Origin of the sequence: Nonomuraea spiralis (assembly GCF_014648435.1) — a bacterium.
In the GTDB taxonomy this organism is placed as follows: Bacteria; Actinomycetota; Actinomycetes; order Streptosporangiales; family Streptosporangiaceae; genus Nonomuraea; species Nonomuraea spiralis.
The window spans coordinates 1-56,452 of the sequence record NZ_BMRC01000031.1; the positions used below are offsets into that span (position 1 = coordinate 1).

A 56,452-nucleotide genomic window follows, 5' to 3' on the forward strand; every position below is an offset into this window, starting at 1 on the left:
CGCCGCCGCCACTCCGCGAACGGCCAGCTCAGCCCCGCCGAATATGAACGTCGACACGTAATCAAGAGCATTCAGGAAGACGGCTATGCTGCCGCGTAGCCGAACGCCTTGACGTGTCTACCGAGCCGGGGCAACTCCAGTTGGCCCGTCTTACGCCGCCAGTGGACGGTGTGATCTCTGATCACATCCCACCGAGTGTTCAGCGGGCGCTCAAGCGGCTTGGGGATGTCGCAGTTGCCGTGTTCGCCGCGGACTGGCAGTTGATTTGGTGGAATCTCAGTTGGGCCGCATTGCTGGGCGATCCTTCTTCGTCGCCGTTGCAGCTGCGCAACTTCGCCCGTGATCGGTTTCCGGTGGATACGGGTCCGGCCCGTCTCGCGTTGTGGCCTGTGGCTGAAACGGACCGGGATTCGACCGATGTCGCCGTTGTGTCCGATCTGCGACGCGCCACCGGTCGCTTTCCTCATGATGCACTACTTGCGCGGCTGGTTGATGAACTGCGCGCCGGGAATGAGCGGTTCGCCGAGCTTTGGGCGATCGGTACGGTGGCCGCTCATCGTGAGGATCACAAGACGATCGAGCATCCTGCGGTGGGGGCGATCAGGGTGGATTGTGATGTTCTGATCGACGGTGACTCGGAGTGCAAGATTGTGATCATGAGCACGGTGCCTGGCAGCGCGGACGAGACCAAGCTCCGGCGCGCTGCGATCGCCGGTCCTCCGGTCGTCACGAACAGCTTGGTTGCACGCGGATGGGCGACCTTTCGGGGCGTTCCGTAGAGTCTGCGCCTCTGGATTCCGGAGAGCGCTGTTGCATTGAGGCGATCATTGCTGCGTTGTGCAGGCCTTTGACCGAGCGGATGTGCCTAGGCGGGGTGTTCTTCCTCTTACCTGGGTCAGGTTATTTCCTCCGACAAGCGGGGCGGACGCGGACGTCACGGGAAAAGCGCCAATCGATGGGTGAAGAAAAGCACTCCTGGGATGGTCATCGGCGATCGCCGAAGGCATTGGCTCCTTGCGAATATGTGCTGGCGGCAGGTGGGACCTGGCCGATGGAGAGGCCGGGCTCCCTTTCGACTAGCGGTAAGGGGTAGAGGTACGTGAACATTGAGGTGGAGATCCTTGATCTGCAGCTCCGGATCCAGGCGCTCGAGGCCCGGTCGTGCTCGGAGAGCAGCAACGCGTTGTTGGCTGGGATCGCTACTGTCAGGGCTGACGTCGCCGATGTTCACTCGGAGGTCGGTCAGGACCTCGAGATCCTCAACTTCGAGATCGCACGCCTTCGGTGGACCCTTGACGAGAACTGCAGGTCCAGCCTGGCGGAGGTGCTGAGGAGGCTCGATGAGCTTCAGTTCCAGCTGGTTGATCTGGGGCTCAGACTTGATCGCCTATTGGCGAAGGACGACTTGTAGGACGGGGCTGAGCCTTCGGTGTTTGCCGGGGGCTCTTGTTCGTACGGGTGGAGGTCACCGAACGGCGGAGGGTGGGCTTCAGACGTGCGGTAGGTGAGATGTGTTCGGGTCACTGGTGTTGGTTGTTCGTTGGCATGGGCATGCGATTCTGGAAATGGTGACGGCCATCCCGTATTCCTTCTAGGGCCTTGTCCGAGAACGAAGGAGGCTACGTGATGGCCGCGATGAACAGTGTTCCGTCTGCGGGATGGCATGCAAAGCCATTTTGGAACTGTGGCTCCTACTTGTCTCAGCCCAGGAGCGGGTCCTGCCGACTTTCGCGTTTTAGGCCATTCATTGCACCTTGCGAGGGCATGTTGGCGCATTGGTTAGAGACAGCCGGTTTGAGTGAAGCTTGAAGGCGGGCGGCAGGATGGTCCATAAGTCCCTACAGCGACCAGGCGATGTGGTCTGCGGAACGGGCTCTGGTCAGCGCTGTTGAGCCGCATCCGGTGGGGTCGGACTGGTCGGACTTCGGTGCGCTCTGGATGTGCGAGGAGGCTGACTGGGTGGATTGCGAGGTGCGGCACGGCAGTTTCTGCGGATATGTGGGAGTCGGCGGGACAGATGGCAAGGCGTGACTGCCGTGGCGCAGGCCCTGGGTTTCGCGGGCCTCGTTGAGACGCGTGAGGGTCGGCGTTGCGGCAGAGTTCTCTGCCGTAGGAGCGGCTTCATGACATGGCAAGGCTGGGGTGCAGGAGCGATTGTGATCGCGATCTGAGGTGCGAGTCGTGCGGTGGCTGCGCTGGTGGCTGTGGAGCGGGGGCAGCACGCTGCCGGTCGCGTGTAAGAGCCGTTCGAGCCGCGCTGGAATGGGTGGCGGCTGCCCTGGGGAGCAGGGTCAGTACCTGTGGATCGGTTGGGTGTGCTGAGTCAGTGAAGCTGTCCGGTTTCGTGTAGGTGATCGAAGATGATCTGGTCGACTGGGGACACGCGGTCGCGGTCGGCGTAGCTCAGCCAGGCGATCTCCTCGATCTCGTTACTGGGCGTCGGTACTCCGTGATGGTCGGCGGTGTAGCAGGTCATCTGTACGGTGATGCCCTCGGCGTGGCCGTGTGCTTGGGCCTGGTAGGTGCCGACGTGGGTGGCGGTTGTGGGGACGATGGTGATGGAGAGTTCCTCGTCGATCTCGCGGATGAGGGTGTCTAGGTCGGTTTCGCCGGATTCGCGTTTGCCGCCGGGGATGTAGTAGGCGTTCTTGCCTCGTGATCGGGTGCTGAGAATCTTGCCGTTGTCCAGGTGGATCCAGGCGATCTTGTCGATGGTGCTGTTCATCGTGTGCTCCTGTTATCGGGGTGGAGGGATGAGGTACGCGGCCAGGTCGTGGGGATGTTGGAGGGGTTCGTCGTTGGTGAAGGCCGTGCCGGCGCGGACGAGGGCGATCGGTGGGGTCCGTTGACCGCGCGCGAGCGGGCTTGGGTGGATGCAATCAGCGGCAGGTCATGGCCAGTCTGGCAGCGTGGGCTCCTCTTTGCGGCCATCGGTGCGCATGCCGGTCAGCACCGGTCGGCAGAGCCTGTGCCTCTGCAAGCGGAAGTTGACGTGGATGCCGTGCGAAGGATGCCGTCGCACGCAGGTAGACGGCGTCGACGCCGGGCAGATCGCGTCCGGTCAAGGATTGTTGCTCGGCTTTCGCTGCTCGGTGGGCTTGGTGAGGGCCGGTGCCGACAGTCCGGTGTTGGAGCCGAGGAACTGGTCGCGTGCCGGCAAGCACGAAGGTCGCCGGCAGATGGCTCCTGCAGATGACAGCCGAGGCTGCATGTCGCTGATCGGTGCAGTGCGGCGGGCGCGGGCGGCCAGGATCGTCGGGGAGAGGCACTGGCGTTCGCTGGTGGGCTCGTCGATGCGTTTGTCGTTGGCAGGCAGGGCCATCGCCTCGATCGCGCTGGTGGGAGGATCTTGCGCGGCTGGTGGCGCAGTTGCGCAAGACCAGGCCGTTCTCGCGCGCTCATTGGCGGAGAAGGCGATGTAGGCGTCGACCTTGACCCGCTCCTGCGGATGCCCTCACCGATGGTTCGGTCGATCAAGGCCGGTGAGGTGGAGCCGTTGTGGTTGTCAGCGTCGACTTGGGCACCGGTACGCGGCACGGGTGTGCCCAACGTCGGCCTCATCGGATGATCTGGTGAGGTTCACGCTTCCCGGCAGATCCACGGGTTTCGATCGCCGCTTGCTCTGGCAGCGGTTCGGTCGAGCCCTGCTCTTCGCCTACATGGCTGGCCGGGGGTTTCCGTGCGCAGGGTCGACGTCTTTCGTTCGCTCCGAGGATGTGGGAGGCGGCGCGGTTGGATGGGCCCGGTCGCCGAGTCTCTTCGCGGCGAACGCGTGCGGCAATGATGTCGTCTTGGCTGGCTGGGTCTCTGTCAGTTGGGCGTCGTAGTTGGCGGACCTCGCGGCCTGGGGTGCGGTGGGTGTTGTGCTGGTTGATCCGTTTCGTGGTGGCGGTCTTTGACGTCGCCCTGTTGTTGGTCGGCCGAGGCAAGCACGGAGCGTGGGCCTGGGCAGCTGTTCGGCGCAGCGAATGAAGAGGTGGTTGGCGCGAGGTGCCGGGTCGTCCAGAATTCGGGTCGGGCGCGGCGCCAGGTGGCCGGGTTGTGGGCGTCCAGTGGCTGGTTGTTGGTCGCCGGTTGGCGGGCGCGCGAGAGTGGACGTTGGTGAGCAAGGCTGCTCAGACGGGATCGGACCAGGTGTGGGACGTCGGTCTGGTCGGACGCCTGTAGGCGGTTCGAGGTGGCGAGGTTGTGCTACACCTCGGGGGTGTGGTGTCGCGGTCGCTGGGCCTGGCGGTGCGGCAGGTGGATTGTCGGGGGGCGTCGCTAGGTTGGGTTCAGGCGGGGCGAGGTGGGGTTCGGGCTGTCGGGTTGCTGGTGCTGTTGGGAGAGGTGTTCGTGTGCGGGCTCGCCGGGGGCGGTTACAGGACGTCGCCGGTTAGCAGGGCGGTCCACATCAGCAGTGCCCTGGGCTGGGGCATTCGTAGGCTTTCGTCCATGTACGGGGTTCTGTGGGTTCGGCGGGTTCTACGGAGGAAGCCTTGGCCGCCGGCATGGCAGAGCTCGTAGAACGTGTGCAGGCATTCGCAGGTGTAGGCCTGGACTCGGATGCGTTCCCGTGCTGAGCGCATGGGATACCAGAGGATCGGGGTGCAGGTAGGGCGGGGCTCTGGGAGGTGGATGCCGGGGCAGCGGTCGCACTCTTGGAGGGATTTGGCCATGGTCTGAATATACGTCTGGTTGTATCCGCTCGTCTATGCGGTAAGAGCGCTCTGCCTGAGCAGGCAGGAGGATATGGGAGGGCTCGTACCCGTTCGTCTATCTTGCCGGTGTGCTGGACTACGACGGGGACACCCACATCTACGTGCAGATCGCGGAGATCCTTCGGCGGCGGGTCGCTGGGCTCGCCTCGGGGCATCCTGTGCCGAGCGAAGCCGAGATTCAGAACGAGTTCGGGGTCGCGCGGACGACAGCCCGTCGGGCCATTCACGTGTTGCGCGAGGAAGGGCTCATCTACACGGTTCAGGGCGAGGGGACGTTCGTCGGCGTTCCTGATGAAGCGCCGCGTACGCAGCGGAAAGTGCCGCTCTATCGGCAGATCGCGTCGGATGTTGCGGAGCAGATCAAGGCGGGGCAGTTCCCGCCCAAGCGGCCGATTCCGGGTGAGACGGCGTTGGTGCAGCGGTACGACGTGGCGCGGGAGACGGTGCGGCGGGCGATGGCGTTGTTGCGGGATCAGGGGTGGATCTACACCGTGCCGCAGCGTGGGAGTTACGTGTCGCCGGAAGAGTCGTGGCCCCAGGATTGAGGTTCGCTGAACTGCTTGTATCTAGACGTCTAAGGTATGAGCATGCTCGAGCGAGACGGGCCTGTGCCGATCTATGTGCAGATTGCCGAGATGATTCAGGGTCAGATTCTGCGAGGTGAGCTGCGGGCTGGGGAGGCGGTGCTGAGTGAGCTGGCCATGGAGGCCGAGTTCGGCGTGGCGCGGTCGACCGTCAGGAATGTGATGCGTGAGCTGCGCAGGAGGCAGCTTGTGCACACGGTCGGGGGTAAGGGGACGTTCGTGGGGGGTGTGGCGAGCGCGGCGGGCACGGTGGTCGCGGCGGCCGCGGGGAGTTCGGGGTCCGAGCACTTGCCCGGGTCCGGCGGCGGAGACGGCAACGGGGACGGTGACAGGGCCAGCGACACGGCCGGGGCTGGGTGACTGCGGCGTGGGTTGCTGGTCATAGGTCGCGTTGACGCCTGGGGTGAGAGCGGCCCGTGCGGGGTGGGTTCGGTCGGGTCGCCTCGGGTGAGATGGCGGCGAGGAGTGGGACCGTGGGGTCCCCTTGGTACGGGTGCCGCGACGGACGAGGCGCACGCGAACGGTACGCGGATCGTGGAAGGGCGCTGGACGGGGTGCTCACGAGTACGCGGATCGCGGAAAGGCATCAGGCGGGGAGCTCGCAGGTTCACGAATCGCGGAAAGGCGCCAGGTGGGGGGCTCACAGGTACGCGGATCGCGGAAAGGCGCCCAGTAGGGGGCTCGCAAGTGCGCGGATCAAGGAAAGGCGCCGGGTGCGGGCTCACGGGAGCGCAGGTGTTGTGGGTGTTCTGCGGGGCCTGAGGGTGCGTGGGCGTTGGCGGGGCAGGTGGCGGTCGTGAGCGTGGGCTGGAGGGGTCACGGAGGTAGGAGGCGGTAGTGGAGGCAGACGATTGGGGAGGCGTCGGTCACCTCGTAACCCTGGGTGGACCAGTAGCGGCGGTGGGTTTCTCGCCAGTCTTCGATCGAGGTGTACCCTTCGCCCTCCGCTTCGGCGAACTCCCACGTGACCTCGGCGAACGGCACCAGTTCCACTGAGGTGATCTCGATGGTGGCGGCCTTCTCGCCGGCGTCGTTCACGAGGATCAGGTGCTCGCCGACGTGTTCGACCTCCTCGCCTTCGGTCTCGTAGTCGAGGGGCAGGAGGCCGGCGGTGGCGGTCTTCGCGCCGGAGAGGGTCAGGTCGGTGAGCCAGGTGCGTATCTTGCCGGGTGTGCCGAGGGCGAGGACTCTGCGTCCGTCGATGCGGGGCCACATGGTCACATCCTAGAAGACGGGGATGATCTCCTCGGGGTCGATGACGTTCACCTCGACGCCTTCCAGGTCCAGTTCGGGAATGGCGGGGAAGGCGATGCCCCAGCGCTCGACTATCGCGCGTACCTTGGCCATGGCCACGCGCCAGTTCTCCTTCTGCTCCTCGTACGAGAGCACGCCGAGGCCGGCGTCCCTGGCGTGGTCCATGAGGACGCGGTGATTGTCGAGGAAGTACGGCGGGAGTTCCCAGAAGCCTTCGGGCGGCTCCCAGAGAATCATGCTGAGGAAGACGAAACCGGCCCGGAGCTGGCGGGTGATGAGGCTGCGGGTGTCGTCGGTCAGGCCGGGCCATTCGTTCTCGAGAATGGTCATGCAGATTTGCAGGTGGCGGGACTCGTCGAGGCCGATGCGCTGGAACATCTCGCCGAAGACCGGATGCCGGGTGCCCGTGGCCATGCCCCTGAACAGCGTGGACGCCGCCATCTCGCCCATCATGAAACTGGTGAACAGGACCGGGAGCGAGTATCTCCCGACGGCGCTGGTGTAGCCGGTCCAGTAGCGGCCGCCGTTGTGGTAGAGCCAGCCGATGTTGTTGTGGGCGGCCCTTTCCAGATCGTCTTCGGGGGTCCAGTCGAGGGGGCCGCCGGGCCACAGCCGGGCGATGGTGCGCTGGCAGCACTCCTCGTGGTTCATCTCGTCGCGGGTGATGGAGAAGAAACACTTCCGGACCGGGTCTTCTTCGTGTTTCTCGAAGGCCTGGATGGTGGCGCGGGCGAAGACCGCCGGGCCCGAGGCGTCGAAGTTGGCGAGGACGGCGAACCAGTACATGATGCCCAGGCGCTGTTCGCGGGTGAAGTCCTCCGGGTTCAGGCCGTCCCAGGGGAGGTCGGCCGGGTTCCAGAGTTTGCGCTTGGACTTCTCGTAGATGGCCGCGAGTTTCTCGGTCTCCACGTGCCATTCCATCGGATAGATGTTGGGCTGCGGGATCTCCGGCGCGGGCCAGAAGCCGCCTTCCGGGATCGTGAGGTCCGCCATGGTTGTGACACCTCCTCTCCCATCCTGCGTGGCGGCGTAACGCCATGCAAGCATCGCCGCGGTCCGGTGCGCCGGGGCCGTCCCCTACGTACGGGTGCGCTGGGTGACGGCGACGCAGGCCAGGACGACGAGCGCGGCGGCGACGGTGGCCGGGCCGAAGCGTTCGCCCATCAGGAACCAGGCCCAGACGAGGGTCAGCAGCGGCTGGGCCAGCTGAGTCTGGCCGGCTCTGGCGATGCCGCCCCTGGCCAGGCCCACGTACCAGGGGATGAAGCCGAGGAACATCGAGATCAGCGCCACGTACGCGAAGCCGCCGAGTGAGGGGGCGGTGGGCGTGATGGGGGTGGTCAGCGCCAGGACCGCGGTGATCACGGCGGTCAGGGGGAGGGAGAGGACGAGGGTACGGCTGATCACCTGCCAGCCGGGGGTCGTCCTGGTCAGGCGGCCGCCTTCGGTGTAGCCGAGGGCGGCTGACAGGAGGGCGCCGACAAGGAGGATGTCCGGCCAGGCCGCGCCGGCCTGGCCTCGGGTGAGGGTGAAGGCGGTGATGGCGGCGGCGCCGGCGGCGCAGGCGGCCCAGAACAGCGGGCGTGGGCGTTCGCCTGCTCGTACGACGGCGCAGGCGGCGGTGGCGGCGGGGAGCAGGGCGATGACGACGGCGGCGTGGGAGGTGCTGGCGCCCAGGTTCAGGGCCAGGCCGCTGAAGACGGGGAAGCCGAAGACGACGCCGAGTGAGATGACGGCGTAGGAGGGCCATTGGTGGCGTGGTGGGAGGAGGGGGAGGCGGGCGGCTTTGAGGCAGATCAGGGCGATGATGCCGGCCAGGGCGGCGCGGCCGATGGCGACCAGCCAGGGGTCGAAGCCCTGCATCGCGTAGACGGTGCCGGGGAAGCTGCCGGAGAAGGCCAGGACGCCCAGGAAGGCGAGCATCGTCCCTTGGCGGGCGCGAGCGGCTGCGCCGCCGTCGGCTCCTTGCGCGGGGGCGGTGGCTGACGAAGCGCCGCGCGGGGTGCCGGTCCTGCTCGGCGTCCGGGCCGCCTCGGGGCTGCGCCGTGAGGTGTCGGAAGTGAGGCTGGGGCCCTCAGGGGTGCGGTGCGAGGAGGCCGGAGTAACGCTGGGGCCCTCAGCGGTGCGGTGCGAGGAGGCCGCAGTAACGGTGGGGTCCTCGGGAGTGCGACGCGAAGAGGCCGGAGTAACGCTGGGGCCCTCAGGAGTGCGGCGCGAAGAGGCCGGAGTAACGCTGGGGTCCTCAGGGGTGCGGTGCGAGGAGGTGGGAGCAACCCCGAGGCCCTCGGGGGTGTGGCGCAAGGGGGCGGTGGCGGGGTCGTTGGGGGCCTGGTGAGGGGTGGTGGGGGGATTGGATGCGGCGTGGGAAGAGGTGGGGTGGTGCGGAGGGGTGGGTGGGGGCGCTACTTGGGGGTGATGGGTAGCGCTATTGTGGTCTTTCATGGTCAACGATAGCAGTATCGCCCAGATTGCTGCGATGTTGCGGGAAGCGGCCGATCGTCTCGGTCCCGGTGCGCGGCTGCCGTCCAGTCGGGAGATCATGCGGCGGCACAACGTCAGCCCCGTGACGGTCTCGCGGGCCATCGGTCAGCTCGCCGCAGAGGGTCGGGTGGTGTCGCGTCCGGGCAGCGGCGCGTTCGTGGCGGCGCGGCAGCCGGTACGCGGTCAGGACCCGGTGGACCTGTCCTGGCAGACGGTCGCGCTCGGCGACCGGGTGGTGGACGACGGCCCGGTGGCGGCGCTGCTGGCCCGTCCGCCCGAGGAGGCGGTGCCGCTGACCGGCGGCTACCTACATCCGGGGCTGCGGCCGGACCGGCAGCTCGCGGCGGCCGCCGCGCGGGCCGTACGAAGGCCGGACGCCTGGGCGGTGCCGCCGCTCACCGGGCTGCGGGAGCTGCGGAGCTGGTTCGCCCGGCAGGCCGGCGGGGACGTGACGGCGGCGGACGCGCTGATCGTCAGCGGCGGCCAGGCGGCGCTCACGCACGCGTTCAGGGCGCTGGCGGCCCCCGGTACGCCGGTGCTGGTCGAGACGCCCACCTACCCGGGGGCGCTGGCGGCGGCCAAGGCGGCGGGGTTGCGGGCGACGGCCGTGCCGATGGACCGGGACGGCGTACGGCCCGAGCTGCTGGCCGAGGCGTTCGCCGTCACCGGCGCGCGGGTGTTCTTCTGCCAGCCCACCCTGCACAACCCGACGGGCGCGACGTTGTCCCCGGACCGGCGCGCGCAGGTTCTGGAGGTGGCGAGGGCGGCGGGGGCGTTCGTGATCGAGGACGACTACGCCCGCTACCTGGCCCCCGGCGCGCCCCCGTCGCTGGCCTCCATGGACGCTCACGGCACGGTCGTCAACGTGGGCTCGCTGACCAAGATCCTCTCCCCCAGCCTGCGGGTGGCGGCCGTCGTCGCCCGCGGGCCCGCCGCGCACCGGCTGCGGGCCAGCCAGCTCGTCGAGTCGTTCTTCGTGGCCAGGCCGCTGCAGGAGACGGCGCTGGAGTTCGTGGGCTCGGCGGCCTGGAGCAGGCATCTGAACGCCGTCCACGCCGAGATCCTCACCAGGCGGGACGCGCTCGCGGCGGCACTGGCGGCCCGCATGCCCGCGGCCGAGGTGCACCTGCTGCCGATCGGCGGCCTGCACCTGTGGCTCCGGCTGCCCGCCGAGGTGGACGAGAACACGCTGGTCGAGACGGCCAGGCGGCTCGGGACGCTGGTGAGCCCCGGGCGGATGTACTACCCGTCTGAGCCGCCGGGCCCGCGGATCAGGGTGACCCACATGGCCGCCGCCGACCTGCCGGAGCTGGCCGAGGGGGTGCGCAGGCTCGCCGAGGCGCTGGAGCGCTGCCTGCTCTCACAGGTCCCGTGATCGGACTGGCATCACAGGTCCCGTGATCAGACTGGCATCACAGGTCCCATGATCGGATGCCCGATAGAGTGTCGGGCATGCCGTTCTCCGCGGAGCTCGTACGCGACTTCGTGAACACCTACGACGTCGAGGCCGATGCGGACGAGCTGTCCTCCCCCACCGAGCTGGCGTTGTGGCTGCGTGACCGGGGTCTGAGCGGTCCGGGCGACCGGGCGGGCGACGACGACCTGCTCACCGCCCTGGCCCTGCGCGAGGGCCTGCGGGCCGCGCTCAGGCGCGAACGGGCCGACCTGCCCGCCCTCCCGCTCACGGTGGGCGTGGGCGGCGACGGCCTGCCGGAGCTCGTCCCGGCGGGCGAGGGTGTGCGGGCCGGGTTGTCCGCGATCGCCGCCGCGTCGGTCGGCGCGTCCTGGGATCGGCTCAAGGTGTGCGCGGAGGGAACGTGTCAGCGGGCGTTCATCGACTCGTCCAGGAATCGTTCGCGCTCGTGGTGTTCGATGCGGGTATGCGGTAACCGCACCAAGACACGCGCATACCGGGCGCGGAAGCGGGGTTCGCGTCGTCTCCAAGGGTCAAACACCGATACGGTGTAACTCGTGCCTTGTGGCACGAACGGCAGGCGAAGGAGCGGGCCGAGATGGCAGACGTAGGCGTCCGGGCGGCCCGGCGCGAGGATGTTCTCCAGGTTGCGAATACTCAGATCCGCGCCTGGCGCTACGGCTATCGGGAGTTCCTCCCGGAGGGCCCACTCGAGCAGATGACGGGCCCGGCGGCCGAGAAGATGTGGCTGCGCCAGTGGGACGAGGCGATCGTCGCCCCGCCCGGCCCCACGCACCGGGTGCTGGTCGCGGTGGAGACCATCCTCGACACCGAGGGTTTCCCGGCGCTCGGCGCGGGCGGCAGCGCGGCGCTGACGACCCCGCGCGGCGGCGAGCGCGTGGTGGGGCTGGCCTCGCACGCCCCCGCCGAGGATCCCGACCTGGATCCCAGCAGGGTCGCCGAGATGCTGACGCTGCTGGTCGACCCTGACTTCGTCCGTCGCGGCCACGGCAGCCGCCTGCTCAACGCCACCGTCGACTACCTGCGCGAGGACGGCTTCCGCCAGATCGTCACCTGGGTGTTCGCCGACAACTACGCGGTGCTCGGCTTCCTGGAGTCGGCCGGCTGGGGAGAGGACATGGCCGAACGTGTCCTCGACATGGGCCGTCCGATCCGCATGGTCAGGCTCACCACGGATATCAGCTAGAGGTTCGACAGCATGGCTACCCCCGGTCAGTGGATCGCGGGCGCGCGCCCGCGCACCCTTCCCAACGCCGTAGTCCCCGTCATGGTCGGCACGGGCGTGGCGGTCGGCGACGGCGGATTCGTCTGGTGGCGCGCGGTCCTGGCGCTGCTCGTGGCGCTGTCGTTGCAGATCGGCGTCAACTACGCCAACGACTACAGCGACGGCATCCGCGGCACCGACGACCAGCGGGTCGGCCCGATGCGGCTCGTGGGCTCGCGGGCGGCCACGCCCCGGCAGGTCCTGACGGCGGCGCTGGGCTGCTTCGCGGTCGCGGCGGTGCTCGGGCTCGTTCTGGTGGTCGTGACGCGGGCGTGGTGGATCCTGCTGGTGGGGGTCGCGTGCATCGGCGCGGCCTGGTTCTACACCGGCGGCAAGCGGCCCTACGGTTACCGCGGGCTCGGTGAACTGGCCGTCTTCGTGTTCTTCGGCGTGGTCCCGGTGATGGGCACCGCGTACGTGCAGACCGAGCAGCTGAGCTGGACCGCCTTCCTCGCCTCGATCCCGGTGGGCCTGCTGTCGTGCTCGATGCTGGTGGTCAACAACCTGCGCGACGTCCAGACGGACAGCACGTCGGGCAAGCGCACGCTGGCGGTGCGGCTGGGCGCCGAGCGTACCCGGGCGCTGTACGTGTCGTGCCAGGTGGTGCCGTTCGTGGTGGCGCTGGCGATGATCGCGGTCACGCCGTGGGCGGCGCTCGCGGCGCTGGCCGCGCCGCTCGCGGTCACGCCGATCAGGACCGTGCTGGGCAAGGCCGTCGGGCCGGCGCTGATCGCGGTGCTGCAGCAGACGGGCAAGCTCCAGATGGCGTACGGCCTGCTGTTCGCGGTCGGCTTGGCGATCACTTTGTAGCCGGGTACAACTGGCTCTCGTACGCTCGTATGTCTGGATAAATCACCAGGTCACCCCCCTACGGTTCACTGTGTGCGCACGCACGAGCGACCCTCAGGAGGGGCAATGGAACAACGCGGGATCGAACTGGTCTCGGCCGGCGAAAGGTACGGCCGCCCGCGTGACCTGCTTTTCCTCTGGTCGGGGACGACGATGGGCATCTTCACCCTCGTCTACGGCATCACGATCGTGGCGGCCTTCCAGCTCAGCTTCACGCAGGCGGTCATCGCGATCGTCATCGGCAACCTGCTGGCGTTCCCGCTGGTCGGCCTGACCAGCTTGCAGGGCCCGGCGACCGGCACCTCCACCATGGCGGTCTCCAGGGCCGCGTACGGCCCCAAGGGCGCGCGCGTCCTCAGCTTCTTCGGCTGGCTGAACATGGTCGGCTTCGAGGCCGGCGGCATGGTGCTGATCACGTTCGCGGCGTTGTCGCTGCTGGAGCAGGCGGGGGTGAGCGACCAGGGGCTCGGGCTCAAGGTCGTGGTCATCCTGGTGGCCGCGGCCATCCAGCTCGTGTTGCCGCTGATCGGGCACGCCGCGGTGATGAAGGCGCAGAAGTACTTCACCTGGGTGTTCGTGGTGCTGTTCGGCGTGATGGCGATCCTGATCGCGCCCAAGGTTGAGCTCGGGGGCGGCGGCGGTTCCGCGGACTTCGCGACGTTCACGATGGCGATCGCGATGATCATGTCGGCGGGCGGGCTGTCGTGGGGGCCGCTGGGCGGTGACTACTCCCGCTACCTGCCGGCGAACTCCTCCAAGAAGGCGGTCTTCGGCTACGCGGCCCTCGGCGGGTTCGTCCCGTACGTGCTGCTGATGACGCTCGGGGCGGCCGTGGCGACCGTGGTCAAGGACAACACCGACCCGATCTCGGGGCTGCCGGGCGCGCTGCCCGGCTGGTTCGTGGTGCCGTACCTGCTGCTGGCGATCGTGTCGCTGTTCGCGGTCAACACCACCGACCTGTACTCGTCGGGGCTGAACCTCCAGGCGGCCGGGATCAAGGTCAAGCGCTGGGTGGCGGTCGTGGGCGACCTCGTGCTGTGCGTGATCATCACGTTCGTGGCGGTCACCTCGAACAACTTCAACACCATGCTCAACAACTTCCTCTCGCTGCTGATCATCTGGCTGGCGCCCTGGGCGGGGGTCTACATCACCGACTGGCTGCGCCGGAGGGGCCGCTACGACGCCGAGGCGCTGTTCGACGAGCGGGCGCCCGGCCAGATCCGGTGGCCGGCCCTCGTCGCGCAGGCCCTGGGCATGGTGGCGGCGGCCCTGTGGATCAACTCGGCCGTCTTCGTCGGGCCGCTGTCGGCGGCGACCGGCGGCAGCGACTTCAGCATCTTCGCGGGCTTCCTGGTGGCGGGGGCGGCGTACGCGCTGCTCGTGCCGCGGCCCGCCGTACGGACTGTGGAGGCATGATGGACCGCGACCTGCTGGACGTGGCGTACGGGCGCCGGCCCGCCGACCGGATCATCACGGGCGGCACGCTCGTCAACGTGCTGACCGGCGAGCTCTACCCGGCCGAGATCGGCATCGTGGGCGGCCGGATCGCCGCCGTCGAGCCGGTGCTGGAGCGCGGCCCGGACACCGAGATCATCGACGCCCGGGGCGGTTACCTGGTGCCGGGCCTGATCGACGGTCACCTGCATATCGAGTGCAGCAAGCTGTCGGTCACCAGCTTCGCCGACCTGGTGGTGCCGTTCGGCACGACGAGCGTGGTGTCGGGGCTGGACCAGATCCTCGTGGCCGAGGGACTGCCGGGCGTACGGCGTTTCCTGGACGAGTCGGCGGCGACCGGCATGCGAATCTGGTGGGGTGCACCCGCGAAGGCGCCCTACACCGTGCCGGAGTCGACCGTCGGTCATCCGTTCGGTCCGGCTGAGCACAGGATCGCCCAGGAATGGCCGGAATGTGTGGGCATCTGGGAGACCGTCCAGGAGATGGTGGAACACTCCGACCCCGCCGTCCTGGAGGCCCTCGACCTGGCGCGGGAGCGGCGACTGCCGGTGTTCGGCTGCGCGCCGCTGTCCGACCCGCGCCGGATCAGCGGCCTGGCCGCGGCCGGCGTACGGCTGGACCACGAGTCGTACTCGCACGAGGAGATGCTGGAGAAGCTGCGCCGCGGCATGTACGGCATCATCCGCGAGTCGTCCGTCGCCCACTTCCTCGACGAGAACATCAAGGCCGTGGCCACGGCCGGCGCCCGCAGGCTGGCGTTCTGCACCGACGACGTGCACGCGGCCGACGTGCTGGCCGGCGGCCACATGGACAAGCTGGTCCGGATGGCGGTCGCGGCCGGGGTCGACCCGGTGACGGCGATCCAGATGGCCACCGTCAACTGCGCGGAGATGTACCGCATCGACCACCTGGTCGGCAGCCTCTCCCCCGGCCGGTTCGCGGACGTGCTGATCGTGGACTCGCTGGAGGACTTCCGGGTCCGCGAGGTGATCGCCAACGGCGTGCCCGCCGCCAGGGACGGGCAGATGGTCACGCCGACGCCGGCTCCCGAGCGCGGCCCGGTCCGGCCCTTCCCGATCAGCCCGGTCACCGCGGACGACCTGGTGCTGCGCGCCGAGGGCGCCGAGGCGACCGTACTGACCCTCGGGTTCACCGAGCAGGTCTTCGTCCGCAAGAGGCGCGACGTGACGCTGCCCGTGGTGAACGGCGTCGTGGAGCCGTCCGTGGAGCAGGACGCGCTGCTCGTCACGGTCGTCGAGCGGTACGGCAAGACCGGCAACAAGCCGGTCGCCATGGTCAGCGGCATGGGCCTGCGGGCCGGCGCGATCGCCACCAGCGCGGCCCCCGACGACAACAACATCATCTGCGTGGGCGCCTCCCGCGAGGACATGGCGCTGGCCGTCAACACCGTCGCCGAGCAGGGCGGCGGCCAGGCCGTCGTGGTGGACGGCGAGGTGCGGGCGCTGCTGCCGCTGCCGGTCGGCGGCATCGTCTCCGACCTGCCCGCCGCCGAGATGGCCGTGCTGGAGGAGCGGCTCGACGACCTGGCCCGCGAGCTGGGCTGCACGCTGCCCGCGCCGCTTATGTACCTGTTCTTCCTGTCGATCACCGCGATCCCCGACTACGCCGTCACCGACCTCGGACTGATCGACTGCGTACGGCTCACGGTCGTCGACCCGATCCTCACGGAGGTTTGATCATGAAGGACTTCATCGCCGGGCTGCCCAAGTGCGAGCTGCACCTGCACATCGAGGGCACGCTTGAGCCGGAGCTCAAGTTCGCCCTGGCCGAGCGGAACGGCCTCGCGCTGCCCTACGCCTCGGTCGAGGAGATGCGGGACGCCTACTCCTTCGACGACCTGCCCTCCTTCCTCAAGGTCTACTACGAGGGCATGCAGGTGCTGCGCACCGAGCCCGACTTCTACGACCTGGCCATGGCCTACCTGCGCAAGGCCGCCGAGCAGAACGTGCGCTACGCCGAGATCTTCTTCGACCCGCAGGCGCACACCTCGCGCGGGGTGCCGTTCGACGTGGTGATCCGCGGGCTGCGGCGGGCGCTGATCGACGCCGACCGGCAGCTCGGCGTACGGGCCCAGCTCATCATGTGCTTCCTGCGCGATTTCCAGGCCGAGTACGCGATGGCGACGCTGCTGGAGTCGCTGCCGTACAAGGAGTGGATCGTCGGCATCGGGCTGGACTCCGACGAGAAGGGCAACCCGCCGGCCAAGTTCGCCGCGGTGTACGAGCGGGCCCGGCAGGAGGGCTACCTGCTGACCATGCACTGCGACGTCGACCAGGACAACTCGATCGAGCACATCCGCCAGGCGATCGAGGAGATCGGCGTCGACCGCGTCGACCACGGCGTCAACATCCTGGAGGACCAGCGGCTGGTCGACCTGGTGCTGGCCCGCGGCATCGGCCTGACCTGCTGCCCGATCTCCAACGGGTACGTCACCGACTCCATGAAGGCCGAGGGCATCCGCAAGCTCATGGAGCTCGGCGTCCGCGTGACGATCAACTCCGACGACCCGGCGTACTTCGCGGGGTACGTGGCCGAGAACCTCGCGGCGCTGCAGGACGAGCTGCAGCTCACCCGGGAGGAGCTGGCCCAGCTTGAGCGCAACGCGTTCGAGATCACCTGGCTGCCGCGGCACCTGAAGGACGCCTACCTGGCCGAGGTCGACGCCTACCTCGCGTGACCTGATCCGGCGGGGGACCGGCTCGGCCCCCCGCCTAAAGGCCAACCGGCATAATCGCCGCATGCCCTCTTTTCTCGCCCATGACGGAACCGAGCTGGCCTTCCACGTGAAGGGCACGGGCGCGCCGCTGGTGTGCGTACCGGGCGGCCCGGGGCGCGCCTCCCGCTACCTGGGCGACCTCGGTGGGCTCCCCCGGCGGCTGATCCTGCTGGACGGCAGGGGCAGCGGCGACTCGGCGATCCCGGCGGACGCGGAGACGTACCGGTGGGACCGGCAGGCCGCCGACGTCGAGGCGCTGCGGGAACATCTGGGGCTGGAGCGGATGGACCTGCTGGCCCACTCGGCCGGCGCGAACGTGGCCGTCCGGTACGCCGGCCTCCATCCCGGCCGCCTCGGATCCCTGTGCCTCGTCGCGCCCTCGCCGGTCGCCGTGGGCTTCGTACCGACCGAGGACGACTGGCGGGCCGGGCTGGAGCTGCGCGAGGACGAACCCTGGTACGAGTCCGCCCTGGCCGAGTTCCAGTCGGGCGACGGGCTGGAGGGGCACCGCTTCCTCTACGGCCCCTGGACCGAGCACGCCAGGGCGCACGCGGCGGGCGCCGAGGACGAGTGCGCCGAGGCAGCGGGCGACGGCTTCTACGCGCCTTCCCCGGTGACGCCGGAGGAGGTCAGGGCCGGGCTGGCCGCCCTGGACGCGCCCGTGCTGCTGCTGACGGGCGACATGGACGCCCACCCCTGCCGCCTGTACGCGCGGCCCTTCGCCGGCCTGTTCCGCGACGCGACGCCGGTGACGATGCCCGGCGCCGGGCACTTCCCGTGGGTGGACGACCCGGGCGCGTTCGTCCGGGTCGTGGCGGATTTCCTGGACCGGCGGGGTTAACCCGCAGGGCATGATGGGGGTGGACCCTCGGAACAGGAAGGACTCACCACGTGCGGCAGGAACTCGCGGTGACCAACGGGCAGGCCGCCGGGGTGCGGGGCGCGCTGGCCGGCAACCTGCGGCGCACGCGGCTGACCCGGGGGCTCAGCGTCCGCGAGCTGGCCGAGCTGACCGGGGTGAGCAAGGCGCTGATCTCGCAGATCGAGCGCGGGGTGGCCAATCCGACGATCGAGGTGCTGACGCGGCTGGCGGGGGCGCTGGAGCTCACGTTCGCCGAGCTGACCCGTACTCATCTGGCCGCGCCCGAGGTGCTGCGCAGGGGCGAGGGCATGCCGATGGCCGTGGGCGACACGACCGTGCGCAGCCTGTTCGCCGCGGCCGACCGGCGGCGGTTCGAGCTGGCCGAGGGCGACCTGCCGCCGATGACGCGCAGCGCCAAGAGCGCCCACGGCCACGGGTCGGTGGAGCACGCCTACGTGGTGTCGGGCGAGGTGACGGTGGAGAGCGACACGTGGTCGGTGCGGCTGGGCGAGGGTGACGCGGTGCGGTTCGGCGCCGAGGTCGACCACGTCTACGCGACCGGCGAGCGCGGTTGCCGGGTGCTGACGCTGATCTCCTACGACTGAGGCCGGGCCGCCGCTCAGCCGGGCCAGCGGCTGGTGCCGTCGGGCACGCTGGCCAGCAGCTCGCGGGTGTAGGGGTGGGCGGGGGCGTCCAGCACCTGGTCCACGTCGCCGGTCTCGACGCATTCGCCGGCCCTCAGCACGTACAGGCGGTCGGCCAGCTGGCGGACCACGGCCAGGTCGTGGGTGATGAACAGCAGGCCCATGCCCAGGCGTTCCCTGAGCCCGGCGAGCAGGGTGAGCACCTGCGCCTGCACGGACACGTCGAGGGCGGAGACGGGCTCGTCGCAGACCAGCAGCCGGGGCTCGCCGGCCACGGCCCGCGCGATGGCCACGCGCTGCCGTTCGCCGCCGGACAGGCCGGCCGGGCGCTTGCGGGCGAGCGCGGGGTCGAGGCCCACCAGGCGCAGCAGCGCACCGACGTCCGTGGGGCGTCCCTCGGCCGCGAGCGCCTCCTTGAGCGTCGCCCCGACGGTACGCGCCGGGTTGAGCGTCGAGTACGGATCCTGGAAGATCATCTGCGCCGAGCGACGGGCCTGACGCACCGCCTGGCGGGACATCCGGGTGTAGTCGGAGCAGTCGAGGCCGTCGAGGGTGATGACGCCCGCGTCGGGGCGTTCCAGGCCGGTCACGCAGCGGGCCAGCGTGGTCTTGCCCGATCCGGACTCGCCGACGACGGCCACGACCTCGCCCGGGGCCACGGTCAGGTCCACGCCCGCCAGGGCCGGCCGCGACCCGCCCGCGTACGTCTTGCGCAGCCCCGTGACCTCCAGCAGGGGCGCGACGGCGGCCCGCGGCGGCGACGGCACACCCGGCGGGGGCGGCGGCGCCTCGGGCAGCGCGGCGGCCCGTACGCACGCCGACAGGCGCTCCCCGGCTACGGCGACCAGCTCCGGGACGCCCGCGCGGCACTCCTCCACCGCGTACGCGCACCGGTCGGCGAAGCCGCAGCGCCCGGCCACCGCGTCATGGGCCGGGACCGAGCCCGGCACGGACGGGATGACCGACAACCGCCGGTCGGCGGGCGGCTCGGCGGCCAGCAGCGCCCGCGTGTACGGATGCCGCTGCTCCTCCCGCAGCTCGGCGGCCCGTCCCACTTCCATGACCCGGCCCGCGTACATGACGACGACCCGGTCGCACATCGAGAACGCCAGCCGCAGGTCGTGCGTGATGAGCAGGAACGTCATGTCCCGTTCGCGCTGGATACGCCGGATGAGGGCCAGAACCTCGCGCTGCGTGGTGGCGTCGAGCGCGGTGGTCGGCTCGTCGGCCACCAGGATCCGCGGCGCGGCGGCCAGCGCGCAGGCCAGGCCCACCCGCTGCCGCATGCCCCCGGAGAGCTGGAACGGGTACCTGCCCGCCACCTCGCCCGGCAGCCCCACCTCGGCCAGCAGCCCCGGCACCTCGCGCTTCGGGTCGGCGCCCTCGGGCAGTCCGTCGGCGATCTGCTTCCCGGCCTTGCGCAGGGGGTTGAGCAGCGTGAACGGGTCCTGCATGAGCAGCGAGACCGTGCCGCCGCGCTGCCGCCGCATGACCTTGGGGTCGTCGTCGACGCGCCGGCCGTCGATCTCGACGTGCCCGGTGGACTCCAGCCCGGCGGGCAGCAGCCCGAGCAGCGCCCTGACGGTCAGCGACTTGCCCGACCCGGACTCGCCCACGATCGCCACCGACTCCCCGGCGGCCATCTCGAAGGACACCTGTGACAGCAGCGTACGGCCGGTGCCCGGCTGCCGTACGGTCAGGTCCGCCACCCGCAACATGGTCACCGGGCCCTCCGCTCGAAGCGTTCGTGCAGCCAGTCGCCCACCAGGTTGAGCGCGGCGGCGGTGACGATCACGGCCAGGCCGGGCGCGATGACCGCCCACGGGTTGGCCAGGAGCTGGGTGCGGTTGTCGGCCAGCGTGCGCCCCCAGTCGGGCGAGCCGGCGGGCACGCCCAGGCCGAGGAACGACAACGACGACAGCGACACCAGCGCGTAGGCGAAGTTGAGGAAGGCCGAGGCCAGGCTGACGGGGGCGATGTTCGGCCAGATGTGCCGGGTCATGATGCGCCAGGACGACAGGTTCTTCAGCAGGGCGGCCTCGACGTAGGGCCGGTGCCGCTGCTCCAGGACCGCGCCGCGCACCACCCGCGTGTCGGTGGGCGAGAACAACACGACCAGCACGGCTACGGCCAGGCCGTAGCCGCCGCCGAGCACGCCCGCCACGACGATGGCGACCAGCAGCGCGGGCAGCGAGAACATCAGGTCGGCCCAGCGCATGACCAGGGTGTCCGCCCAGCCGCCGAAGTAGCCGGCGGCCAGGCCGAGCAGGTTGCCGACCAGCATGGACCCGGCGGCCACGGCGAACGCCCCCGGAACGGCGGTGCGCGCCCCGGCGACGAGCAGGCTCAGCACGTCGCGGCCCAGGTCGTCGGTGCCGAGCGGGTGGCCGGGGCCCGGCCCGGAGATGCCGGTCATCAGGTCCTGGGCGGTGGCGCCGGGGACCAGCCAGGGGGCGAAGGCGGCGGCGACCACGACGACCGCGAGCACGGCCAGCGCCAGCGGCACGGCGACGGGGAACCGGCGGGTCACGACGCACCCCCGCCCAGCCGTACGCGGGGATCGGCCACCGAGTAGGCGACGTCCACCAGCAGGTTGACGGCGGCGATCAGCAGGGTCAGCAGCAGCGCGAGCGCCTGCACCACCGGCACGTCCTTGAACGTGACCGAGTCGACCAGCAGCGACCCCAGCCCCGGCAGCGCGAACGTGACCTCGACCAGCACGGTCCCGGCCAGCATGCCGGTGACGACGAGCCCGGCCGCGGTCAGCACGGGCACCAGCGAGTTGCGCATGGCGTAACCGAGCACGACGGGCGCGCTCAGCCCGCGGGCACGGGCGAAGACGACGTAGTCCTGGTCGAGCTCGCGTACGAGCGCGGCCCTGCTGAACCGGAGGAGCATCCCGGCCGCCCCGGCCGCCAGCGCGACGGCGGGCAGCGTCAGGTGCCACAACTCACCGGCGAACCCCTCCCCCGTGCCGTAGACGGGGAACCAGCCGAGCCCGAGCGCGAACACCACGAGCAACAGCAGGCCGACCGCGAACGGCGGCGCGCTCAGCCCCACCACCCCGGCGGTCACCACCAGGCGGTCGCTCGCCCGGCCCTTGCGCAGCGCGCCGAGCACACCGAGCGGGAGACCGGCGAGCGCGGCCAGGAGCGTGCCGTAGGCGGTCAGGACGAGCGTGCGCGGCAGGCGTTCCCCGAGCATGGCGCCGACGGGCTGGCCGGTCCTGATGGAGACGCCGAGGTCGCCGCGGAGCACGCCGCCGAGCCAGCGCAGGTACTGCACGGCGACGGGGTCGTCGAGGTGGTAGCGGGCCCTGAGGGCGGCGATCGTGGAGGCGGTGGCCGGACGGGTGCCGAGCAGGGTCTGCTGGATGTCTCCGGGGGCCAGGTAGAGCAGGCCGAACACGCCCGCCGACAGCAGCAGCACGACGGCGGCGGTGCCCGCGGACCTGCGCAGCAGGAACCCGGCCCAGCCCATCACAACACCCCGCCCCCGGTCAGCCAGCCGATCACGCGCTCCGCCGCGTCCCTGCGGTGGGCGGGCTCGACCAGCTCGTGACCCTCCCGAGGGTAGACGACGAGCTGAGTGCTCACACCGGCCGCCGACCAGGCACGATAGAGCTGTTCCGCCTGTCCGGGTGGCGTGGTGCGGTCACGTTCGCCGTGCAGGATCAGGGTCGGGGTCTCGACCTCGGCGGCGTGGTAGACCGGCGAGCGGGCGGCCAGGTCCTCGCGTCCCTCGGGGGTGGCCGGGTCGGCCCCGGCGTGGTAGAGCGGGTCGAAGCCGCCTGCGAGGTTGCTGGCGGTGGAGAAGCTCAGCCAGTCGCTGACGCCGGACATGACGACGGCGGCGCGGAAGCGGTTCGTACGGGTGACGGCCCAGGCGGTCAGGAAGCCGCCGTAGCTCAGTCCCATGACGGCCGTACGGCCGGGGTCGGCGACGCCGGCGGCGATCAGGTGGTCCACGCCGGCGAGCACGTCGTCCAGGTCCGCCTCGCCGAACCGGCCGATGACCGCGCGGGCGTAGTCCTGGCCGCGTCCGCTGCTGCCCCTGGGGTTGGGCAGCAGGACGGCCGCGCCGGCGTGCGCGAGCGGCACGGCGAGCTGGTTGGACTCGGCGGGCGCGAACGAACTGGACCACAACCAGGTGGGCCCCCCGTGCACGACGACAACCAGCGGCCGAGGCCCACCGCCGCCCTCCGACGTCAGCCGCTCGGGACCGTTGCCATCCTCCGACGTCAGCCGCTCGGGACCGCCACCGCCCTCCGGTGTCGTGAGGAGGAGGCCGGTGATCGGGAGGCCGTCGCGGCCCGTCCAGGTGATCTCCTCCTGGTGGACGGCGAGCCCGGCCAGCCCGGCGTTGAGGGCGGTGACCTGGCGCCAGCCGCCGTCCGCGAGGGAGGCCACGGCGACCTCCGGGGGCAGCTCGGGGCTCTCCCAGCAGGCCGCGGCCACCCGGCCGGCACGGTCCACGGACAACGAGGGCTGGCCGTCGCGCCCGCCCAGCGTGCCCCGGGCCGTCCAGCGGCTCAGCACACGACCGTCGGCGCCGAGCACGCCGCCGTGCACGCCGGTGCCCGACCAGCCGGTGAACCACAGGGTCTCGTCGTCCAGCCAGCCGAGGTCGGTGACGTCGTCCAGCTCGCCCAGGTACGCGACCTCCCCCGTGACCAGGTCGGCGCGCAACACGCGGCCCGAGACGATCGACAACCCCTCGACCACCACGGCCGCCCGCCCGCCCGGGGCCAGCCGGGGCCGGCTGAGCTGCCAGGACGTGCGGTGCAGCGTACGCACCTCGCCGCCGTCGACCAGGTCCAGCCGCGGCCGGTAGTACCCGGCGGGCGTCTCGTCCTCGGAGGTCACCGCGAGGGCGCGGCGTCCGCGCCAGTCGGCGTCCCACACGGTCAGGCCGGGCAGGGCGAGCTCGTGCGGCCGGTCGTCGCCGATCTCGAACCAGGCCAGGCGGCGCAGCCGCGCGCCCGGCGTGAGGACGAAGGGGTCGGCCGGGTCATGGACACGCAGGCCCAGGTGGCTGCCGTCGCGTTCGCTGCCGGGGTCGGCCAGCCGTACCAGGACGGTGCCGTCCTCGCCGGGGATCAGGTCCTCGATCTCGCCGTCCACGCGGGCCCGCCACCCGTCCACCGCCAGCTCGCCGGGGGCCGTCGCGCGCAGCAGCCGCCCGTCGGGGAGCCATCGGACCAGGCCGTGGCAGTCGCCCGCGGCCGTCACGCCGCCGTCCAGCGTGACGACGTGCGCGACGCCGTCGATCACGCAGGCGACGCGGTCGCCGTCCGGGTGCAGGGACACCGACTCGGGGTATCGCATCCCGGCCAGCGCCTCGTGCACGTCGATGGGGTTCGTCATCAGCGCGCGGCCACCTTCGTCGCCCACGGGCCGACGAAGAAGTAGGGGCCGAAGCCGTCGGCGGCGACCGCCTTGCCGAACGCGGTGGCCGCCTCGCCCCACCACAGCGGCTGGTACGGCACGTCCGCCGCGGCCTTGACCAGCGCCTGGCCGAGCAGCTTGCCCCGGGCGGCGTCGTCGGTGCCCGCCTTGGCCTTGTCCAGCAGGCCGGTCACCTCGGCGTTGTCGTACTCGGCGATGTTGGTGCCGTTCTCGCCGGTGGCGCCGCCGTGCAGGAGCTGCTGGATGTACTCGGCGGGGTCGCCGGTGGTGGCGAAGTACCAGCCGAGGTAGATGCCGGAGCCGTGCTTGCCGAGGTCGGCGATCCACTGTTCGAGCGGCACCTCCTTGACCTCCAGCGTGATGCCGATGGTCTTGAGGTTCTCGGCCAGGGTGAGCGCCGCCCGGCCGAGCTGCGGGCCGCTGCTCGGGTACGTGAGCGTGTCGGAGAACCCCTGCGGCGTGGCCGACTTCGCCAGCTCGGCCTTGGCCTGGGCCAGGTCGAAGCCGTACTGGGGGATGGACGCGTACAGGGCGTCGACCTCTGCCTGGTCCAGCACGCCGCCCCACTGGGCCGGGTCGGGGATGGTGGCGGCGACCTTGCCGTGGCCGCGCAGGACGCTCCTGACGACGCCCTCCCGGTCCACGGCGTGGGCGACGGCCCGGCGCACGTGCACGTCGTCCCAGGGCTTCTTGGCGGTGTTGAAGGCCAGTGTGACCAGCGAACGGTCGCCGGCGGTCAGCACCTGCGCGCCGGGCACGGCCTTCCACTGGTCGATCTGCTCGGCGGGCACGTTGAGCGCGACGTCCACGGAGTCGCCGCGCATGGCCAGCAGCCGCGTCGACTCCTCGGGGATGAAGTCGATCCTGATCTGCCGGAAGGCCGGCTTCCCGCCCCGGTAGGCGTCGTTGCGCTCCAGCGTGACGTGCGAGTCGGGGGCGAACTCGGCCACCTTGTACGGCCCCGTCCCCAGCAGCTTGCCCTCCGGCGTGCCGATGCGCTCGCCGGTGGCCTTGATGAACGCGGCGCTGGTCACCAGCAGCGTGCCGGGCGTGGGCACCCAGGCGAAGGAGGCGTCGGGGCTCTTGAGCTTGATGGTCACCTCGGCGTCGCCGGTCGCCTCGATCGTGTCCACGTTGGCGTAGGCGTAGGCGAAGGCGGTGGTCGAGCCCTTCTTGGCGTGCAGGTTCAGGCTGGCGACCACGTCCGCGGCGGTCAGCGGGCTGCCGTCGGAGAACGTCACGCCGGAGCGCAGCTTGTAGACGTAGGTGGTGGCGTCCTTCCTGGTCCACGACTCGGCCAGGGACGGCTGGAGGCTGCCGTCCGGACCCACGCCGACCAGGGACTCCTGCACCAGGAGGGCGACGACGTAGTTCATGATGCCCGCCTCCTTGGCCGCGTCCAGCGACCCGATGGAGGAGGGCAGCGCGACCCGCAGGACGTCCAGGCTCTTCTTGGCGCCCGTCCCCTCGGGCTCGGCCGATCCGCACGCCGACAGCAGGCCGGGCAGTACGGCGAGCGCGCCCGCGAAGGCGGCAGACCGCAGGACAGAACGCCGGGAAACAGGCAGATCGGCCACCGGGGGACCCTACTTTCACACGACCGGTTAACCCGCCTAGCTGCAGTGTCTACCGGTAAACTCCAGTTGGCACACGAGAGTATTCGCTGCCTGCGCCAGCGGTCAAACCCACTCATCGAATCGGAAATACATGATCACGGTCTACAGCGCCCCCTGGTGCGGTTACTGCCACCGGCTCAAGGCGCAACTGTCCCGCGCCGGCATCCCGTACACGGAGATCGACGTGGACGAGACGCCCGGCGCCGTCGACTTCATCGCCGAGCTGAACGGCGGCTCCTGGCTCATCCCCACCGTGCTGTTCCCGGACGGCTCCGCCCTGGTCAACCCCAGCGTCGAGCAGGTACGGACCCGCCTCAGCGCATCCTGAGCGCCAGCATGAAGTCGACCCGCTCGTCCCAGGAGTTCAGCGACCTGCCGGTCAGCTCCTCGATCCGCCGAACCCGGTAGCGCAGCGTGTTGACGTGCACGTGCAGGCGCTCTGCCGTGGCCGTCCAGGAGCCCGACTCCTCCAGGTACGCCTGCAACGTCTCCAGCAGGTCCGTCTGGTTGGCCGCGTCGTACGACTCCAGCCGCCCCAGCAGCCGCGCCCGGAACGCCCGCCGCAGCTCCCCGGGGATGGCAGCCAGCAGCGTGCGGTGGGAGCTGACGTCGTCGCCGGTGACCACGCTGACCCGCTCGCCGCCCAGCGCGGCCAGCGTGAGCGCGTGCCTGGCCTCCTCGATGAGGCTGCTCAGCGCCGCCGGGCCGGTCGTCACGCTGCTCACCCCGAGCGTGATGCGGCCCTCGCCGAGCCCGGCCTCCAGGGTCCGCGCGCCCCTGAGCACGTGGTTCGTCAGCTCCTCGGCCGTGTTGCCGGCCAGCGGGACGAGCGCGAGGGCCTCGGCCGGACCGGTGGCCGTGACGATGCCGGGCGCGAGCGGCCGCAGCAGCTCGTCCAGCACCGGCACGGCGACCTCCCCGTCGCCGCCGAGCCGCGCCGACAGGGCCACGGCCACCAGGCCGTGCTCGGTCTCCACGTGCAGCGTGTGCAGGCGCGAGACCACGCCGGGCAGCGCCGCGTCGCCCGACTCCAGCAGCGTCAGGAGCTGGTCGAGCACCCGCCGCTCGATCCGCTGCGCCGCCTCCAGCCGCGAACGTTCCAGCGCCACGAGCGCGGCCAGCTCGACGATCAGGTCCTCGTTCTCGCCCTGCACCTGCTCGCCCGCGTAGGCCAGGAACCAGTTGGCGATGCGGTGGGAGGCCCCCTTGCCGACCGGGAAGACCGACAACACCGTCCCGTCCTCCTGCGTCACCATGCCCGGCAGGAAACGCGCGGTGAGGAACGTGTGCGCCAGCCGCAGCCGGGCCGCCACGCCTAGCGGCTGGGAGCCGACGATCACCCGGCCGGTCGGCGAGAGCACCCAGCAGGGCACGTCGAGCTCGCCGGCCACCGCCGTGACGAGCTTGGTGAGGCTGCCGCCGTCGACCAGGGTGCTGGCCAGGCGCCTGCGGGCGGCGTACGCGGGCCGCGGCGGCGTCGTGCCCAGCTCGACGATCAGGGCCCGCAACACGTGCTCGGTGACCTGGCTGAACGGCACGTCCACCGGCAGCGTGAGCAGCGGCAGCCCGGCCTCGGCGCAGGCGTCGATGAGGTCGGCCGGCGGCACCTTGAGCGCGGTGCCCGCGACCAGCGCCGCCACGTCCCCGAGGCTCCGCACGAAGTCGCGGGAGGAGGCCGGGCCGGTGTGCCAGGTCAGCTCCGTGAGCACCAGCTCGCCCGTCTTGACGAACATGGCCGGGTCGGGCAGGTCGGTCGTGGCGACACCGCGTACGCGCCGGTCGAGCAGGTCGTGCCCGGTCAGCACCTTCAGCGCGAGCTGGTCGGCCTGGAGGAGGTCCCTCAGCCGCATGGCCAGCCCTCCTGGCGCCAGGCCGCGTCCCAGAACATCCACTCGTAGCGGGCCGTGGTGAGCGCGCGGTCGAGCAGCCGGTGCCGTTCCTCGCCGTCAGGTACGAGCCCGTCGAGCAGGTCGAGCACGCCGGCCACGGTCTCCTGGTAGCCCTCGCCGCCGTAGGTGTCGATCCACCAGGCGTACAGCGGGTCGGGCGAGGAACGGCCGAGCAGCGTCTCGCCGACCCGGGCGTAGATCCAGTAGCAGGGCACGATCGCGCCCAGGGCCTCGGGGAACGTCCCCAGCGAGCACGTACGCACCAGGTACGAGGTGTAGCCGACCGTGGTGGGCCCGGCGGGCGTCTTGCGCGCGTCGGCCTCGTCCAGCCCGAACGCGGCCAGCAGCTCCACCACGAGACTGTGCTCGACCTCGACGGTCATGGCGGCGTCCCCCGCGAAACGCTGCACACCGGACGGCTCGGGCGAACGCGCCGCACACGCTGCCAGCGCCCTGGCGTAGTCGGGCAGGAAGTGCGCCTCCTGCACCACGTAGTGGCGGAACGCCTCCCGGGGCAACGACCCGTCGGTCAGCCCGGACAGGAACGGGTGGGCCAGGATCTGGTCGTACACACCGCCGACGACCTGCCACAACTCATCACGAAACCGGCTCACCCGTTCAGGCTATCGGCGCATCACGACCCGCGGCGCCACCTCGATGCCCAGCTCGCGCTCGTGTTCCACCAGCCTGCGCAGCTCCGGGCCCCACTCCGTCTCCGGCATCACCGCGAAGCCGTGCCGCTCGTACCAGGGGGCGTTCCACGGCACGTCCCTGAACGTCGTCAGCGTGACCGCCGGCGCGCCCACGGCCCGCGCGTGGTCGGCCACCGCCTCGACCAGCCGCCCGCCGATGCCCTGCCGCATGTTGTCGGGATGCACGGCGAGCTGGTCGAGGTGCAGGTTGCCGTCCACGTGACCGATCAGCGCGAACCCGGCCGGCGGATCGCCCTCGACGAGCACCGAGGCCGGGTCGTCCACCTCCTCGACCATGGTCGTGCCCGGCGGGAAGACGATGCCGACCTGCTCGAACAGCTTGTCGGCGGCCAGTTCCACGGAGATCAGCCCGGGAAGCTCGTCCGGGTCAGCCCATCGCACCATGGCGACACGGTCTCATGTTTCGGGCGGACCACGCCGCTGGTATTAGTGTTGATGATCGTAGGCCCGGCTGTGCGGAGCCGGGACCCTCTCCTCACGGCGTGCCCATGCCCCGTGTCCTCATGGGTCATGGGCACGTCGTGCAGCGGTCACAGGTCGAGCAGGGGCTCCAGGCCCACGGTGAGGCCGGGCAGCTCGCGCACCCGGCGCACGCCCAGCAGCACGCCCGGCGTGAACGCCGACCTGCTCATCGTGTCGTGCCGGATGGTGAGGATCTCGCCGTCGCCGCCGAGCAGCACCTCCTGGTGGGCGATCAGCCCGGCCAGGCGCACCGCGTGCACGTGCACACCGCCGACGTCCGCGCCGCGCGCGCCGTCGAGGGCGGTGCTGGTGGCGTCGGGCATCCCGCCGAGCCCGGCCTTCCCGCGCGCCTCGGCCACCAGCTCAGCCGTACGGCGGGCGGTGCCCGAAGGGGCGTCGGCCTTGTTCGGGTGGTGCAGCTCGATGATCTCGACGGACTCGAAGTGGCGGGCCGCCTGCTGCGCGAAGTGCATCATGAGCACGGCCGCGATGCCGAAGTTGGGAGCGATCAGGCAGTTGACGCCCGGCGACCGCTCCAGCCACCCGCGTACGGTCTCCAGCCGCCCGGCGTCGAAGCCGGTGGTGCCCACCACCGGGTGCACGCCATGGGCGATGGCCCATTCCAGGTTGCCCATGACCACGTCGGGATGGGTGAAGTCGACCACCACCTCGGCGCCTTCGAGCCCCTCGACGGGATCGTCCTTGTCGAGCGCGGCCACCAACTCCAGGTCGTCCGCCGCCTCGACCGCCTTGCACACTTCGACGCCCACACGACCGCGCGCGCCCAGCACCCCAACCCTGATCACACGCCCAACCCTATTACGCCCGCCTCCCTTGGGACGAGCCAGGTGGGAGAGACACTCGGCGAGCGCTCCCCCACCCGAAAGGACGTCAGGCGATGGCCTCGGAGAAGTCCTTGTCCCCGTACGGCCCGATGACGGCCAGCGTGAGCGGCCGGCTGAGGACGTCGCGGGCGACCTCCCCGATCTCGTCGGGGGTGACCGCCTCGATCCGGGCCAGCACTTCGTCCACCGACATGAGCTCTTCGTACACCAGCTCGTTCTTCCCGATCCGCGACATGCGCGACCCGGTGTCCTCCAGGCCGAGCACGAGCCCGCCCCGCATCTGGCCCTTGCCGCGCATGATCTCGTCCGCGCTGAGCCCTTCGGCCACCACGCGCGTCACCTCGTCCCGGCAGATCTTGAGCACGTCGTCGATCTTCGAGGGCAGGCAGCCCACGTAGATCCCGAACTGCCCGGTGTCGGCGTAGGCCGAGGTGTAGCTGTAGGCGGAGTAGGCCAGGCCGCGCTTCTCCCTGATCTCCTGGAAGAGCCGGGAGGACATGCCGCCCCCCAGCGCGGCGTTGAGCACGCCGAGCGCGAACCTGCGGTCGTCGGTCCTGGACATGCCGGTCGTGCCGAGCACCAGGTTGGCCTGCTCGGTCGGCCGGTCCAGCACCCTGACCCCGGAACGGGTCTCGGCGCCGGGCCCGCTGGTGCGCGGCGGGGCGAACTCGTAGGCCCCCTCCAGCGCGCCCGCCCGCTCGTACGCGCGGGCGACCAGCTCGACGACCTCCTCGTGCCGCACGTTCCCCGCCACCGAGACCACGGTGGTACGCGGCCGGTAGTAGCGGTGGTAGTACTCCGCGATGCGCTCGCGGCCCAGGGCGTTGATCGACTCGACCGTGCCCAGGATGGGCCGGCCGATCGGCGAGTCGCCGTAGAGCGCGGCCGCGAACTGCTCGTGCACCACGTCGGACGGGTCGTCGTCGTGCATGGCGATCTCTTCCAGGATCACCCCGCGCTCGGACTCGACGTCCTCCTCCGTGATCAGCGAGCTGGTCACCACATCGGCGAGGACGTCCACCGCGACCGGCAGGTCCTCGTCGAGGACCCGCGCGTAGTAGCAGGTGTACTCCTTGGCGGTGAAGGCGTTGATCTCGCCGCCGATGCCCTCGATGGAGGCCGAGATCTCCATCGCGTCCCGCGTGGGCGTGCCCTTGAACAGCAGGTGTTCGAGGAAGTGGGTGGCCCCCATGTGCTCGGGGGCCTCGTCACGCGACCCGATGCCGACCCACATGCCGACCGCGACGCTGCGCACGGTCGGCATGGTCTCGGTCACCACACGCAGGCCGCCCGGCAGGACGGTACGCCTGACGACTCCGGCTCCGTCCTTGCCGGGGTGCAGCGTGGTGGTCGTCACGAGGCCTCCTCCTGCGTCGGTGGTGCCGAGATTTGTGGTTGACCCGCTCACGAGTTGCGGTCGTCCCCCTCGTTGGGGCGGGTGGCGCGCACGCGGGTGCGGGTGCGGCGCGGCCGCTCCGACTTCTCCTCCGCGGCCGCGGTCTCGGCCTCGGGCGCGGCGCCCTCGCCTTCGCCCTCGTCGGCGCCGGAGGCGGCCTTGGCCTCCTTCTCGGCGGCCTCCTTCTCGATGACCTCGACGGGCACGAGGGAGAGCTTGCCCCGGCCGTCGATCTCGGCGATCTCGACCTGGATCTTCTCGCCGACGCTCATGACGTCCTCGACGTTCTCGATGCGCTTGCCGCCGTGCAGCTTGCGGATCTGGGAGACGTGCAGCAGGCCGTCCTTGCCGGGCATGAGCGAGATGAACGCGCCGAAGGCCGCGATCTTGACGACCGTGCCCAGGTAACGCTCGCCGACCTCGGGCATGTGCGGGTTCGCGATGCCGTTGATCGCCGTACGGGCGGCCTCGGCCGAGGGCCCGTCGGTGGCGCCGATGTAGATCGTGCCGTCGTCCTCGATGGTGATCTCGGCGCCCGTGTCGTCCTGGATCTGGTTGATCATCTTGCCCTTCGGGCCGATGACTTCGCCGATCTTGTCCACCGGGACCTTGATCGTGATGATGCGCGGCGCGGTCGGGTTCATCTCCGCCGGGGAGTCGATCGCCTCCTGCATCACGTCGAGGATCGCCAGACGGGCGCCCTTGGCCTGCTTCAGCGCGCCGGCCAGCACGGAGGCGGGGATGCCGTCGAGCTTGGTGTCGAGCTGGAGGGCGGTGATGACGTCCTTGGTGCCGGCGACCTTGAAGTCCATGTCGCCCATGGCGTCCTCGGCGCCGAGGATGTCGGTCAGCGTGACGTAGTTGCCGCCCTCGCTGATCAGGCCCATCGCGATGCCGGCGACCATCTCCCGAAGCGGCACACCGGCGTCCAGCAGCGCCATGGTGGAGGCGCAGACCGAGCCCATCGAGGTCGAGCCGTTGGAGCCGAGGGCCTCGGAGACCTGGCGGATGGCGTACGGGAACTCCTCGCGCGAGGGCAGCACGGGGATCAGCGCCCGCTCGGCCAGCGCGCCGTGACCGATCTCGCGGCGCTTGGGCGAGCCCACGCGGCCCGTCTCACCGGTGGAGTACGGCGGGAAGTTGTAGTTGTGCATGTAGCGCTTGGTCCGCTCAGGGTTGAGCGTGTCGATGTTCTGCTCCATGCGCAGCATGTTCAGCGTGGTGATGCCCAGGATCTGGGTCTCGCCGCGCTCGAACAGGGACGAGCCGTGCACCCGCGGAACCACGTGGACCTCGGCCGACAGGGCGCGGATGTCCTTGGTGCCACGGCCGTCGATGCGGACGCCCTCGTTGACGACCCGCTCACGCATGAGCTTCTTCGTCACCGAGCGGAACGCGGCGGAGATCTCCTTCTCGCGCCCCTCGAACTCGGGCAGCAGCCGCTCGGCGGCCAGCGCCTTGACCTTGTCGAGCTCGGTCTCGCGCTCCTGCTTGCCGGCGATGGTCAGCGCGGCGGCCAGCTCGGTCTTGATCGCGGCCTCGACCGCGTTGTAGACGTCGTCCTGGTAGTCGAGGAAGACCGGGTACTCGGCGGTCTCCTTGGCGGCCACCTGGGCGATGCGGGACTGGGCCTCGCACAGCACCTTGATGAACGGCTTGGCGGCCTCAAGACCCTGGGCGACGGTCTCCTCCGTCGGGCCCACGGCGCCCTCGGCGACCAGCTTGAGCGTGTCCTTGGTGGACTCGGCCTCGACCATCATGATCGCGACGTCGCCGTCGTCGAGCAGGCGGCCCGCCACGACCATGTCGAACGTGGCCCGCTCCAGCTCGGGGTGCGTGGGGAAGGCCACCCACTGGCCCTCGATCAGCGCGACGCGCACGCCGCCGATCGGGCCGGAGAACGGCAGCCCGGCGAGCTGCGTCGACAGCGAGGCGGCGTTGATGGCGACCACGTCGTAGAGGTGCTCGGGGTTGAGCGCCATGACCGTGGCCACGACCTGGATCTCGTTGCGCAGCCCCTTGACGAACGACGGGCGCAGCGGCCGGTCGATCAGGCGGCAGGTCAGGATCGCGTCCTCGGACGGACGACCCTCACGGCGGAAGAACGAGCCGGGGATGCGGCCCGCGGCGTACATGCGCTCCTCGACGTCGACCGTGAGCGGGAAGAAGTCGAAGTTCTCCTTGGGAGCCTTGGACGCGGTGGTGGCGGAAAGCACCATCGTGTCGTTGTCGAGATAGGCGACGGCCGAACCGGCCGCCTGACGCGCGAGCCGGCCGGTCTCGAACCGGACCGTGCGCGTGCCGAACGAGCCGTTGTCAATGACGGCTTCAGCGGTGTGGACACCCTCCACGGGGGACCTCCTTGTGGTCGGTCACCCGCGCCCTCTTTTCTCACCGGCACCCTCGTGCGTATGAGGAAACCCGCTCGTCAGGCCGCCGCCCATCCGTCGTGCCAGGTCGGCACCGCGGTGGCGGTCCATCAGCGGTCTCCCCATAGTAGGTGCAGCGCCGGTCTTCGATCGAAGCGCCCGGTCATTCGTACCGGAAGCCACTACCGAGGACCGGCCCGCAGGCGTCGCGGGTCGCATGGTGCTGAATCGGACGCGGGGGCTGTGTGTCTCGGATATTCAGTTGTACGCCGACGGCACGGCGGTTCTCCGCCGCGACGCGCCGGTCGCCTGGGCTCCTACCCACATGGGCGAGCCCATATGAGAAGGGAGCGGCGTCCCGCGCCGCTCCCTTTCCATGTTATCGGCGCAGACCGAGCCGCTCGATGAGCGAACGGTAACGCTGGATGTCGACCTTCTGCAGGTACTTCAGCAGACGACGCCGGCGACCGACGAGCAGAAGCAGGCCACGACGGCTGTGGTGGTCGTGCTTGTGCGTCTTCAGGTGCTCGGTGAGCTCGCTGATGCGCTTGCTGAGCAGCGCGATCTGCACCTCGGGCGAACCGGTGTCGCCCTCGGCCGTCGCGTACTCACTGATGATGGTCTTCTTGGCAGCGGTGTCGAGGGACACGGCTCTCCTTCGAACTACGGACACGCGCGAATGAGATGAAAGTGCGAACGACCGTGCGTGCCTACAGTCGCCGCGTGAAGGCCGTCATGGGCAGCGCAGCAGCGCCACCGTTACAGAGCCGACATGCAAGGTTACCATCGGAGTCAAGTGTTCCGCGCACACGACAACCGCGCCCGCCCTCCGCTGTCCTTCGTCGTCAGGACGTGATGCGCCGGGCGGCGTCGACGTCGGCGTGGATCTGGTCGATCAGCTCCTCGATCGACTCGAAGCGCGTGTTGCCCCGCAGCCGGGCGGCGAACTCCACCGCCACGTGCACCCCGTAGAGCTCCAGGTCGTCGCGGTCGAGCGCGTACGCCTCCACTGTACGCGGCACGCCCTCGAACGTCGGATTCGTCCCCACCGAGATCGCCGCCGGCCACCGCTCGCCCTCGTACGGCGCCGGCAGGTTGGCCACCGGGACACACTCCAGCCACCCCGCGTAGACCCCGTCGGCCGGGATGGCGGTCTGCTGCGGGGTCTCGACGTTGGCGGTCGGGAAGCCGAGCTGCCGCCCCCGCTGGTAACCGCGTACGACCACGCCCTCCACGCGGTGGGGCCGGCCCAGCTCGGCGGCGGCCCCCTCCACGTCGCCGGCGACGATCAGCCGGCGGGCGGAGGTCGAGGAGACGCCGTCCAGCATGGGCACCACCTCGACCTCGAAGTCGTACTTGTCGCCCAGCGTGCGCAGGGCCTCGGCGTCACCGGAGGCGTGGTGCCCGAACGTGAAATCGGCCCCCACCACGACCACCGCGGCCCCGAGGCGCTCGCTCAGCACTCCCTGGGCGAAGTCGTCGGGGCTCATCCTCGACACGTCGAGCGTGAACTCCACCACCTCGACGTCGTCGATCCCCAGCCCGGTCAGCAGCTCGGCACGCCGCTTGAGCGTGGTCAGCCGCGCCCTGCGGGTGCCCGGCAGCACCACCTCGTCGGGATGCGGCTCGAACGTGACCGCCACGCCGCGCAGCCCCCGTTCACGGGCGAGCGCGACCGTGCGCTCGACCACCTTCCGATGCCCGCGATGGACCCCGTCGTACACGCCGATGGTCACCACAGACCTTCTCGAACCCCGCACGCTAGGCCCCATTCGCTCGTGGCGGATCAATCCTAGACAAGCCTGCCATGTGTCTCCCGTTCACCTCCAATCGAGGGGCGGAGCGCCGGATTCCCGCAAGTAGGATGAGCCATCATGCCTCGATACGCGCTGCTGATCCTGCCCGCCTTCAACCGGGTCTACGGCGAGAGCTCGCCCCGCCTGACCCTGGCCGAGCTGGCCGTCTTCAGCGACCACGCCATCGAGAACACCGTGCTGAGCAGCGCGGAGACCACCATCGGCGGGGTCCCGTACATCACGTTCGAGACCGAGCGGCCGCTCGACGGGCCCGACGTCGCGCTGCTGTCCAACCTCTCCTCCGTCTACGCGGTCTTCGGCGTCGAGGGCGACCTGCTCCGCCCGCTGGCCATGCGCCCGCTCGACCGCCTGAGCAGCGACCTGCTCACCATCCAGAAGTACGCCGGCAAGACCAACGAACACTTCACCAAGCTGCTGCTCAACGTGACCGTGCTCGCCTCCGACCGGGCCCTGTCCGACAAGCTGTCCGTGTTCGACCCGATGTGCGGTCGCGGCACCACCCTCAACCAGGCCCTCATGTACGGCTACGACGCCTACGGCCTCGACGTCGACGGCAAGGACTTCGAGGCGTACACCGTTTTCATCAAGACCTGGCTGCGCAACAAGCGGCTCAAGCACACCGCCGAGACCGTGCCGGTGCGACGTGACCGGGCCCTGGTCGGGCGGCGGCTCAACGTCACGTTCGGGCTGTCCAAGGAGGCCGTCAAGGCGGGCGACGTCCAGCAGCTCGCCGTGGTCAACGCCGACACCCTCAAGAGCCGCGAGTTCTTCAGGCCCCGCACGTTCGACGTCGTCGTGACCGACGCCCCCTACGGCGTGCAACACGGCAGCAAGGGCGGCGGCGGCCTGTCCCGCAGCCCGCTGGAGCTGCTGCGGCAGGCGGTGCCGGTCTGGGCCGAGCTGCTGCGCCCCGGCGGCGCGATGGGCATCTCCTGGAACACCTACGGCGGCAAGAGCGCCGAGCTGGCCACGATCCTCACCGGCGCCGGCCTGGAGGTCATGGACTACCCCGACTTCGAGCACTGGGTCGACCAGGCGATCGTCCGCGACATCCTGGTAGCCCGCAAACCCGCCTGACGCCGCGAAGCCGCCCAGCCTTGCGGACCCTTGCGGACCCGCCTGAGCGGCGGGCCCGGCCGGTTCAGCCGACGAAGACGGCGAGCGGCTTGGCCACCCGGTCCTGCTCCTCCACCAGCGCCAGCAGCTCCCCCTCGGGCCCGAACACGCCGATCGGCCCCGGGCCGAGCCCGGCCGCGGGCAGCCGGCCGCCGTGGCCGATCACGCGCGCCTCCTCGGCGGTCACGTCCCTGCGCGGGAACGCCGCCGCCACCGCCGCGCCGATCGGCAGCACCACGCACTCCTCGGCGAGCTGGTCGACGGTCCTGGCCAGCGACAGGTCGTACGGGCCGACCCGGGTCCGGCGCAGGCGTGTCAGGTGGCCGCCGACGCCCAGCGCGGCCCCCAGGTCGCGGGCCAGCGCCCGGATGTAGGTGCCGCTGGAACACGTCACGACCGCGTCGACGTCCACGACGTCCCCGGCGGGCCTGACATCGAGCACGTCGAAGCCGTACACGGTCACGGGCCGGGCCACGAGCGCGACCTCCTCGCCCGCGCGCGCCATCTTGTACGCCCGCTGACCGTTGACCTTGATGGCGCTGACCTGCGGCGGGACCTGCATGATGGCCCCGGTGAGCGCCTCGACGCCCTTGTGCACCTCGGCCGCGCCCACCTCCGCCGCGGACGCCGTGGCCGTGGTCTCGCCCTCGGCGTCGTCGGTGTTGGTGGACACGCCCAGCCGGATCGTGGCCTCGTAGACCTTCTCGGTCAGCGCCAGGTGCCCGAGCAGCCTGGTCGCCTTCTCCACGCCGACCACCAGCACGCCCGTGGCCATCGGGTCGAGCGTGCCCGCGTGCCCGACGCGTCGGGTGCCCGCGATGCGTCGCATCCGGGCCACCACGTCGTGCGAGGTCCACTCGCCCTGCTTGTCGACGATGATCAGACCGCTCTCGGCCATCCAGCCTTCCCCAGCTCTCGTCTGAACTTGGCCATGGTCTCCTCGACGCTGTCGTAGGAGGTGAACCCGGCCGCGTTGTGATGTCCGCCGCCGCCCAGCGCGGCGCACACGGCCGCCACGTCGACCGCGCCCTTGGACCTGGTCGACACCTGCCAGTCGCCGTGGTCGTCCTCCTTGAGCACGACCGCGATCTCGGCCTCGTCGGTACGCCGCACGATGTCGATCATGCCCTCGACCTCCGTGTACGGCAGCCCGTACGCCGCCCGGTCGACCCGCGGCACGTACGTCCAGACCAGCGAGCCCTCAAGCTGCACCCGGTCGAGCGCCCTGGCCAGCACCTTGAGATAGCCGAACGGCGAACGGTCCCACAACTCGCGGGCGATCTCCTCGGTGTGCAGTCCCGTGAACAACAACCTGGACGCCATCCGGTGCACGGCCGACGTGGTCGAGGAGTAGCGGAAGGAACCCGTGTCGGTCACCAGGCCGGTGTACAGGCAGGTGGCGATGTCCCGGTCGAGGCTGCCGCCGAGCCGGTAGATCAGCTGCTCGGCCAGCATGGCCGTGGCGGCCGCGTGCGGGTCGATGAGGCTGTGCGTGCCGAACCCGGCGTTGGACGGGTGGTGGTCGATCACGATGACCTCCTCCGCCCTGGCCGCGTTGGGGCTGAGCAGGCCCAGCCGCTCGAACGTGGAGGAGTCGAAGGTGATCATCAGCGCCGGCGCCTCGGGGTAGTCGGCCGGCGGGCACAACATCTCCTGCCCCGGCAGGAACCTCAGGATCCGCGGGACCACGAAGTACTCGTCGCCGAAGGAGGCCACGACCCGCTTGCCGATCGAGCGCAGCACGTAACCGACGGCCAGCATCGAGCCGAGCGCGTCGCCGTCGGGCGACACGTGACAGGCCAGGGCGACCTCGTCGACCTGGTCGATGAGCTGGATCGCGCGCTCCCAGGCGGCCTTGGGGATCCCCAAGGTCTCGACCTCGGGGATGCACGGCTCCGGTGAGTGCTGCTCGGCTCGGGCCACGTGGGACGTCACTCCTGGTCGTCCTCACCCTCATCGGGCTTCTTGTAAGGATCGGCCTCTCCGGCGTAGGCCGCGCCCTCGGCCTTGCGCGCCACCTCGGCGTCCCGCGCCCTGGCGGCGTTGATCAGGTCGTGGAGCTGGCGGGCACTGTCGGGCAGCGGGTCATGCCGGAACGTCAGCGTCGGGGTGAAACGCACGCCGGTCTGGCGGCCCACCTCGGCGCGGATGATGCCTTTGGCGCTCTCAAGGGCGGCCGCGCTGTCGGACCGCTCGGCGTCGGAGCCGAACACCGTGTAGAAGACCGTCGCCTCACGCAGGTCAGCGGTGATGCGCGTGTCAGTCACGGTGACGAAGCCCAGGCGCGGGTCCTTGATCCGGCGCTCCAGCATCTCGGCGACGATCTGCTGGATGCGGTCGGCGAGCTTGCGCGCTCGTGCGGCATCCACCATGTTCGCTCCCCCTCACGCACGACCTGGCCGTGCAGTCGTTCAATCTTCGTCGTTGTAGAGGCGCTGTCTGGCTGACAGCAGCTCGATGTCAGGGCGGAAAGCCACCATTCGCTCGCAGGCGTCCATCACCTCTTTGCAGTTACCCGCAGAGGCGGAGACCACCGCGACGCCCACCTCGCACCTGCGATGCAGGTCAAGATGGCCGGTCTCGGCCACCGCGATGGACGGATAACGTCGCTGCAGCTCGGCGATCAGAGGCCGGACGACAGAGCGCTTCTGCTTCAGCGAACGCACGTCGCCGAGCAGGATGTCCAGGGTCAGAGAACCCACATACATCGTTTGAGACCACCGCTTGGCCTGGTGGGGTGGAAGCACGACCGGCCTGCTGCGGTGGAGAGGAGGCCCGGGCGTGCGAGTGGCGCCCGGCGGAGGTTCCGCCGGGCGCCCGGCCGCGGGTCAGACCCGCGGCTTCTCCCGCATCTCGAACGTCTCGATCGTGTCGTCGATCCGGATGTCGTTGTAGCCGACACCGATACCGCACTCGAAGCCCTCGCGGACCTCGGTGGCGTCATCCTTGAAGCGACGCAGGGACGAGACGGTCAGGTTGTCGGCGATGACGACGCCATCGCGGATGATCCTGGCCTTGCTGTTGCGGACGATCGTGCCGGAGCGGACCAGCGTACCGGCGACGTTGCCGATCTTCGGCACCTTGAAGACCTCGCGGACTTCGGCGGTGCCCATCTGGACCTCTTCGAACTCGGGCTTGAGCATGCCCTTGAGCGCCGCTTCGATCTCCTCGATCGCCTGGTAGATGACCGAGTAGTAGCGGATGTCGACGCCCTCGCGCTCGGCCAGGTCGCGCGCCCGGGGCTCAGGCCGGACGTTGAAGCCGATGATGACCGCGTTGTCGTCGGCGACGGCCAGGTTGACGTCGTACTCGGTGATGGCGCCGACCGCGCGGTGCAGGACACGGAGCCTGACCTCGTCGCCGACGTCGATCTTGAGCAGGGCGTCTTCCAGGGCCTCCACCGAACCGGACACGTCACCCTTGATGATGAGCTTGAGCTCGTCGACGCGACCCTTCTCAAGGTCGCTGAACAGCTCTTCGAGGGTGCGGCGACGGCTCGACTTCGCCATGTCGGCGCTGCGCTTGCGCGCCGCGCGCTGCTGGGCGATCTGGCGGGCCATCCGGTCGTCGGTGACGACGATGAAGTTGTCACCAGCGCTCGGCACGGCCGTCAGACCCATGACCAGGACCGGACGCGACGGCGTGGCCTCCTCGACCGGGTCGCCGTTGTCGTCGAGCATCGCGCGGACGCGGCCGAAGGCCTCGCCACACACGATCGAGTCACCCACGCGCAGCGTGCCGCGCTGGACCAGGACGGTCGCGACGGGGCCGCGGCCCTTGTCGAGGTGAGCCTCGATCGCGATGCCCTGGGCGTCCATCGTCGGGTTGGCCCGCAGGTCGAGCTCGGCGTCGGCGGTGAGCAGGATGGCCTCGAGGAGGTTGTCGATGCCCGTGCCGTTCTTCGCCGAGATGTCGACGAAGAGGGTCGAGCCGCCGTACTCCTCGGCGACCAGGCCGTACTCGGTGAGCTGGGCGCGGACCTTGTTGGGGTCGGCACCCTCCTTGTCGACCTTGTTCACCGCGACCACGATCGGCACGTCGGCCGCCTGGGCGTGGTTGAGCGCCTCGATCGTCTGCGGCTTCACACCGTCGTCGGCCGCGACCACCAGTACCGCGATGTCGGTGGACTTGGCGCCTCGGGCACGCATGGCGGTGAACGCCTCGTGACCCGGGGTGTCGATGAAGGTGATCTTCCGGTCTTCGCCCTCGTGCACCGCGGGGACCTGGTAAGCACCGATGTGCTGGGTGATGCCACCGGCCTCGCGCGCCACCACGTTGGTCTTGCGGATGGCGTCGAGCAGCTTGGTCTTACCGTGGTCGACGTGACCCATGACGGTCACGACCGGCGGACGCGCGGCCAGGTCGGCCTCGTCGCCCTCGTCCTCGCCGAACTCGATGTCGAAGGCCTCGAGAAGCTCGCGGTCCTCCTCCTCCGGGCTGACGACCTGGATGTTGTAGTCGAGCTCGGCGCCGAGGAGCTGCAACGTCTCCTCGTTGACCGACTGGGTCGCGGTCACCATCTCGCCGAGGTGCAGCATGATCTGCACGAGCGAGGCGGGGTTCGCGCCGATGCGGTCGGCGAAGTCGGACAGCGACGCGCCGCGCGGCAGGCGGATCGTCGCGCCGTTGCCGCGAGCGACCTGCACACCGCCGATCGCCGGCGCCGACATGTTGTCGAACTCCTGGCGCCTCTGACGCTTGCTCTTACGACCACGCGCGGGACGGCCGCCGGGACGCCCGAACGCGCCCGCCGTGCCACCGCCGCGACCACGGCCGCCACCACCGGGACGACCGGCGAAACCGCCGCCGCCACCACCGGGACCACCGGTGCCGGTACGGGGACCCGCGCCGCCACCACCGGGACGACCGGCGAAACCGCCGCCGCCGCCACCGGGACGACCGCCGCCGCCGCCGGGACGACCGCCGCCGCCACCGCCGCCGCCAGGACGACCGCCACCGCCACCACCGGGACGCGGGCCACCGCCCGGACCGGCAGGACGACCCTGCGGCATCATCATCGGGTTGGGACGCGGACCACCGGGACGGGGACCGCCCGCGCCGGGACCCGGACGCGGACCGGCCGCACCGGGCGGACCGGGACGCGGACCCGCGGGACGCGGACCGGCCTCGCCGCCGCCACCGGGACGCGGCGGACGGGGCATCGCACCGTCACGCGGCGGACCGTCACGACGCTCACGCTGACCGGGGCCGCCACCGTCGCGGTTGCCGCCGGGACGCGGCGGACGGGACTGACCCATGCCGCTGGCGTTGGACGAGAACGGGTTGTTGCCCGGACGCGGGCCGCGCGGACCCGGCTTGGGACCGGGACCGGGACGCGGGCCGCCACCGGCGGGCGCACCCGGACGCGGGGCCTGCTGGCCGCCACCGCCACCGCCACCGGAAGGCTGCCCGGGACGCGGCGCCGGACCGGGCTTGGGACCCGGACGGGCGGCGGGACCCGGACGCGGCCCCGGAGCCGGACGGGTGGGCGCGCCGGAACCGGCCGCGCTCTCGAAGCGGGCCTGCGGAGCCCCGGAGGTCTCGCCGCGCGCAGCCTCGGGCTGCTGCTGCGGCTGATGGGGCATCGGCACCGGCGGACGCGGCTGACCGCCGCCCGCGGGGCCGGGACGCGGACCGGGCCTCGGACCCGGGCCTGGACGCGGAGTAGTCGGGGTCGGCGCCTCCGCGGCGCCGTTGCCGGCCTGGTGTTCGGCCGGACGGGGCGCAGCCTTCGGCGGCTGCGGCCTGTTGGACGACGAACCGCCGCCCCTGGAGGGCCCACCCTTCGATGCGCCCAGAGCTTCGGTGAGCCTGCGGACCACCGGCGCCTCGATGGTCGAGGACGCCGAACGGACGAACTCCCCCATCTCTTGGAGCTTGGCCATGACGACCTTGCTCTCTACGCCGAACTCCTTAGCGAGCTCGTATACCCGGACCTTCGCCACTGCACTCCCTTACTCGGCCCGGGAGGCTGGCTGTGCCGTCCGGACCGTCGTTAACTTGACGTCTTCATCGCCGCGTGCTCATCAGGCGCTCATAGCAATCTGACTCCGCCCATCAACTCGGCGTCCTACATGACATTTCGTGATTCCCCCTCCAGGTGTGCCCGCACATGCGAGACGTCAAGCGGCCCCGGCACGCGGAACGCGCGCGGGAACGCTCGGCGCCGCTCGGCGAGCTCCAGACAACTCAAGGACGGATGCAGCGATGCACCGCGGCCGGAAAGCCGTCCTCGCAGATCAGGGACCAAATGGTCCTCGATCAACACCAGGCGGAGCAGCTCGGACTTAGCCGTGCGAACCCTGCAGCCCACACAGGTGCGCTGTGGAGCTGCGTGGCCACCATATTCCAGCTTACCGTGTTGACGCATCTACGGAACCGGCGGCATCCTCGGCTTGTGTGTCAGGCCGGATGTCAATCCGCCATCCGGTGAGCCTGGCGGCAAGCCGGGCATTCTGCCCTTCCTTACCGATGGCCAGCGAGAGCTGGTAGTCGGGCACCGTCACCCTTGCGACCCGTCCTTCGAGATCGAGAACCTCGACATGGGAAACACGCGCCGGTGACAGCGCATTCCCCACGAACTCCCCGGGGTCCTCGGACCAGTCGATGATGTCGATCTTCTCGCCGTGCAGCTCGGTCATGACGTTGCGGACCCGCGAGCCCATCGGGCCGATGCAGGCGCCCTTGGCGTTGACGCCCGGCTTGCGCGACCTGACCGCGATCTTCGTACGGTGGCCGGCCTCGCGGGCCACGGCGGCGATCTCGACGGTGCCGTCGGCGATCTCGGGCACCTCCAGCGCGAAGAGCTTCTTGACCAGGCCCGGGTGGGTGCGCGACAGCGTCACCGACGGCCCCTTGTGGCCCTTCTTCACCTGCACCACGTACGCGCGGATGCGCTCGCCGTGGATGTAGTCCTCGCCGGGGACCTGCTCGGCGTGCGGCAGGATGGCCTCGATCTTGCCGAGGTCGACCAGCACCACGCGCGGGTCCTTGCCCTGCTGGATCACGCCGGAGACCAGCTCGCCCTCGCGGCTGGCGAACTCGCCGAAGTTGATCTCGTCCTCGGCGTCGCGGAGCTGCTGGAGGATGACCTGCTTGGCGGTGGTCGCGGCGATCCTGCTGAAGTTGCCAGGAGTGTCGTCGAACTCCCTGACGACGTCGCCCTCGTCGTCGAGCTCGGCGGCCCAGATCGTGACGTGGCCGCTGCCGCGGTCGAGCTCGGCCCGTGCCTTGGGCGCCGCGCCCTCGGTGCGGATGTAGGCGATCAGCAGCGCGTCCTCGATCGCCTTGACGACCAGGTCGAAGGAGATGTCCTTCTCCCGCTCCAGGCTGCGCAGGACGCTCATGTCGATGTCCACGAGGCTTCCCCCTTAGCCTTCGTCGCCGTCGACGTCGTCGGTGTCGTCGATCCGGCGGAACTCCACCTGTACCCGTCCACGGGTCAGGTCCTGGTAATCGATCCGGCGCGCGGAGCCCTCGACGTCGAGGTCGACGCCGCTCTCGTCCGCCGCCAGGATGCGGCCCTCGACCACGGTGCCGTCTCTCAGCTCGGCCTTCACCAGCCGCTTGGCGGCACGGCGCCAGTGGCGCGGCTCGGTGAGCGGGCGGTCGACGCCCGGCGAGGAGACCTCAAGCGTGTAGGCGGCCTGTCCCATCGCGTCGTCGTCGTCGAGCGCGGTGGAGACGGCCTGGCTCACGTCGGCGATGTCGTCGAGGCTCACACCGCCGTCACGATCGACGATCACACGCAGCAACCGCCTCTTGCCCGCCTGGGTGACCGTGACGTCCTCCAGATCGAGGCCCTCCGCGGCGACCACAGGCTCCAGGAGCTTCATCAGGTGGTCGCGGGGTGATGCGCTGCCCATATCGACCTCCCTATTGTCATGTCTCAGCCGGGCGGACCTCGCCACTGGCTCTCCGCCGTCTGGCTGCGCAGCCAGCGACGACAGTTGACACCCTATCCGTACGGAGGCACGGAAAGAGCGCCACTCGTCGCGGTCGAGTGGCGGAGCGTCGCCTGACGGCGTTCCCGGGCACCAGCCCGTACGATGCTATCTGCGCCAGCAGTCACCTGGAGCCGTCACCGGCGGCTCCCCGGTCGCTGGGGTCCGTCGTCGCCCGGTCCGCATCCACCGGAGGTCCAAGCCCGTGCGCCCGCGTCACCTCTCCAGGCGAGCCGTGCTGGCGGGCGCGGCGGCCGCCCTGACCGCCTGCAGCGCCTCGGGCCCGGCGAAGCCCCCGGTTCCCGTGCCCGACTCGCCCGAGACCGTGCTGCTGCGGCAGGTGATCGCCGACAAGGAACGTACGGTCGCCCTCTACTCGGCGCTGATCGCGGACGGCGCCGACGTCCTTGAGCCGTTCCGCGCCCGTCACCAGGCCCACCTGGCCGAGCTGCGCAAATACCTGCCCGCGGGCGCGCCGCCGACGACGCCCGCCGGGTCCGCGACGCCCTCCGGGTCGCCCTCGGCCACGCCGTCGAAGTCGCCCAAGCCCTCGCTGTCGCGGCTGCGCGACCTGGAGAGCCGGGCCGCGGCGCGGCGGCCGCGGCAGCTGGCCGTCCTGTCGCCCGGTGTGGCCCAGCTCGTCGCCAGCATCGGGGCCTGCGAGGCGGTCCACGCCGTGTCGCTGCCGAAATCGTTGTGAACGGGGTTGTGGTGGACGGGGACGACATCGACAGGCTGCGCAAGGCCCTGGCCGCCGAGCACGCCGCCGTGTTCGCCTACGGGCTGCTGGGGGCGCGTACGACGGGCGCGCTGCGGGACCGGGCCACCGCGGCGTACGACGCCCACCGGGCCCGCCGCGACCAGCTCCGCGGCCTGATCACCAGCCGCGGGGCCAAGCCCAGCGAGTCGGAGGCGTCCTACGCGCTGCCGTACGTGCCCTCCGGCTCCGCGCAGGCCGCCAAGCTGGCGGCGCGGGTGGAGAACGGGATCACGGCCGCCTACCTGGAGCTGGCCGCCGCGCGGGACGCCACGCTGCGCAGGTACGCCGCCCAGGCGATGCAGGAGTCGGCGACCCGCGCCTACGCCTTCCAGCCGTCGCCGCCCCCGGCCTTCCCCGGCATGCCGGTGAGCAGCCCGCCCCCGGCACCGCCCGCCATCACCCCCGGCGGCTGACGCCGCTCAGGGGCTCGGGGCGGGCGGCGGCCGGTCAGCGGCAGGCGGCCAGGATGCGGGCGGCCGCGTCGGCGAGCGGGATCTCCTCCTTGACGCCGGTCACGCGGTCGCGCAGCTCGATGACGCCCTGCGACAGGCCGCGCCCGATCACCACGATCGTGGGCAGCCCCAGCAGCTCGGCGTCCTTGAACTTGACGCCCGGCGAGACCTGGGCGCGGTCGTCGACGAGCACCCGCAGCCCCTGCGACTCCAGCTCGGCGGCCAGCTCAAGGGCGGCCTCGATCTGGTTCTCCTTGCCGGTGCCGACGATGTGCACGTCGGCGGGCGCGATCTCGCGCGGCCACACCAGGCCGAGCTGGTCGTGGGCCTGCTCGGCGATGACGGCCACGGCCCGGGAGACCCCGACGCCGTAGGAGCCCATGGTGATGCGGATCGGCTTGCCGTCGGGGCCGAGGGCGTCGAGGCCGGCGGCGTCGGCGTACTTGCGGCCGAGCTGGAAGATGTGGCCGATCTCGATGCCGCGGTCGATGGACAGCGAGGAGCCGCAGCGGGGGCACGGGTCGCCGGCGCGCACCTCGGCGGCCTCGATCGTGCCATCGGGGACGAAGTCGCGCCCGGCGACCACGTCGACGGCGTGCTTGCCGGGCTCGTTGGCGCCGGTCACCCAGGAGGTGCCGGTCACGACGCGGGGGTCGACGAGGTAGCGGATGCCGAGCTCGCGCAGGATCTGCGGGCCGATGTAGCCGCGTACGAGACCGGGGTGGGCGGCGAAGTCGGCGGCCTCGAAGATGGCGGGCTCGCCGGGCGTCAGGGAGGCCTCCAGGCGCTTGAGGTCGACCTCGCGGTCGCCGGGCACGCCGACGATCAGCGTCTCGACCTTGTCGGAGCCGGGGGTGGTGATCTTGACGACGACGTTCTTCAGGGTGTCGGCGGCGGTGACGGACAGGCCGTGGCGCTCGTTGACGTAGGACACCAGGGACTCGATGGTCGGGGTGTCGGGCGTGTCGAGCACCCGCATCGCCGCGGCCTCCGCCAGGTCGCGGACGGGCGGCGCGGTGGTGGTGACGGCCTCGGCGTTGGCCGCGTAGCCGCAGGAGTGGCAGGCCACGAACGTGTCCTCGCCGGTGGGCGTCGGCGCCAGGAACTCCTCCGAGGCCGAGCCGCCCATCGCGCCCGAGGTGGCGAACACGATCTTGTACTCGATGCCGAGCCGCTCGAACGTGCGGATGTAGGTCTCGCGGTGCTGCTCGTAGGAGCGCTTGAGACCGTCGTCGTCGAGGTCGAAGGAGTAGGAGTCCTTCATGAGGAACTCGCGGCCGCGCAGGATGCCGGCCCTGGGCCTGGCCTCGTCGCGGTACTTGGTCTGGATCTGGTAGAGCGTGACCGGATAGTCCTTGTACGAGGAGTATTCGCCCTTGACCATGTCGGTGAAGAGCTCCTCGTGCGTGGGACCGAGGAGGTAGTCGGCGCCCTTGCGGTCCTGGAGCCGGAACAGGGTGTCGCCGTATTCGGTCCAGCGGCCGGTGGCCTCGTAGTACTCGCGGGGCAGCAGGGCGGGGAAGAGCACCTCCTGGCCGCCCATCCGGTTCATCTCCTCGCGGACGACCCTGGTGACGTTCTCCAGCACCAGCTTGCCGAGGGGCAGCCACGAGTAGATGCCGGGAGCCACGCGGCGGACGTAGCCGGCGCGGACGAGGAGCTTGTGGCTCGGCACTTCCGCGTCTGCCGGGTCGTCCCGCAGGGTGCGAAGAAACAACGACGACATGCGCAGCAACACGGCTACTCCTTGGTCGGGCCTGGATGTGAAGAACTACAGGCTATCGACTCAGGGAGCCCCGCCGCGCGGCGTTATCCGGTGCGGTCAGACGGAGATCGGGAGCCAGCCGCCCACGAAGACGGCCAGGCAGACGGTGAACAGGCCCGCGAAGACGGCCGAGAACGTCAGCGCGCGCACGCGGGCGCGCCGGTTGTGGCGCAGCACCACGACCAGCAGGACGGCCAGCACCCCGACCACCGTGGCCGGGCCGGGCCAGAACGCCTGCTCGGTGTCGATGAAGCCGGGGGTCGCGCGGTCGACGACGTCCGCGATCAGCAGCGCGCCGATCGAGCCCGCGGCCAGGTCGCCCCAGGCGTCCCTCCTGCGGGTGACGTAGGCGAGCAGGCCGAGGCCGACGAGCAGGGCGAGCGTCCAGTTCAGCCCGGCGGCGCCGCCGCCGATGATGTCGAAGCCGTCCACGCCGCGCAGCGCGCTCGCGCCCATGGCCGCCACCAGCGTGGACACCGTCGCCAGGAACGTGGTCAGCAGCGCCCAGCCGAACCCCGACGCGGTGGCGCCCACGACCAGCGAGAGGGTCAGGTAGGCGTACGGGTCGTAGAGCTGGCCGAGCCAGGACGGGCCCTTGCCGGCGGTGAGCATGCCGATCAGGCCGACGGCCAGTCCCGCGAGGAAGGCCGTCAGCACGTGACGTTCGATGCGTCGCTGACGCCGGTCGTACTCGGCGAAGTCGGCGTACTCGATGGCGGTGTCGTTCATCTTCATTCCCTGGTCAATCCCTCCCCCGGAGATGTCTAGGGATGACCACATCCAGATTATGTATCCATCCCAAAAAGGCAAATTTCGGTCATCCCTATCTAAGGCAAGCAATCGCTTGGTTTACGATGCTCCGGTGACACTCTCCGAGGAGCTCGGCGCCGTCGTCCGTGCCTATCTCTCCGACCGGCCGGAAGCGACGTGGCGGGCGTTCGCGCGCGACGTCGGCGTGGCGGGCCTGCTCGTGCCCGAGCGGTACGGCGGCGCCGGATGCGGCCCGGCCGAGACGGCGGCCGTCGCCGAGGAACTGGGACGGGCGCTGTCACCCCACCCGTTCCTCCAGTCGGCCGTCATGGCGGTCGCGGCGCTCATGGCCGACGGGGACGACGAGGCGCGGGCGCGGTTGCTGCCGGAGCTGGCCTCGGGGGCGACGACGGCGACCGTCGTGCTGCCGGGCGACGGGGACCTGCGGCTGGAGGGCGACCGGCTCTCGGGGGTGGTGCCGTACGCGCTGGCGGGCGAGGTCGTGCTCGCCTACGCCGGTGCGGAGCTGGTGGAGGCCGTGCCGGCGCGGCGGACGGCGTACCCGACCGTGGACGAGACCCGGCCGCTGGTCTCGCTCGCCTTCGACCGCGCGCCCGTACGGCGGCTGGGCCCCGGCGCGTCGTGGACCCGCGTACGGGACCTCGCGATCGCGGCGCTGGCCGCCGAGCAGGTGGGCGGGGCGGCGCGCTGCCTGGAGATGGCGGTCGGGCACGCGCGGTCGCGGCGGCAGTTCGGCCGGCCGATCGGCTCCTTCCAGGCGATCAAGCACAAACTGGCCGACGTGCTGCTGCTGGTGGAGTCGGCCCGGTCGGCGGCGCGGGCGGCGGGCGGGTCGGAGGTGTTCGCGGCCGTGGCGGGGTCGTACTGCACGGAGGCGTATCTGACGGCGGCGGGCGAGAACATCCAGGTGCACGGCGGGATCGGGGTGACCTGGGAGCACCCGGCGCACCGGTATCTCAAGCGGGCCGCGTCGGACGCGCAGCTCTTCGGCCCGCCGCAGGCGCACCGCGCCCGCCTCGCGCCGCACGTGCTCGGCGAGGTGTGACGGCGGCTCAGCCGCCGAGCAGTTCCTCCCACGGATGGCGGGTGTTGGTGCGGCGGGTGGTGTCGAGCGCCTCGGCCAGGCGCCACAACCCGGGACGCGCGCGCACGCGGGCCCGGCCCATGGGATCGACCGCGCGCAGCTCGAACCGCACCCCCATCACCTCCAGCACGGCCGAGGCCGCGTCACCGGGACCCGCGACCGCGAGCGAGGAGTCGTCGGGGCCGGGGCCCGGGTCGGGCATCTTCCCGGCGAGCAGCGCGGCCACCTCCGAGGCGTACGGCCCGTCGCGCCACTCGATGTGCCAGCTCCGGTCGGCGCCGCGCCACCACGTCAGGTCGCGGCACCACTCGATGAAGTCCGCCTCGGTCGCGAGGGCGGCCATCACCCGGCCGAACGCCTCGTAACCGAGCGCGTCGGCGAGCGAGGGATCGTCGTCGCCACGGTCGGGGACCGTGCCGTCCTTCGGCCGCCGCAGCGCGTGCTTTCGCCTCACGGTCATCCACTCTGATCGGACGCGCGCCCTTCCCGCAAGACTTCGGCCCTGATAGTCTCTACCAAGCGAGCGCTTGGTTCACTACTTTCGCCGGAGGCGCGATGACGTCCCTACGGATCAGCCTGGGGTATGAACTGGAGGTCCGCGGCCGCACCCGCGAGGTCGAGCGACAGGCGTTCGAGAACGTGATCGAGCAGGTCGTCCTCGGCGATCGGCTGGGGTTCGACACGGCCTGGTTCGTCGAGCACCACTTCACCAGGGGTTTCTCCCACTCCTCCGCCCCCGATCTGGTCCTCGCGGCCATCTCGCAGCGCACCGGGCGCATCCACCTCGGGCTCGGCGTGGTGCTGCTGCCGTTCCAGTCGCCCATCCGCACCGCCGAGCGCGTCGCCACGCTCGACGTGCTGAGCGGCGGCCGCGTCGAGTTCGGCACGGGACGCGGCGCCTCACCCCTGGAGTACCAGGCGTTCCAGCGGCCGTTCGAGAAGTCGCGGCAGATCTGGGAGGACTCGCTGGAGGCCACCCTGGCCATCTGGAACGCCGACGGCGAGCCGGTCAGCAGGTCGAACGAGTTCTTCGAGATCCCCGACGTGGCCGTCTACCCGCGGCCGGCCCAGCGGCCGCATCCGCCCGTATGGGTGGCCTCGACCTCGCTGGAGGGTTACCTGGCCGCCGCCCGGCACGGCTACAACCTGCTGGGCATGACGATGCTCAAGGGCATCGACGACGTGGCCGCCGACATCGCCCGGTACCGGGAATGCCTGGCCGAGAACGGCTTCGACCCCGACTCCCGGCGCGTGGCGCTGATGATCCCCTGGTTCGCCGCCCCCACCCGCGACGAGGCCAACGCCACCGCCGCCGACGCCGTCCTGTGGTACATCCGCCGCCAGGTCAACCTGGTCACCCCGCCCGACTACTACGACGCCCGCCACGCCACCCACCGCGTACTCGGCCAGCTGGCCGCCGGGATGCCGCCGGAGGAGGCCATGGCCACGCTGCGCGAGCATCTGATGGTCGTGGTGGACGACGTGGAGGGCTCGCGCAAGGCCCTGGCCAGGATCGCCGAGGCGGGCGCCACGGACCTGATCATCCAGGCGCAGGTCGGCGGGCTGGCCCACGAGAAGGTGTGCGAGTCGATGACCCTGTTCATGAACGAGGTGGCCCGTTGACGGCCGCCCGCTGGCTGACCCGCGACGACCTGGCCGCGGCCGGACGTTCCGCCGGAGGGCTCCTGCTCGTGGCGCCCGACGTGTCCAGCGTGTTCCCGATGGGCCCCGAGGACGCCGCCGCCGCGACCGGGCTCACCGGGGCGGCGCTGCGCGCGGCCGGCGTCGGCGGGCACGACCGGGTCGTGGTGGCGCTCGCCGAGCCGGCGGGCGCGCTGTGGGCCGCCGCAGCGGCGGACGTGGCCGGGGCCGCCGCCGCGGTGGGACCGCGCGGCCGCCTGCGCCTGCACCACGCGCTGACCGCGCTCGGCGCGACCACGCTGGTCAGCACCCCGACGGGCGCGATGGACCTGCTGGCCCGCCTGCACCTGGAGTTCCTGCTCGACCCGCTCGACCTCGGGCTCGACCACATCGTCCTGACCGGCGAGATCGCCTCCAAGCGCACGATGGGACACCTCGCCGACGAGTTCGGCTGCGCGGTCACGGAGGTGCTCGCCAGCCCGTTCGGCGGCGGCGCCCTCGCCTACAGGACCGCCGAGGACGCGCCGCTCACCCCTCTCACGGACGGCGTGCTGGGGCTGGCCTCGCTGACCAAGGACGACCTGGCCGATCCGGCCGACCCGGCGGCCGAGCTGGTCATCACGCCGTCCGGGCACTCGACGCTGGGCGACGCCGTGCTCAGGACGGGCATGGTGACCAGGCCCGGCGGGTCCGGCATCCCCGCGCCCGCGCACACGGTCGGCGACCACGTGCTGGTCAGGGGCGTGTGGCTGGCGTTGCCGCGGATCGAGAAGGCGCTGTCGAAGATCGACGGCGTGACCGGCTGGGAGTTGTCGATCACCCGCCAGGGCACTCTGGACGCCGCCGCGCTGACCGTGTCGTTCGGCCGGGAGAGCCTGGTCAGGAACCCCATGTGGCGGTCGCGCATCGAGCAGGCGGTACGGGCGCTGACCCCGGTCTCGATCGACGTGGGGGTCGCCCAGGACGTCCTGGAGACCCCCTCGCCCGGCACCGTGGACGACCGGCGCGGCCACCACCTCGGCCGGGACAGGTCCCTCGTCACCTAGCGCGACGGAGTAGCCGATGGCATCGATGCCCGACTGGGGAACCCTCCCCCGCATGCTGCGCGACCAGGCCGAACGCCACCCCGACGCCACGGCGGTCGTCGAGGGCGGCGCCCGGGTCACGATGTCGGAGCTGCGGTCGCGGGCCGCCGAGGTCGCCCGGGGGCTGATCGCCCTCGGCGTCGAGCCCGGCGACCGGGTGGCGATCTGGGGCTCGAACTCGGCGTCCTGGGTACGGCACGCGCTCGGTGTCTGGGACGCCGGCGCCGTCCTCGTGCCGCTGTCGGCCCGGTACAAGGGCATCGAGGCCGCCCAGCTGATCGCCAGGACCGGGGTGAAGGTCGTGATCGTCGGCGATCCGCCGCTCGCCCGCCTGCTGCCGCCCCTGGACGACGGCGTCACCGTACGCGCGGCCGGCGGCCTGGACCCGGCCGGGGTCACCGTACGGGCGGGCGAGGAACGGGCGCTCGCCGTCGGGCCGGACGACCTGTGCGAGATCATGTCCACGTCCGGCACCACGGGGACGCCCAAGGGCGTGATGCTCGACCACGCCCAGGTCCTGCGCGGCTACTGGGACTGGTCGGAGATCGTCACGCTGGACGAGCACGACCGCTATCCGGTGATCGCGCCGTTCAACCACGGGTTCGGGCTGAACGCCGGGCTCGTCGCCTGCCTGATGCGCCGGGCCACGATGGTGCCGATCCCGGTCTTCTCCCCGGACGCCCTGATGTCGCTGATCTCCACCGAGAAGGTGACGATCCTGGCCGGGCCGCCCACCCTGTTCGCCCGGATCCTGGACGAGCTGGACCGCGCCGACCGGGACGTCTCCTCGCTGCGGGTGGCCATCTGCGGCGCCGCCTCCGTACCGGCCGCGCTGATCACCCGGCTGGTCGAACGGGTCGGCCTGGAACGGATGATCAACGCGTACGGGCTGATGGAGGGCACGGTGGTCTCCATGACCAGGGCCGGCGACCCCATCGAGGTGATCGCGAACACCACCGGCAGGGCCGTGCCGGGCATCGAGGTCAAGATCGTGGACGACGACGGCAAGGAGGTCGCCCCCGGCCTGCGCGGCGAGATCCTGCAACGCGGCTACGGCGTGATGCGCGGCTACTGGGACGAGCCCGCCAGGACCGCCGAGGTGGTCGACGCCGACGGCTGGCTGCACACCGGCGACGTCGGCGTGCTGGACGAGGCGGGCAACCTCGCCATCGTGGACAGGAAGAAGGAGCTCTACATCGTCAACGGCTTCAACGTCTCCCCCGCCGAGGTCGAGTCGCTCCTGCTGCGCGAGGGCTCGCTGGCCCAGGCCGCGGTGGTCGGCGTGCCCGACGCCGTCTCCGGGGAGTCCGGGGTGGCGTACGTGGTCCCCCGGCCGGGCGCGCAGGTCACCGCCGGGACGCTGCTCTCCTGGGCGAAGGCCAACATGTCCAACTACAAGGTGCCCAAACGGGTAGAAGTGGTCGAAGCGCTGCCCGTCAACGTCAACGGCAAGATCGACAAGCTGGCCCTGCGTGCCCGGGCGGCGACCGGATAAGGGGTTCCGGCGTGTTCAGGGGCTGTCAGGGGCGCCCTCGTGAGCGAGAATCGCGAGCGGACGGTATTCGCGGAAGACGGGTTCATCCGCGAGGGCGACCGGGGATACATCGATGACACGGGCCGGTTGCACCTCTTGGGACGCGTACTCCGCGTCGCACCTTCACCGGCATGAGGAGGCAGCGTGGCGTTGCACGTGGCGGTCATCGGGTCGGGCCCCGCCGGGATCTACACGGCCGAGGCGCTGGTCAAACAGTCGGTCGAGCCCGTCCAGGTCGACGTGCTCGAACGGCTGCCCACGCCGTACGGGCTGGTCAGGTACGGAGTGGCGCCCGACCACACGTCGATCAAGTCGATCGCGAACTACCTGCGCAGGGTCCTGGAGCTGCCCCAGGTGCGTTTCCTCGGCGGCATCACCCTGGGCGACCACGTCTCCGTCGAGGACCTGCTGCGGGTCTACGACGCGGTCGTCTACTGCACCGGCGCGATGGTCGACCGGCGGCTCGGCATCCCCGGCGAGGACCTGCCGGGCAGCGTGGCGGCGACCGACTTCGTCAACTGGTACTGCGGCCATCCCGACGTCGATCCCGGCCGCTTCACCCTCGACAGCTCGGAGGTCGCGGTGATCGGCGTCGGCAACGTGGCCGTCGACGTCGTCCGCGTGCTGGCCAAGACCGCCGAGGAGCTGCGGCACACCGACGTGCCCCACGACGTGCTGGAACGCCTGAGCCAGAGCCAGGTCAAGGCCATCCACATGGTCGGGCGGCGCGGGCCCGAGCACGCCAAGTTCACCCTGAAGGAGCTGCGCGAGCTGGGCGAGCTGGCCAACGCCGACGTCTGCGTGCGCCCGGACGAGTCGGCCGTACTCGGCGCCGACTTCCCGCGCCAGGTCCAGGGCAACATCAAGGTCCTGCAGTCGTGGGCCGGTCGCGAGCCCGTCGGCCGGCCGCGCCGCCTCGACGTGCGCTTCTGGTTGCGGCCGGTGGAGATCCTGGGCGCCGAGCGGGTCGAGGGTCTCCGGCTCGAACGTACCCGCCTGTCGGAGGAGGGCCGCGTCGTCGGCACCGGCGAGTACGAGACGCTGCCCGTCGGCATGGTGCTGCGCTCGGTCGGCTACCAGAGCGTCCCGCTGCCGGGTGTGCCGTTCTCCGAGCGGACCATGACCGTGCCCAACGAGGCCGGCCGGGTGCGCCCGCGCGAGTACGTGGCGGGCTGGCTCAAGCGCGGCCCGACCGGCGTCATCGGCACCAACAAGTCCGACGCCGCCGAGACGGTCCGCACGCTGCTGGCCGACCTGGACGGGGAGGCCCTGGAGGGCGGCGAGCGCGTGTCGCGGCCGTCCGTCGAGTCGCTGCTGGCCGAGCGGGGCGTGCGGCCGGTGACGTACGGCGACTGGCTGGCCATCGAGCGGGCCGAGAGCGAGCTGGCCACGTCGCTCGGCCGCGGCGAACGCGTCAAGCTGGTCGGCGTCGACACCATGCTCCGCGCCTGCGCCCACCGGGAATGAGCCCGTACGTGAACGACGAGACCGTGCCCGGCTTCGCCGAGGTCCACGCGGTCCAGCAGGCCCGCTACCCCATGACCGAGCCGGACCGGCAGCCCGTCCACACCGTCTACGTGCCCGCCGACCGGTTCTCCGCCTCGACCGTCGCCGAGTGGGGCGGGCAGGCGTCCTCCCTGGCCAAGGCCCATCTGGAGGCGTTCGCGCCCGGCGTGCACGAGCGGGTGCTCGCCAAGCTGGCCCGCGAGCCGATCGAGGACCTGCGGATCGACTTCGAGGACGGCTACGGCGTGCGCCCGTACGAGGAGGAGGACGGCCACGCCGGACGGGCGGCGCGGGCCGTGGCCGACCTGCACGCCGCCGGGACCCTGCCGCGCCGGTGGGGGCTGCGGGTGAAGTCGTTCGCCGACGGCGACCCCGGACGTTCGGTGCGCACGCTCGGCGCTTTCCTGACCGGGGTGCTCGACCACGCCGGCGAGCTGCCCGCCGGTTTCACGGTGACCTTCCCGAAAGTGCTGATGGAGGAGTACCTCGGCATGTTCGCGGGGGTGCTCGAACGGCTGGAGGCGCGGCTCGGCCTGCCGCGGCTGCGCTTCGAGATGCAGGTGGAGGCCCCGCAGACGCTGCACTTCCTGCGGGCCGAGCTGGCCGGGGCGTTCGGCGGACGGCTGTCCGCGGCGCACTTCGGCGTGTTCGACTACACCGCCGCCATCGGCCTGCCGCCGCACGAGCAGCGGCTCGACCATCCGGCCTGCGACCACGCCAGGCACGTGATGCAGACGGCGTTCGCGGGCACGGGCGTGGAGCTGTCCGACGGCTCGCTGGCCGCCGCGCCCGCCTCCGACCGGGCCGAGGACGTACACGCCCTGTGGGGCCGGCACGCCCGGCTGGTCGGCCACTCCCTGGCCCACGGCTTCTACCAGGGCTGGGACATGCATCCCGCCCACCTGGTGAGCAGGTTCGCCACCGTCCACGCCTTCCATCTGGCCCGCTACGACTCCTACCGCGAGCGCGTACGGGCCTGGGAGGAGCGGCGGGCGGCCGGGGAGGGCGTCATGGACGAGCCGGCCACCATCAGGACGCTGGCGGCCGCCCTCCGCCGCGCCGACGCGGCCCTGTGATCCGTTCCTGCGGGGCTCAGTCGCGCTCGACCAGCGAACGCCACTGCCGGACCAGCCGCCAGTCGACCGGGTCCGACCAGGTCGGCCGTACGGCCGAGCCCACGTGGAAGGCGCGGATGCCGTAGTCGAGCAGGTCCGGCACGTGGACGGGCTTGAGGCCGCCGCCCGCCAGGACGATCGAGCCGTCGCCCGCCTCGGCGCGGGACTTCAGCGTCGGCATCCCGGCGCCGACGCCCTGCGGGGAGCCGGAGGTGAGCACGGTGGCCAGGTTGGGCAGCAGCCGCACGGCCCGCCAGGACGCCTGTACGTCGGCCGCGTGGTCGACGGCGCGGTGGAAGGTCCACGGGAGCGGTGAGACGGCGTGGATGAGCGCCTCGGTGGCCGCCAGATCGACCACGCCCGCGCCGTCCAGGAAGCCGAAGACGAACCCGGCCGCGCCCGCCTGGGCGAGCTCCTTGGCGTCGCGGCGCAGCCGGTCCAGGACGTCGGGGCCGGCGGTGAAGTTCGCCTCGCAGCGCAACATCACCATCTGGGGCAGGGGGCACTCCGCGGCGATCGCGGCGACCGTCTCCGGAGCGGGGGTGAGCCCGTCGGCCGCCATGTCGGCGACGACCTCAAGGCGGTCGGCGCCGCCCTGCTCGGCGGCAACGGCGTCGCGCACGTTGAGCGCGATCACCTCAAGGAGGGATCCGGTCATGGAGGAGAGGTTATATGGTGCTCTGTCCTTTTGCGCCGGAAACGCACACGCCCTCGGCGCCCCGAGGCCGCCCATTGCGGTACGATCTTGGACCACCCGACTGACTGAAGGCTCGGTGCCCGCGGTGAACTGCCGCCTGTCGTGAGGCGGCATGACCGCCGGCCGGACCCGGCTCCGCTCGGGCCGGATCCGGCCAGAGGGGTTCGCTAGGCGCTGATCAGCTCCGCGACCGTCAGGTCACG

Annotated in this window: 54 protein-coding genes (1 of these 54 cut by a window edge); 23 read left to right on the forward strand and 31 right to left on the reverse strand. The window is 71.0% G+C overall.

Annotation, left to right across the window (positions count from 1 at the left end; all coding sequences use genetic code 11):
• The first annotated feature begins 161 nt into the window (after window positions 1–161).
• Window positions 162–779: an MmyB family transcriptional regulator gene (locus IEZ27_RS44185; RefSeq protein ID WP_229824889.1), complete on the forward strand. Its 618-nt coding sequence runs from the start codon at window positions 162–164 to the stop codon at window positions 777–779.
• Window positions 780–1,099: 320 nt separating this feature from the next.
• A complete protein-coding gene (locus IEZ27_RS44190) occupies window positions 1,100–1,411 on the forward strand; it encodes a hypothetical protein (protein ID WP_189652732.1) in 312 nt (103 codons plus the stop codon).
• Between the two features lie 912 nt (window positions 1,412–2,323).
• On the opposite strand, the gene IEZ27_RS44195 is transcribed toward IEZ27_RS44190, so the two are convergent.
• Together IEZ27_RS44195 and IEZ27_RS44200 are read right to left on the reverse strand one after the other, a co-directional pair.
• Window positions 2,324–2,725 (reverse strand): NUDIX hydrolase, encoded by a 402-nt coding sequence (locus IEZ27_RS44195; RefSeq protein ID WP_189652733.1) that lies wholly within the window; start codon window positions 2,723–2,725, stop codon window positions 2,324–2,326.
• Between the two features lie 336 nt (window positions 2,726–3,061).
• Window positions 3,062–3,322 (reverse strand): hypothetical protein, encoded by a 261-nt coding sequence (locus IEZ27_RS44200; RefSeq protein ID WP_189652734.1) that lies wholly within the window; start codon window positions 3,320–3,322, stop codon window positions 3,062–3,064.
• A gap of 1,446 nt (window positions 3,323–4,768) precedes the next feature.
• On the opposite strand from IEZ27_RS44200, the gene IEZ27_RS44205 reads away from it, so the two are divergent.
• Entirely contained in the window at window positions 4,769–5,245 is a 477-nt protein-coding gene (locus tag IEZ27_RS44205) for a GntR family transcriptional regulator (protein ID WP_125646956.1), read from the forward strand.
• 42 nt (window positions 5,246–5,287) lie between these two features.
• Window positions 5,288–5,644, forward strand: coding sequence for a GntR family transcriptional regulator (locus tag IEZ27_RS44210; protein ID WP_229824890.1), 357 nt, complete (start codon window positions 5,288–5,290; stop codon window positions 5,642–5,644).
• A 456-nt stretch (window positions 5,645–6,100) separates the two neighbouring features.
• On the opposite strand, the gene IEZ27_RS44215 is transcribed toward IEZ27_RS44210, so the two are convergent.
• The 3 genes from IEZ27_RS44215 to IEZ27_RS44225 form a co-directional block, all read right to left on the reverse strand.
• The gene (locus IEZ27_RS44215) at window positions 6,101–6,499 is read right to left on the reverse strand and encodes an ASCH domain-containing protein (protein WP_189652735.1); all 399 of its coding nucleotides are present in this window, start codon (window positions 6,497–6,499) and stop codon (window positions 6,101–6,103) included.
• A 9-nt stretch (window positions 6,500–6,508) separates the two neighbouring features.
• Complete coding sequence (locus tag IEZ27_RS44220) at window positions 6,509–7,531, reverse strand: hypothetical protein (RefSeq protein ID WP_189652736.1); 1,023 nt, start codon at window positions 7,529–7,531, stop codon at window positions 6,509–6,511.
• 84 nt (window positions 7,532–7,615) lie between these two features.
• Window positions 7,616–8,461, reverse strand: a complete 846-nt coding sequence (locus IEZ27_RS44225) for a DMT family transporter (protein ID WP_189652737.1) — start codon at window positions 8,459–8,461, stop codon at window positions 7,616–7,618.
• A 553-nt stretch (window positions 8,462–9,014) separates the two neighbouring features.
• Here IEZ27_RS44225 and IEZ27_RS44230 point away from each other — a divergent pair.
• From IEZ27_RS44230 to IEZ27_RS44270, 9 genes are all read left to right on the forward strand, one after another.
• Complete coding sequence (locus tag IEZ27_RS44230) at window positions 9,015–10,394, forward strand: aminotransferase-like domain-containing protein (protein WP_229824891.1); 1,380 nt, start codon at window positions 9,015–9,017, stop codon at window positions 10,392–10,394.
• A 77-nt stretch (window positions 10,395–10,471) separates the two neighbouring features.
• On the forward strand, window positions 10,472–10,987 hold the full coding sequence (locus IEZ27_RS44235) for a CGNR zinc finger domain-containing protein (RefSeq protein WP_189652739.1): 516 nt from the start codon (window positions 10,472–10,474) through the stop codon (window positions 10,985–10,987).
• Window positions 10,988–11,031: 44 nt separating this feature from the next.
• Window positions 11,032–11,640, forward strand: coding sequence for a GNAT family N-acetyltransferase (locus tag IEZ27_RS44240; protein ID WP_185845240.1), 609 nt, complete (start codon window positions 11,032–11,034; stop codon window positions 11,638–11,640).
• A gap of 12 nt (window positions 11,641–11,652) precedes the next feature.
• Complete coding sequence (locus IEZ27_RS44245; RefSeq protein ID WP_189652740.1) at window positions 11,653–12,528, forward strand: 1,4-dihydroxy-2-naphthoate polyprenyltransferase; 876 nt, start codon at window positions 11,653–11,655, stop codon at window positions 12,526–12,528.
• Between the two features lie 105 nt (window positions 12,529–12,633).
• A complete protein-coding gene (locus tag IEZ27_RS44250; RefSeq protein WP_125646979.1) occupies window positions 12,634–13,983 on the forward strand; it encodes a purine-cytosine permease family protein in 1,350 nt (449 codons plus the stop codon).
• On the forward strand, window positions 13,980–15,719 hold the full coding sequence (locus IEZ27_RS44255) for an adenine deaminase (protein ID WP_189652741.1): 1,740 nt from the start codon (window positions 13,980–13,982) through the stop codon (window positions 15,717–15,719). The genes IEZ27_RS44250 and IEZ27_RS44255 overlap by 4 nt, the downstream gene beginning before the upstream one ends.
• Before the next feature lie 2 nt (window positions 15,720–15,721).
• Window positions 15,722–16,720, forward strand: coding sequence for an adenosine deaminase (locus tag IEZ27_RS44260; RefSeq protein WP_189652742.1), 999 nt, complete (start codon window positions 15,722–15,724; stop codon window positions 16,718–16,720).
• A 61-nt stretch (window positions 16,721–16,781) separates the two neighbouring features.
• The gene (locus IEZ27_RS44265; RefSeq protein ID WP_189652743.1) at window positions 16,782–17,600 is read left to right on the forward strand and encodes an alpha/beta fold hydrolase; all 819 of its coding nucleotides are present in this window, start codon (window positions 16,782–16,784) and stop codon (window positions 17,598–17,600) included.
• A gap of 50 nt (window positions 17,601–17,650) precedes the next feature.
• The gene (locus IEZ27_RS44270) at window positions 17,651–18,226 is read left to right on the forward strand and encodes a helix-turn-helix domain-containing protein (protein ID WP_189652744.1); all 576 of its coding nucleotides are present in this window, start codon (window positions 17,651–17,653) and stop codon (window positions 18,224–18,226) included.
• 14 nt (window positions 18,227–18,240) lie between these two features.
• Here IEZ27_RS44270 and IEZ27_RS44275 read toward each other — a convergent pair whose 3' ends face one another.
• The 5 genes from IEZ27_RS44275 to IEZ27_RS44295 are packed head-to-tail and all read right to left on the reverse strand — an operon-like array spanning window position 18,241 to window position 25,250.
• Complete coding sequence (locus IEZ27_RS44275; protein WP_189652809.1) at window positions 18,241–19,983, reverse strand: ABC transporter ATP-binding protein; 1,743 nt, start codon at window positions 19,981–19,983, stop codon at window positions 18,241–18,243.
• Window positions 19,984–19,985: 2 nt separating this feature from the next.
• Window positions 19,986–20,795 (reverse strand): ABC transporter permease, encoded by an 810-nt coding sequence (locus tag IEZ27_RS44280; protein WP_125646994.1) that lies wholly within the window; start codon window positions 20,793–20,795, stop codon window positions 19,986–19,988.
• A complete protein-coding gene (locus tag IEZ27_RS44285; protein WP_125646997.1) occupies window positions 20,792–21,745 on the reverse strand; it encodes an ABC transporter permease in 954 nt (317 codons plus the stop codon). The genes IEZ27_RS44280 and IEZ27_RS44285 overlap by 4 nt, the downstream gene beginning before the upstream one ends.
• Window positions 21,745–23,631 (reverse strand): S9 family peptidase, encoded by a 1,887-nt coding sequence (locus IEZ27_RS44290; protein WP_189652745.1) that lies wholly within the window; start codon window positions 23,629–23,631, stop codon window positions 21,745–21,747. The genes IEZ27_RS44285 and IEZ27_RS44290 overlap by 1 nt, the downstream gene beginning before the upstream one ends.
• Window positions 23,631–25,250 carry an ABC transporter substrate-binding protein gene (locus IEZ27_RS44295; RefSeq protein WP_189652746.1) on the reverse strand — a complete coding sequence of 540 codons (1,620 nt, stop codon included), beginning with the start codon at window positions 25,248–25,250 and terminating at the stop codon, window positions 23,631–23,633. The genes IEZ27_RS44290 and IEZ27_RS44295 overlap by 1 nt, the downstream gene beginning before the upstream one ends.
• A 130-nt stretch (window positions 25,251–25,380) precedes the next feature.
• On the opposite strand from IEZ27_RS44295, the gene IEZ27_RS44300 reads away from it, so the two are divergent.
• On the forward strand, window positions 25,381–25,617 hold the full coding sequence (locus tag IEZ27_RS44300) for a mycoredoxin (RefSeq protein ID WP_125647006.1): 237 nt from the start codon (window positions 25,381–25,383) through the stop codon (window positions 25,615–25,617).
• Here the strand turns inward: IEZ27_RS44300 and IEZ27_RS44305 are convergent.
• From IEZ27_RS44305 to IEZ27_RS44340, 8 genes are all read right to left on the reverse strand, one after another.
• Window positions 25,604–27,139: a PucR family transcriptional regulator gene (locus tag IEZ27_RS44305; RefSeq protein ID WP_189652747.1), complete on the reverse strand. Its 1,536-nt coding sequence runs from the start codon at window positions 27,137–27,139 to the stop codon at window positions 25,604–25,606. The two genes, IEZ27_RS44300 and IEZ27_RS44305, sit on opposite strands and share 14 nt — an antisense overlap.
• A complete protein-coding gene (locus IEZ27_RS44310; RefSeq protein ID WP_189652748.1) occupies window positions 27,130–27,792 on the reverse strand; it encodes a TenA family protein in 663 nt (220 codons plus the stop codon). The genes IEZ27_RS44305 and IEZ27_RS44310 overlap by 10 nt, the downstream gene beginning before the upstream one ends.
• 9 nt (window positions 27,793–27,801) lie before the next feature.
• Window positions 27,802–28,275: a GNAT family N-acetyltransferase gene (locus IEZ27_RS44315; RefSeq protein WP_125647014.1), complete on the reverse strand. Its 474-nt coding sequence runs from the start codon at window positions 28,273–28,275 to the stop codon at window positions 27,802–27,804.
• A 146-nt stretch (window positions 28,276–28,421) separates the two neighbouring features.
• Window positions 28,422–29,159 (reverse strand): 4-hydroxy-tetrahydrodipicolinate reductase, encoded by a 738-nt coding sequence (dapB, locus tag IEZ27_RS44320; RefSeq protein ID WP_189652749.1) that lies wholly within the window; start codon window positions 29,157–29,159, stop codon window positions 28,422–28,424.
• 85 nt (window positions 29,160–29,244) lie between these two features.
• Window positions 29,245–30,555 carry a M16 family metallopeptidase gene (locus tag IEZ27_RS44325; protein WP_189652750.1) on the reverse strand — a complete coding sequence of 437 codons (1,311 nt, stop codon included), beginning with the start codon at window positions 30,553–30,555 and terminating at the stop codon, window positions 29,245–29,247.
• Between the two features lie 47 nt (window positions 30,556–30,602).
• Window positions 30,603–32,945 (reverse strand): polyribonucleotide nucleotidyltransferase, encoded by a 2,343-nt coding sequence (locus IEZ27_RS44330; protein WP_189652751.1) that lies wholly within the window; start codon window positions 32,943–32,945, stop codon window positions 30,603–30,605.
• A 397-nt stretch (window positions 32,946–33,342) separates the two neighbouring features.
• Window positions 33,343–33,612 (reverse strand): 30S ribosomal protein S15, encoded by a 270-nt coding sequence (gene rpsO / locus IEZ27_RS44335; RefSeq protein WP_090945762.1) that lies wholly within the window; start codon window positions 33,610–33,612, stop codon window positions 33,343–33,345.
• Between the two features lie 196 nt (window positions 33,613–33,808).
• A complete protein-coding gene (locus IEZ27_RS44340) occupies window positions 33,809–34,735 on the reverse strand; it encodes a bifunctional riboflavin kinase/FAD synthetase (RefSeq protein ID WP_189652752.1) in 927 nt (308 codons plus the stop codon).
• Between the two features lie 102 nt (window positions 34,736–34,837).
• On the opposite strand from IEZ27_RS44340, the gene IEZ27_RS44345 reads away from it, so the two are divergent.
• Complete coding sequence (locus IEZ27_RS44345) at window positions 34,838–35,857, forward strand: TRM11 family SAM-dependent methyltransferase (protein ID WP_189652753.1); 1,020 nt, start codon at window positions 34,838–34,840, stop codon at window positions 35,855–35,857.
• A 64-nt stretch (window positions 35,858–35,921) separates the two neighbouring features.
• Here IEZ27_RS44345 and truB read toward each other — a convergent pair whose 3' ends face one another.
• The 8 genes from truB to rimP form a co-directional block, all read right to left on the reverse strand.
• Window positions 35,922–36,794, reverse strand: coding sequence for a tRNA pseudouridine(55) synthase TruB (gene truB / locus IEZ27_RS44350; RefSeq protein WP_189652754.1), 873 nt, complete (start codon window positions 36,792–36,794; stop codon window positions 35,922–35,924).
• Window positions 36,776–37,831, reverse strand: coding sequence for a DHH family phosphoesterase (locus tag IEZ27_RS44355; protein WP_229824892.1), 1,056 nt, complete (start codon window positions 37,829–37,831; stop codon window positions 36,776–36,778). Before IEZ27_RS44355 ends, truB begins: the two co-directional genes overlap by 19 nt.
• Window positions 37,828–38,268 (reverse strand): 30S ribosome-binding factor RbfA, encoded by a 441-nt coding sequence (gene rbfA / locus IEZ27_RS44360; protein WP_189652755.1) that lies wholly within the window; start codon window positions 38,266–38,268, stop codon window positions 37,828–37,830. Before rbfA ends, IEZ27_RS44355 begins: the two co-directional genes overlap by 4 nt.
• 39 nt (window positions 38,269–38,307) lie before the next feature.
• Window positions 38,308–38,604 (reverse strand): DUF503 domain-containing protein, encoded by a 297-nt coding sequence (locus IEZ27_RS44365; RefSeq protein ID WP_125647037.1) that lies wholly within the window; start codon window positions 38,602–38,604, stop codon window positions 38,308–38,310.
• Between the two features lie 120 nt (window positions 38,605–38,724).
• Complete coding sequence (infB, locus tag IEZ27_RS44370; RefSeq protein WP_189652756.1) at window positions 38,725–41,841, reverse strand: translation initiation factor IF-2; 3,117 nt, start codon at window positions 41,839–41,841, stop codon at window positions 38,725–38,727.
• A 125-nt stretch (window positions 41,842–41,966) separates the two neighbouring features.
• Entirely contained in the window at window positions 41,967–42,266 is a 300-nt protein-coding gene (locus IEZ27_RS44375; protein ID WP_125647042.1) for a YlxR family protein, read from the reverse strand.
• Complete coding sequence (nusA, locus tag IEZ27_RS44380) at window positions 42,250–43,254, reverse strand: transcription termination factor NusA (protein ID WP_189652757.1); 1,005 nt, start codon at window positions 43,252–43,254, stop codon at window positions 42,250–42,252. The genes IEZ27_RS44375 and nusA overlap by 17 nt, the downstream gene beginning before the upstream one ends.
• A 12-nt stretch (window positions 43,255–43,266) precedes the next feature.
• On the reverse strand, window positions 43,267–43,761 hold the full coding sequence (rimP, locus tag IEZ27_RS44385; protein WP_125647048.1) for a ribosome maturation factor RimP: 495 nt from the start codon (window positions 43,759–43,761) through the stop codon (window positions 43,267–43,269).
• Between the two features lie 283 nt (window positions 43,762–44,044).
• On the opposite strand from rimP, the gene IEZ27_RS44390 reads away from it, so the two are divergent.
• Together IEZ27_RS44390 and IEZ27_RS44395 are read left to right on the forward strand one after the other, a co-directional pair.
• Window positions 44,045–44,539: a hypothetical protein gene (locus IEZ27_RS44390; RefSeq protein WP_125647051.1), complete on the forward strand. Its 495-nt coding sequence runs from the start codon at window positions 44,045–44,047 to the stop codon at window positions 44,537–44,539.
• Complete coding sequence (locus IEZ27_RS44395) at window positions 44,536–45,012, forward strand: ferritin-like domain-containing protein (protein ID WP_229824893.1); 477 nt, start codon at window positions 44,536–44,538, stop codon at window positions 45,010–45,012. The genes IEZ27_RS44390 and IEZ27_RS44395 overlap by 4 nt, the downstream gene beginning before the upstream one ends.
• Window positions 45,013–45,046: 34 nt before the next feature.
• On the opposite strand, the gene IEZ27_RS44400 is transcribed toward IEZ27_RS44395, so the two are convergent.
• Both IEZ27_RS44400 and IEZ27_RS44405 read right to left on the reverse strand, forming a co-directional pair.
• Window positions 45,047–46,789: a proline--tRNA ligase gene (locus IEZ27_RS44400; protein ID WP_189652758.1), complete on the reverse strand. Its 1,743-nt coding sequence runs from the start codon at window positions 46,787–46,789 to the stop codon at window positions 45,047–45,049.
• 84 nt (window positions 46,790–46,873) lie between these two features.
• Window positions 46,874–47,545 (reverse strand): hypothetical protein, encoded by a 672-nt coding sequence (locus IEZ27_RS44405; RefSeq protein ID WP_189652759.1) that lies wholly within the window; start codon window positions 47,543–47,545, stop codon window positions 46,874–46,876.
• 133 nt (window positions 47,546–47,678) lie between these two features.
• On the opposite strand from IEZ27_RS44405, the gene IEZ27_RS44410 reads away from it, so the two are divergent.
• A complete protein-coding gene (locus IEZ27_RS44410) occupies window positions 47,679–48,632 on the forward strand; it encodes an acyl-CoA dehydrogenase family protein (protein ID WP_189652760.1) in 954 nt (317 codons plus the stop codon).
• 7 nt (window positions 48,633–48,639) lie between these two features.
• On the opposite strand, the gene IEZ27_RS44415 is transcribed toward IEZ27_RS44410, so the two are convergent.
• Entirely contained in the window at window positions 48,640–49,131 is a 492-nt protein-coding gene (locus IEZ27_RS44415; protein ID WP_125647060.1) for a hypothetical protein, read from the reverse strand.
• A gap of 95 nt (window positions 49,132–49,226) precedes the next feature.
• Between IEZ27_RS44415 and IEZ27_RS44420 the strand changes: the two genes are divergently transcribed.
• From IEZ27_RS44420 to IEZ27_RS44440, 5 genes are all read left to right on the forward strand, one after another.
• Window positions 49,227–50,294, forward strand: coding sequence for an LLM class flavin-dependent oxidoreductase (locus IEZ27_RS44420; RefSeq protein WP_125647063.1), 1,068 nt, complete (start codon window positions 49,227–49,229; stop codon window positions 50,292–50,294).
• Window positions 50,291–51,358, forward strand: a complete 1,068-nt coding sequence (locus IEZ27_RS44425) for a hypothetical protein (RefSeq protein WP_189652761.1) — start codon at window positions 50,291–50,293, stop codon at window positions 51,356–51,358. Before IEZ27_RS44420 ends, IEZ27_RS44425 begins: the two co-directional genes overlap by 4 nt.
• A gap of 16 nt (window positions 51,359–51,374) precedes the next feature.
• Entirely contained in the window at window positions 51,375–52,892 is a 1,518-nt protein-coding gene (locus tag IEZ27_RS44430) for an AMP-binding protein (RefSeq protein ID WP_229824894.1), read from the forward strand.
• Window positions 52,893–53,075: 183 nt separating this feature from the next.
• Window positions 53,076–54,398, forward strand: coding sequence for an FAD-dependent oxidoreductase (locus IEZ27_RS44435; protein WP_229824895.1), 1,323 nt, complete (start codon window positions 53,076–53,078; stop codon window positions 54,396–54,398).
• Between the two features lie 8 nt (window positions 54,399–54,406).
• Window positions 54,407–55,513: a DUF6986 family protein gene (locus IEZ27_RS44440; RefSeq protein ID WP_229824896.1), complete on the forward strand. Its 1,107-nt coding sequence runs from the start codon at window positions 54,407–54,409 to the stop codon at window positions 55,511–55,513.
• 16 nt (window positions 55,514–55,529) lie between these two features.
• On the opposite strand, the gene IEZ27_RS44445 is transcribed toward IEZ27_RS44440, so the two are convergent.
• The gene (locus IEZ27_RS44445) at window positions 55,530–56,210 is read right to left on the reverse strand and encodes a copper homeostasis protein CutC (protein ID WP_189652763.1); all 681 of its coding nucleotides are present in this window, start codon (window positions 56,208–56,210) and stop codon (window positions 55,530–55,532) included.
• A 206-nt stretch (window positions 56,211–56,416) separates the two neighbouring features.
• On the reverse strand, window positions 56,417–56,452 hold the final stretch of the coding sequence (locus IEZ27_RS44450; RefSeq protein WP_189652764.1) for a GNAT family N-acetyltransferase. Its footprint extends 567 nt past the window's final position; 36 of the gene's 603 nt are visible here — the last part of the coding sequence; its start codon lies beyond the right edge, outside the window; its stop codon occupies window positions 56,417–56,419.

What these genes read in the sequence shown, in the direction of transcription:
- IEZ27_RS44445 (WP_189652763.1), bottom strand. Translation starts at nt 56,210, where the DNA reads ATGACCGGATCCCTCCTTGAGGTGATCGCGCTCAACGTGCGCGACGCC.
- IEZ27_RS44405 (WP_189652759.1), bottom strand. Translation starts at nt 47,545, where the DNA reads ATGAACGACACCGCCATCGAGTACGCCGACTTCGCCGAGTACGACCGG.
- IEZ27_RS44220 (WP_189652736.1), bottom strand. Translation starts at nt 7,531, where the DNA reads ATGGCGGACCTCACGATCCCGGAAGGCGGCTTCTGGCCCGCGCCGGAG.
- IEZ27_RS44250 (WP_125646979.1), top strand. Translation starts at nt 12,634, where the DNA reads ATGGAACAACGCGGGATCGAACTGGTCTCGGCCGGCGAAAGGTACGGC.
- IEZ27_RS44415 (WP_125647060.1), bottom strand. Translation starts at nt 49,131, where the DNA reads ATGACCGTGAGGCGAAAGCACGCGCTGCGGCGGCCGAAGGACGGCACG.
- IEZ27_RS44275 (WP_189652809.1), bottom strand. Translation starts at nt 19,983, where the DNA reads ATGTTGCGGGTGGCGGACCTGACCGTACGGCAGCCGGGCACCGGCCGT.
- IEZ27_RS44235 (WP_189652739.1), top strand. Translation starts at nt 10,472, where the DNA reads ATGCCGTTCTCCGCGGAGCTCGTACGCGACTTCGTGAACACCTACGAC.
- IEZ27_RS44260 (WP_189652742.1), top strand. Translation starts at nt 15,722, where the DNA reads ATGAAGGACTTCATCGCCGGGCTGCCCAAGTGCGAGCTGCACCTGCAC.
- IEZ27_RS44210 (WP_229824890.1), top strand. Translation starts at nt 5,288, where the DNA reads ATGCTCGAGCGAGACGGGCCTGTGCCGATCTATGTGCAGATTGCCGAG.
- IEZ27_RS44215 (WP_189652735.1), bottom strand. Translation starts at nt 6,499, where the DNA reads ATGTGGCCCCGCATCGACGGACGCAGAGTCCTCGCCCTCGGCACACCC.
- IEZ27_RS44230 (WP_229824891.1), top strand. Translation starts at nt 9,015, where the DNA reads ATGTTGCGGGAAGCGGCCGATCGTCTCGGTCCCGGTGCGCGGCTGCCG.
- IEZ27_RS44290 (WP_189652745.1), bottom strand. Translation starts at nt 23,631, where the DNA reads ATGACGAACCCCATCGACGTGCACGAGGCGCTGGCCGGGATGCGATAC.
- truB (WP_189652754.1), bottom strand. Translation starts at nt 36,794, where the DNA reads ATGGCCGAGAGCGGTCTGATCATCGTCGACAAGCAGGGCGAGTGGACC.
- IEZ27_RS44245 (WP_189652740.1), top strand. Translation starts at nt 11,653, where the DNA reads ATGGCTACCCCCGGTCAGTGGATCGCGGGCGCGCGCCCGCGCACCCTT.
- IEZ27_RS44195 (WP_189652733.1), bottom strand. Translation starts at nt 2,725, where the DNA reads ATGAACAGCACCATCGACAAGATCGCCTGGATCCACCTGGACAACGGC.
- IEZ27_RS44200 (WP_189652734.1), bottom strand. Translation starts at nt 3,322, where the DNA reads ATGGCCCTGCCTGCCAACGACAAACGCATCGACGAGCCCACCAGCGAA.
- IEZ27_RS44340 (WP_189652752.1), bottom strand. Translation starts at nt 34,735, where the DNA reads ATGGGGCCTAGCGTGCGGGGTTCGAGAAGGTCTGTGGTGACCATCGGC.
- IEZ27_RS44305 (WP_189652747.1), bottom strand. Translation starts at nt 27,139, where the DNA reads ATGCGGCTGAGGGACCTCCTCCAGGCCGACCAGCTCGCGCTGAAGGTG.
- rbfA (WP_189652755.1), bottom strand. Translation starts at nt 38,268, where the DNA reads ATGGTGGATGCCGCACGAGCGCGCAAGCTCGCCGACCGCATCCAGCAG.
- IEZ27_RS44225 (WP_189652737.1), bottom strand. Translation starts at nt 8,461, where the DNA reads ATGCTCGCCTTCCTGGGCGTCCTGGCCTTCTCCGGCAGCTTCCCCGGC.
- IEZ27_RS44315 (WP_125647014.1), bottom strand. Translation starts at nt 28,275, where the DNA reads ATGGTGCGATGGGCTGACCCGGACGAGCTTCCCGGGCTGATCTCCGTG.
- IEZ27_RS44300 (WP_125647006.1), top strand. Translation starts at nt 25,381, where the DNA reads ATGATCACGGTCTACAGCGCCCCCTGGTGCGGTTACTGCCACCGGCTC.
- IEZ27_RS44265 (WP_189652743.1), top strand. Translation starts at nt 16,782, where the DNA reads ATGCCCTCTTTTCTCGCCCATGACGGAACCGAGCTGGCCTTCCACGTG.
- IEZ27_RS44345 (WP_189652753.1), top strand. Translation starts at nt 34,838, where the DNA reads ATGCCTCGATACGCGCTGCTGATCCTGCCCGCCTTCAACCGGGTCTAC.
- IEZ27_RS44430 (WP_229824894.1), top strand. Translation starts at nt 51,375, where the DNA reads ATGGCATCGATGCCCGACTGGGGAACCCTCCCCCGCATGCTGCGCGAC.
- IEZ27_RS44420 (WP_125647063.1), top strand. Translation starts at nt 49,227, where the DNA reads ATGACGTCCCTACGGATCAGCCTGGGGTATGAACTGGAGGTCCGCGGC.
- IEZ27_RS44255 (WP_189652741.1), top strand. Translation starts at nt 13,980, where the DNA reads ATGATGGACCGCGACCTGCTGGACGTGGCGTACGGGCGCCGGCCCGCC.
- IEZ27_RS44285 (WP_125646997.1), bottom strand. Translation starts at nt 21,745, where the DNA reads ATGGGCTGGGCCGGGTTCCTGCTGCGCAGGTCCGCGGGCACCGCCGCC.
- rimP (WP_125647048.1), bottom strand. Translation starts at nt 43,761, where the DNA reads ATGGGCAGCGCATCACCCCGCGACCACCTGATGAAGCTCCTGGAGCCT.
- IEZ27_RS44365 (WP_125647037.1), bottom strand. Translation starts at nt 38,604, where the DNA reads ATGTATGTGGGTTCTCTGACCCTGGACATCCTGCTCGGCGACGTGCGT.
- IEZ27_RS44375 (WP_125647042.1), bottom strand. Translation starts at nt 42,266, where the DNA reads ATGCGTCAACACGGTAAGCTGGAATATGGTGGCCACGCAGCTCCACAG.
- IEZ27_RS44240 (WP_185845240.1), top strand. Translation starts at nt 11,032, where the DNA reads ATGGCAGACGTAGGCGTCCGGGCGGCCCGGCGCGAGGATGTTCTCCAG.